The organism is Neobacillus vireti, from assembly GCF_036962465.1.
Classification (GTDB): domain Bacteria; phylum Bacillota; class Bacilli; order Bacillales; family Cytobacillaceae; genus Neobacillus; species Neobacillus vireti_B.
Genome location: NZ_JBALNF010000005.1, coordinates 1 through 51602, shown reverse-complemented (window position 1 = coordinate 51602; position 51602 = coordinate 1). Strand labels below are relative to the sequence as shown.

The 51602-nt window shown below is 39.6% G+C and carries 53 protein-coding genes; 52 read left to right on the top strand and 1 reads right to left on the bottom strand.

Going from position 1 to position 51602, the window contains the following annotated elements; all coding sequences use genetic code 11:
- Positions 1-225: 225 nt before the first annotated feature.
- The 10 genes from V7077_RS02560 (at position 226) to rsmI (ending at position 7220) form a co-directional block, all read left to right on the top strand.
- Positions 226-444, top strand: coding sequence for a sigma factor G inhibitor Gin (locus V7077_RS02560; RefSeq protein WP_215045694.1), 219 nt, complete (start codon positions 226-228; stop codon positions 442-444).
- A gap of 94 nt (positions 445-538) precedes the next feature.
- Positions 539-1981, top strand: coding sequence for an aminotransferase class I/II-fold pyridoxal phosphate-dependent enzyme (locus V7077_RS02555; RefSeq protein WP_335498270.1), 1443 nt, complete (start codon positions 539-541; stop codon positions 1979-1981).
- A 23-nt stretch (positions 1982-2004) separates the two neighbouring features.
- Positions 2005-2637, top strand: coding sequence for a dTMP kinase (gene tmk / locus V7077_RS02550; RefSeq protein ID WP_335498269.1), 633 nt, complete (start codon positions 2005-2007; stop codon positions 2635-2637).
- 80 nt (positions 2638-2717) lie between these two features.
- Positions 2718-3047, top strand: coding sequence for a cyclic-di-AMP receptor (locus V7077_RS02545; RefSeq protein ID WP_335498268.1), 330 nt, complete (start codon positions 2718-2720; stop codon positions 3045-3047).
- A 22-nt stretch (positions 3048-3069) separates the two neighbouring features.
- Entirely contained in the window at positions 3070-4077 is a 1008-nt protein-coding gene (holB, locus tag V7077_RS02540) for a DNA polymerase III subunit delta' (RefSeq protein ID WP_335498267.1), read from the top strand.
- Positions 4070-4897 (top strand): PSP1 domain-containing protein, encoded by an 828-nt coding sequence (locus V7077_RS02535; RefSeq protein WP_335498266.1) that lies wholly within the window; start codon positions 4070-4072, stop codon positions 4895-4897. Before holB ends, V7077_RS02535 begins: the two co-directional genes overlap by 8 nt.
- Positions 4898-4909: 12 nt before the next feature.
- A complete protein-coding gene (gene yabA, locus V7077_RS02530; protein ID WP_335498265.1) occupies positions 4910-5284 on the top strand; it encodes a DNA replication initiation control protein YabA in 375 nt (124 codons plus the stop codon).
- A 62-nt stretch (positions 5285-5346) separates the two neighbouring features.
- On the top strand, positions 5347-6087 hold the full coding sequence (locus tag V7077_RS02525) for a tRNA1(Val) (adenine(37)-N6)-methyltransferase (RefSeq protein ID WP_335498274.1): 741 nt from the start codon (positions 5347-5349) through the stop codon (positions 6085-6087).
- On the top strand, positions 6077-6361 hold the full coding sequence (locus tag V7077_RS02520; RefSeq protein WP_335498264.1) for a GIY-YIG nuclease family protein: 285 nt from the start codon (positions 6077-6079) through the stop codon (positions 6359-6361). The genes V7077_RS02525 and V7077_RS02520 overlap by 11 nt, the downstream gene beginning before the upstream one ends.
- The gene (rsmI, locus tag V7077_RS02515) at positions 6339-7220 is read left to right on the top strand and encodes a 16S rRNA (cytidine(1402)-2'-O)-methyltransferase (RefSeq protein ID WP_335498263.1); all 882 of its coding nucleotides are present in this window, start codon (positions 6339-6341) and stop codon (positions 7218-7220) included. Before V7077_RS02520 ends, rsmI begins: the two co-directional genes overlap by 23 nt.
- A gap of 168 nt (positions 7221-7388) precedes the next feature.
- Here the strand turns inward: rsmI and V7077_RS02510 are convergent, their stop codons facing one another.
- Entirely contained in the window at positions 7389-7673 is a 285-nt protein-coding gene (locus V7077_RS02510; protein WP_098530272.1) for an AbrB/MazE/SpoVT family DNA-binding domain-containing protein, read from the bottom strand.
- A 477-nt stretch (positions 7674-8150) separates the two neighbouring features.
- Between V7077_RS02510 and metG the strand changes: the two genes are divergently transcribed.
- From metG to lysS, 42 genes are all read left to right on the top strand, one after another.
- Positions 8151-10109: a methionine--tRNA ligase gene (gene metG / locus V7077_RS02505; protein ID WP_335498262.1), complete on the top strand. Its 1959-nt coding sequence runs from the start codon at positions 8151-8153 to the stop codon at positions 10107-10109.
- A 172-nt stretch (positions 10110-10281) separates the two neighbouring features.
- On the top strand, positions 10282-11049 hold the full coding sequence (locus tag V7077_RS02500; protein ID WP_335498261.1) for a TatD family hydrolase: 768 nt from the start codon (positions 10282-10284) through the stop codon (positions 11047-11049).
- Between the two features lie 237 nt (positions 11050-11286).
- Entirely contained in the window at positions 11287-12468 is a 1182-nt protein-coding gene (locus V7077_RS02495; RefSeq protein WP_335498273.1) for a ubiquitin-like domain-containing protein, read from the top strand.
- Between the two features lie 206 nt (positions 12469-12674).
- A complete protein-coding gene (gene rnmV / locus V7077_RS02490) occupies positions 12675-13235 on the top strand; it encodes a ribonuclease M5 (protein WP_335498260.1) in 561 nt (186 codons plus the stop codon).
- Positions 13228-14106 carry a 16S rRNA (adenine(1518)-N(6)/adenine(1519)-N(6))-dimethyltransferase RsmA gene (gene rsmA / locus V7077_RS02485; protein ID WP_335498259.1) on the top strand — a complete coding sequence of 293 codons (879 nt, stop codon included), beginning with the start codon at positions 13228-13230 and terminating at the stop codon, positions 14104-14106. Before rnmV ends, rsmA begins: the two co-directional genes overlap by 8 nt.
- Positions 14107-14279: 173 nt before the next feature.
- A complete protein-coding gene (gene yabG / locus V7077_RS02480; protein WP_335498258.1) occupies positions 14280-15164 on the top strand; it encodes a sporulation peptidase YabG in 885 nt (294 codons plus the stop codon).
- A gap of 236 nt (positions 15165-15400) precedes the next feature.
- Positions 15401-15664 carry a biofilm formation stimulator Veg gene (gene veg / locus V7077_RS02475; RefSeq protein ID WP_007084178.1) on the top strand — a complete coding sequence of 88 codons (264 nt, stop codon included), beginning with the start codon at positions 15401-15403 and terminating at the stop codon, positions 15662-15664.
- A 129-nt stretch (positions 15665-15793) separates the two neighbouring features.
- Positions 15794-15979, top strand: coding sequence for a small, acid-soluble spore protein, alpha/beta type (locus V7077_RS02470; protein WP_215045712.1), 186 nt, complete (start codon positions 15794-15796; stop codon positions 15977-15979).
- A 305-nt stretch (positions 15980-16284) separates the two neighbouring features.
- Positions 16285-17154 carry a 4-(cytidine 5'-diphospho)-2-C-methyl-D-erythritol kinase gene (gene ispE, locus V7077_RS02465; protein ID WP_335498272.1) on the top strand — a complete coding sequence of 290 codons (870 nt, stop codon included), beginning with the start codon at positions 16285-16287 and terminating at the stop codon, positions 17152-17154.
- Positions 17155-17210: 56 nt separating this feature from the next.
- Positions 17211-18038 (top strand): pur operon repressor, encoded by an 828-nt coding sequence (gene purR / locus V7077_RS02460; RefSeq protein WP_335498257.1) that lies wholly within the window; start codon positions 17211-17213, stop codon positions 18036-18038.
- A 1-nt stretch (position 18039) separates the two neighbouring features.
- Positions 18040-18414: a 2-iminobutanoate/2-iminopropanoate deaminase gene (ridA, locus tag V7077_RS02455; protein ID WP_335498256.1), complete on the top strand. Its 375-nt coding sequence runs from the start codon at positions 18040-18042 to the stop codon at positions 18412-18414.
- Between the two features lie 270 nt (positions 18415-18684).
- The gene (spoVG, locus tag V7077_RS02450; RefSeq protein WP_003347151.1) at positions 18685-18975 is read left to right on the top strand and encodes a septation regulator SpoVG; all 291 of its coding nucleotides are present in this window, start codon (positions 18685-18687) and stop codon (positions 18973-18975) included.
- Between the two features lie 203 nt (positions 18976-19178).
- Positions 19179-20552, top strand: coding sequence for a bifunctional UDP-N-acetylglucosamine diphosphorylase/glucosamine-1-phosphate N-acetyltransferase GlmU (glmU, locus tag V7077_RS02445; protein ID WP_335498255.1), 1374 nt, complete (start codon positions 19179-19181; stop codon positions 20550-20552).
- A gap of 23 nt (positions 20553-20575) precedes the next feature.
- The gene (locus V7077_RS02440) at positions 20576-21532 is read left to right on the top strand and encodes a ribose-phosphate diphosphokinase (protein ID WP_335498254.1); all 957 of its coding nucleotides are present in this window, start codon (positions 20576-20578) and stop codon (positions 21530-21532) included.
- 128 nt (positions 21533-21660) lie between these two features.
- Positions 21661-22299: a 50S ribosomal protein L25/general stress protein Ctc gene (locus tag V7077_RS02435; protein ID WP_335498253.1), complete on the top strand. Its 639-nt coding sequence runs from the start codon at positions 21661-21663 to the stop codon at positions 22297-22299.
- A 131-nt stretch (positions 22300-22430) separates the two neighbouring features.
- On the top strand, positions 22431-22991 hold the full coding sequence (gene pth / locus V7077_RS02430) for an aminoacyl-tRNA hydrolase (RefSeq protein ID WP_335498252.1): 561 nt from the start codon (positions 22431-22433) through the stop codon (positions 22989-22991).
- A gap of 133 nt (positions 22992-23124) precedes the next feature.
- Positions 23125-23355 carry an anti-sigma-F factor Fin family protein gene (locus V7077_RS02425; protein WP_335498251.1) on the top strand — a complete coding sequence of 77 codons (231 nt, stop codon included), beginning with the start codon at positions 23125-23127 and terminating at the stop codon, positions 23353-23355.
- A gap of 191 nt (positions 23356-23546) precedes the next feature.
- Positions 23547-27083 carry a transcription-repair coupling factor gene (gene mfd / locus V7077_RS02420; RefSeq protein WP_335498250.1) on the top strand — a complete coding sequence of 1179 codons (3537 nt, stop codon included), beginning with the start codon at positions 23547-23549 and terminating at the stop codon, positions 27081-27083.
- Between the two features lie 205 nt (positions 27084-27288).
- A complete protein-coding gene (gene spoVT / locus V7077_RS02415) occupies positions 27289-27825 on the top strand; it encodes a stage V sporulation protein T (protein ID WP_335498249.1) in 537 nt (178 codons plus the stop codon).
- 295 nt (positions 27826-28120) lie between these two features.
- The gene (locus V7077_RS02410) at positions 28121-29764 is read left to right on the top strand and encodes a putative polysaccharide biosynthesis protein (RefSeq protein ID WP_335498248.1); all 1644 of its coding nucleotides are present in this window, start codon (positions 28121-28123) and stop codon (positions 29762-29764) included.
- Entirely contained in the window at positions 29748-31217 is a 1470-nt protein-coding gene (gene mazG, locus V7077_RS02405; protein ID WP_335498271.1) for a nucleoside triphosphate pyrophosphohydrolase, read from the top strand. The genes V7077_RS02410 and mazG overlap by 17 nt, the downstream gene beginning before the upstream one ends.
- 18 nt (positions 31218-31235) lie before the next feature.
- The gene (locus V7077_RS02400; protein WP_335498247.1) at positions 31236-31508 is read left to right on the top strand and encodes an RNA-binding S4 domain-containing protein; all 273 of its coding nucleotides are present in this window, start codon (positions 31236-31238) and stop codon (positions 31506-31508) included.
- A gap of 76 nt (positions 31509-31584) precedes the next feature.
- Complete coding sequence (yabP, locus tag V7077_RS02395; RefSeq protein ID WP_335498246.1) at positions 31585-31887, top strand: sporulation protein YabP; 303 nt, start codon at positions 31585-31587, stop codon at positions 31885-31887.
- Positions 31884-32516, top strand: a complete 633-nt coding sequence (gene yabQ / locus V7077_RS02390; RefSeq protein ID WP_335498245.1) for a spore cortex biosynthesis protein YabQ — start codon at positions 31884-31886, stop codon at positions 32514-32516. Before yabP ends, yabQ begins: the two co-directional genes overlap by 4 nt.
- Positions 32517-32532: 16 nt before the next feature.
- Entirely contained in the window at positions 32533-32916 is a 384-nt protein-coding gene (locus V7077_RS02385) for an FtsB family cell division protein (RefSeq protein WP_335498244.1), read from the top strand.
- A gap of 95 nt (positions 32917-33011) precedes the next feature.
- Positions 33012-33443, top strand: a complete 432-nt coding sequence (locus tag V7077_RS02380; protein ID WP_335498243.1) for a S1 domain-containing RNA-binding protein — start codon at positions 33012-33014, stop codon at positions 33441-33443.
- Between the two features lie 285 nt (positions 33444-33728).
- A complete protein-coding gene (spoIIE, locus tag V7077_RS02375) occupies positions 33729-36203 on the top strand; it encodes a stage II sporulation protein E (RefSeq protein ID WP_335498242.1) in 2475 nt (824 codons plus the stop codon).
- Positions 36204-36296: 93 nt separating this feature from the next.
- Positions 36297-37037 (top strand): VWA domain-containing protein, encoded by a 741-nt coding sequence (locus V7077_RS02370; protein WP_335498241.1) that lies wholly within the window; start codon positions 36297-36299, stop codon positions 37035-37037.
- Complete coding sequence (locus tag V7077_RS02365; RefSeq protein WP_335498240.1) at positions 37006-38019, top strand: serine/threonine-protein kinase; 1014 nt, start codon at positions 37006-37008, stop codon at positions 38017-38019. Before V7077_RS02370 ends, V7077_RS02365 begins: the two co-directional genes overlap by 32 nt.
- Positions 38020-38475: 456 nt before the next feature.
- Entirely contained in the window at positions 38476-39861 is a 1386-nt protein-coding gene (gene tilS, locus V7077_RS02360; protein WP_335498239.1) for a tRNA lysidine(34) synthetase TilS, read from the top strand.
- Positions 39862-39887: 26 nt separating this feature from the next.
- A complete protein-coding gene (gene hpt, locus V7077_RS02355) occupies positions 39888-40427 on the top strand; it encodes a hypoxanthine phosphoribosyltransferase (RefSeq protein WP_235744199.1) in 540 nt (179 codons plus the stop codon).
- A gap of 124 nt (positions 40428-40551) precedes the next feature.
- Positions 40552-42510, top strand: coding sequence for an ATP-dependent zinc metalloprotease FtsH (gene ftsH, locus V7077_RS02350; protein WP_335498238.1), 1959 nt, complete (start codon positions 40552-40554; stop codon positions 42508-42510).
- 112 nt (positions 42511-42622) lie between these two features.
- Positions 42623-43390 carry a type III pantothenate kinase gene (locus tag V7077_RS02345; protein ID WP_335498237.1) on the top strand — a complete coding sequence of 256 codons (768 nt, stop codon included), beginning with the start codon at positions 42623-42625 and terminating at the stop codon, positions 43388-43390.
- Between the two features lie 33 nt (positions 43391-43423).
- Positions 43424-44302, top strand: coding sequence for an Hsp33 family molecular chaperone HslO (hslO, locus tag V7077_RS02340; RefSeq protein ID WP_335498236.1), 879 nt, complete (start codon positions 43424-43426; stop codon positions 44300-44302).
- Positions 44303-44573: 271 nt separating this feature from the next.
- Positions 44574-45470 carry a peptidyl-prolyl cis-trans isomerase gene (locus V7077_RS02335; protein ID WP_335498235.1) on the top strand — a complete coding sequence of 299 codons (897 nt, stop codon included), beginning with the start codon at positions 44574-44576 and terminating at the stop codon, positions 45468-45470.
- Positions 45471-45650: 180 nt separating this feature from the next.
- A complete protein-coding gene (gene cysK, locus V7077_RS02330) occupies positions 45651-46577 on the top strand; it encodes a cysteine synthase A (protein ID WP_335471308.1) in 927 nt (308 codons plus the stop codon).
- A 96-nt stretch (positions 46578-46673) separates the two neighbouring features.
- Positions 46674-47516, top strand: a complete 843-nt coding sequence (gene folP, locus V7077_RS02325) for a dihydropteroate synthase (protein ID WP_335498234.1) — start codon at positions 46674-46676, stop codon at positions 47514-47516.
- A complete protein-coding gene (gene folB / locus V7077_RS02320) occupies positions 47509-47868 on the top strand; it encodes a dihydroneopterin aldolase (protein WP_335498233.1) in 360 nt (119 codons plus the stop codon). Before folP ends, folB begins: the two co-directional genes overlap by 8 nt.
- Before the next feature lie 2 nt (positions 47869-47870).
- A complete protein-coding gene (gene folK / locus V7077_RS02315; protein ID WP_335498232.1) occupies positions 47871-48398 on the top strand; it encodes a 2-amino-4-hydroxy-6-hydroxymethyldihydropteridine diphosphokinase in 528 nt (175 codons plus the stop codon).
- Entirely contained in the window at positions 48350-48556 is a 207-nt protein-coding gene (locus V7077_RS02310) for a helix-turn-helix domain-containing protein (protein WP_215045771.1), read from the top strand. Before folK ends, V7077_RS02310 begins: the two co-directional genes overlap by 49 nt.
- Positions 48557-48573: 17 nt before the next feature.
- Positions 48574-49575 (top strand): tRNA dihydrouridine synthase DusB, encoded by a 1002-nt coding sequence (gene dusB, locus V7077_RS02305; RefSeq protein WP_335498231.1) that lies wholly within the window; start codon positions 48574-48576, stop codon positions 49573-49575.
- 284 nt (positions 49576-49859) lie between these two features.
- Positions 49860-51344, top strand: a complete 1485-nt coding sequence (gene lysS / locus V7077_RS02300; protein WP_335498230.1) for a lysine--tRNA ligase — start codon at positions 49860-49862, stop codon at positions 51342-51344.
- Positions 51345-51602: the final 258 nt, after the last annotated feature.

Below are 51602 nucleotides of genomic sequence, written 5' to 3'. Positions count from 1 at the left end.
AGTAGGACGTTGCCAGGCAGCACAAGGACAATCCGGAAGGATTGTCTTTTTTTATTTATCGAGGAAAAAGATGAGTGAAAAGCAAAAAGTACGAAGTGTTTTCAAAGAAAATACATATAGACATACACCCAATTAAGGGCATTAACATAAGATAATACAGGAGCCGGGAGGAAAGATTATTCAAAAAATTGTATACAAATATCTGGTAATGGACAGAATGGATGTATGGAGGTGGAGGGATTGAATTCAATACTAGCACATAATCATTTTGAGGAAACGTGCGTTATTTGTGAAAGTCTAAAACCAAAAGGCATACATCTATACACTTCTTTTATTTGTACAGACTGCGAAAATGATTTAATTCATACAGATACAAACGATCCAAGATATAAATATTTCCTTAAACAGCTAAAAAAGATTACAACACCTGAAATATTTTCATAATAAGTCCTTAAAGGGCTTTATTTTTTTGCTGAAAAATAGGAAACTAAATAAAGTGATCTTAAAAATGTCGATTAATAGGCAAGGTAAATATAAAATGAAAAATCAATTAGAAATCCCTTTGTATAATGCTCTAAAGCGACATATAAGTAATAATCCTGTATCCTTTCATGTTCCCGGCCATAAATATGGTGAAATAGCTGCATATAAACAGGATGAATTTTTTAAAGGAATATTAAAAATAGATGCAACAGAATTAACTGGTTTAGATGACCTTCATTCACCAGAAGGGCCCATTAGGGAAGCAGAAGAGCTGTTAGCTGAGTTATATGGATCAAAAAAAAGCTTCTTTCTTGTAAATGGTTCAACCGTAGGCAACTTGGCTATGATTATGGCTGTGTGTACGGAGGATTCCACGGTCCTCGTTCAAAGAAACTGCCATAAATCAGTGTTAAATGCATTGAAATTAGCAAAAGTAAGGCCTATCTTTCTTGAGCCAGAGATCAACCAGGAATGGAAGGTAGCTGCAGGCATCAGCACCTGCACCGTCCAACAGGCCATTAACCAGTATCCTGATGCAAAAGCGCTGATCTTGACCTACCCCAATTACTATGGGATGGTCGATGACTTAAAGGGAATAATTGAGTTGGCTCATCACCATCATTTTCCGGTATTGGTGGATGAGGCACATGGTCCACATTTTATCATTGGGGAACCTTTTCCGCCATCGGCACTGCAATTAGGTGCGGATGTGGTTGTTCACTCTGCCCATAAGACCCTTCCAGCGATGACAATGGGTTCCTTTTTGCATGTGAATAGTGACTTGGTAAACTTGACAAGGGTGGAAGAATATCTAGGGGTATTTCAATCAAGCAGCCCGTCTTATCCAATTATGGCATCACTAGATATTTCCAGATATTATTTAGCTGGATATGAACCTGAGGATGTCCACTTTCTTCTATCAGAAATACAATCCTTTAAAGAAGCTTTAGCTAAGATTGAGAGCATAAAAGTGTTAACATATCCAAAGAACGTTGGTGATCCTCTTAAGATCACCATTCAATCTAAATCTGAGTTAACAGGATTTGAATTACAAAAAAAGTTTGAAGAGAATGGAATATATACGGAATTAGCTGATCCGTATAATATCCTATTAATTATGCCTCTTTTAAAAAAAGGACAAGTCTATCCATTATCCGAGACTGTAGCGAAAATTAAAGGTATGCTTTACGGTTTGTCGTTTAACGACATAATCAATGAAATACCAACTGGCGATGAAAGGATTTCGGAGTTAGCCATCCAATACAGCGAAATGGAAAAACTAAAAATAATGGAAGTTGAGATAGAGAGGGCATCAGGATTGGTTTGTGCAGAAACGATCATACCCTATCCACCGGGGATTCCTTTGCTAATGAAGGGAGAAAAAATAACAAGTGGAAGGATTGGACAGCTTAATCGATTATTACAAACAGGGGCAAGATTCCAAGGTGATGTCTCTTTATTAAAGGCAGGTTATCTAAAGACATTTTCTATAAGGTAGGATTATAAAATGGAGGTATTATTTTGAAGGAAAACGGAACTTTTATTACATTTGAAGGTCCGGATGGGGCTGGAAAGACAACTATTATAAATATGATAGCCAAAGAGCTGGATCAGGCTTTGTTGACAAGGGAGCCAGGAGGTATTGAAATAGCGGAGCAAATTAGAAAAGTTATTTTAGATAAAGAAAATACCGCTATGGACCCTCGAACAGAAGCGCTGTTATATGCGGCAGCAAGAAGGCAGCATTTAATTGAAAAAGTAAAGCCGGCATTACATGAGGGGAAAGTAGTTCTATGTGACAGATTTGTTGATAGTTCATTAGCGTATCAGGGATATGCCCGTGGATTAGGACTGGATGAGGTTTATGCGATTAATCAATTTGCCATTGAGGACTTGAGTCCAGAGCTGACTATTTACTTTGATATTGAACCTGAATTAGGAATGAAGCGAATTAATAGAAACAAAGGGAGAGAAGTAAACCGCCTCGATTTAGAAAATCTTGATTTCCATCATAAAGTCAGAGAAGGATATCTTCTCCTATTGAAACGTTTCCCCGATAGAATGGTCCGGATTGATGCGTCAGGTACCGTTGATGAGGTCTATCAAAAAACGCTAAATATAATCAAAGCAAAATTAGACGAGAAAAGCCTTTAGTATAGGCTTTTTTATTTAGGTATACCAGCAGATAAACTGTTATAATAAAATAAAGAAAAAAAGAGGAGAGGGTGTTCCATATGAAAATGATCATGGCCGTCGTTCAAGATCAAGATAGCAACCGTTTATCTAAAGCTTTGGTAGATAATAATTTTAGGGCAACCAAACTAGCTAGTACAGGTGGTTTTTTGAAGTCGGGGAACACAACCTTTATGATAGGTACCGAAGATATCCGGGTAGACCGGGCTCTTCAAATTATTAAGGATAACTGCAAATCGAGGGATCAGCTGGTTGCCCCTGTGTCACCAATGGGAGGAAACGCTGACTCTTATGTCCCTTATCCAGTAGAAGTAGAAGTAGGCGGAGCAACGATATTTGTATTACCAATTGAGCAATATATGCATTTTTAATTATAGATAGTGAGTGATTAATTTGGTTAAAACATGGGATCAACTACTAGAGCTGCAGCCGAAGGTATTGAAAATGTTAAAAAACAGCTTGCTGAAAAATCGAGTGGCCCATGCTTACCTTTTTGAAGGCATGAGAGGAACAGGAAAAAAGGAAATAGCCTTATTGCTCACAAAGTCCTTATTTTGTGAAAAGTTAATAGAAGGCTATAAACCTTGCGAGTCCTGTAATAACTGCCTTCGAATCAATAATGGTAACCATCCAGATGTTCATATGGTGGAGCCGGATGGATTATCGATTAAAGTAGAGCAGATTCGATCCCTTCAAGCAGAGTTCTCAAAAAAGGGAGTAGAATCATTCAATAAAGTTTACTTGATCTCTCATGCCGATAAAATGAGTGTGAGTGCTTCAAACAGCTTACTAAAATTTCTTGAAGAACCAAATCCGGGAACGGTTGCATTTCTATTAACAGAGCAGGTTCAGCAGTTGCTGCCAACAATCTTATCTAGGTGCCAAATGCTGGTATTCCAACCTTTAGCACCGCAGATGATGATCAAACAGTTAATTGAAAACGGGGTCCATCCTGCTAAAGCCCCAATGCTCGCACAGCTAACCAATAATTTGGAAGAAGCTCTCAAATTAAATGTCGATGAATGGTTTGCACAAGCCCAAAAAATAGTGGTAAAATTATATGAGGTGTTAAAAAAAAATTCACTGGAGGCAATGGTTACACTCCAGGGAGATTGGTTTTTACACTTTAAAGAGAAAGAACAGATTCAACGTGGTTTAGATCTATTACTTTTAGTTTTTAAAGATTTACTATATATACAATTGGATAGGCAGGAGCAGCTTGTTTTTATTGAGGAGAATGAGCGGTTAAGACAATATGCCCTGCAAACATCTGGACGGCGCTTATCGGATCAAATGTCAGCTATTCTTGATGCCAAAAGGAAGCTGCAGGCAAATATGAATCCTCAGCTGATGATGGAACAGCTTGTGTTAAAATTGCAGGAGGGATCTTCATTTGTATGATGTTGTAGGAGTACGCTTTAAAAAAGCGGGGAAAATCTATTATTTTGATCCGGGAGACCTCTCAATTGATAAGGATGACTTCGTCATTGTTGAAACAGTTCGCGGTGTAGAATATGGGAAGGCAGTGATTGCCCGTAAAAAGGTGGAAGAACATGATGTAGTTCTTCCCTTGAAAAAGGTAGTCAGAATTGCTGATCAAAAGGATCGAATGATTGTTGAAGAAAATAAGCAGGCAGCTCAAGAAGCTTATGAGGTTTGTAATGAAAAAGTAAATGAACATCAGCTGGATATGAAGCTAGTGGATGTTGAATATACATTTGACAGAAATAAGGTCATCTTCTACTTTACAGCAGATGGAAGAGTTGATTTCCGAGAGCTTGTAAAAGATTTAGCAGCTATTTTTCGGACACGCATTGAATTACGCCAAATCGGTGTCCGCGATGAAGCAAAAATGCTTGGCGGTATTGGACCATGTGGAAGAATGCTATGCTGTTCAACCTTTCTAGGTGATTTTGATCCTGTCTCGATAAAAATGGCAAAGGATCAAAATCTTTCATTAAATCCAACGAAGATTTCCGGATTATGCGGAAGACTTATGTGCTGCTTGAAATATGAAAATGATGAATACGAATCCGCTAAAGAAGCTTTGCCTGATTTAGGGGAAATCATTGAAACACCACAGGGTAAAGGAAAAGTGGTTGGATTAAATATATTAGAGCGGGTACTTCAGATTGAACTAAAGGAACAAGAACGGGTTCTGGAGTATACTTTGGATGAAATCATTAAAGAAGGTGCCTTTTCTATACAATCCACAGATTAAGAGGTGGAAGCCGTGGATAAAAAGGAAATTTTTGAATCAGTAAGTAATATGGAAACACAAATTGGCCATCTTTATCAGCAATTAGGGGAATTAAAGCAGCATTTAGCTGAGATCCTAGAAGAGAATCATTATTTAAAGCTTGAAAATGAACATTTAAGGCGCCGTTTAGATGTAACCATGGATGATGAAAAGAAAGAAACGGATCCAACACAAGGCGCTGAAGCAGCTGTGGAAACCCCAAGGGGAAAGCATTTTGATGTTGGTGAAGGATATGATAACCTCGCAAGGCTCTATCAAGAGGGGTTTCATATATGTAACCTTCATTTTGGCAGTTTGCGTAAGGAAGGCGATTGTTTGTTTTGTCTTTCTTTTCTTAATAAGAAATAATCTTAAGAGGCTGATTGATGCAGCCTCTATTTTCATATCTTTTTGATAGGGTGATGGATATAGTGGTGTATTTAAAGGAAGATGAACGGCTTGATTATTTACTAGCTGAGAAGCTCCGAATTATTCAAAGCCCATCTGTATTTGCTTTTTCTCTCGATGCAGTCCTGCTGGCCAAGTTTGTATATGTTCCCATTCAAAAAGGGAACTTAATCGACCTCTGCAGCGGCAATGGGGTTATCCCTTTATTTTTAAGTACACGGACAAAAGGGCAAATTACAGGTGTGGAAATACAAGAGCGATTATATGATATGGCAGTTCGAAGTATTGAACACAATGAACTCAAAGGCCGTTTAAAAATGATTCATGGCGATATTAAAGAAATGCCAAAAGCGTTAGGGCATGGTAAATTTGATGTGGTTACCTGTAATCCTCCTTACTTTACCACTCCTTCTAAGGAAGAGATAAATCCTAATGAGCATTTAGCTATTGCCCGGCATGAAATACTCTGCACACTTGAAGATGCAGTTAAAACTTCAAGTCAGTTAGTCAGGCAAGGGGGCAAGGTGGCTTTCGTCCATCGTCCTGGACGTCTCATTGATATAATTACATTAATGCGCAAATACAGACTTGAACCAAAACGGATTCAATTTGTTTATCCAAAGCAGGGTAAGGAAGCAAATATCCTTCTAGTAGAAGCGACTAAAGACGGGAGCCCAGATTTAAAAATACTTCCCCCCTTGATCGTATATAATGAAGCAGGCGAATACACTCCTGAAATCAGTGGAATTTTATATGGAGAGTAATCGTCATTATTTCTATGTCTTAACATGCAGCGATGGAAGTCTGTATGGCGGCTATACAAATGATCTTAACCGTCGGGTTGATCAGCATAATGAAGGCAAGGGAGCAAAATATACACGGGGCAGAGGACCTGTCAAATTAACGTATTATCAAGTTTTTACTAACAAAGGTGAGGCCTTAAGGGCAGAATATCAGTTTAAGCAGTTAACAAGAAAGAAAAAGCTGGAGTATTTAATGAAAGCAGGTGAACCGGATGTGGCAGCAAAAGAGTTTTGAAAACGAAGCGAATAAGGGAATCCTTTATCTTGTTCCTACTCCCATCGGAAATCTAGAGGATATGAGTTTTCGGGCTATTAGAATCCTTAAAGAAGCAGATTTGATAGCTGCGGAGGATACAAGGAATACAAAAAAACTCTGTAATTACTTTGAAATTGATACCCAGATTGTCAGCTATCATGAACATAATAAAGAAACTAGCGGGGAAAAGCTGATCGCAAGGGTCAAGCAGGGCCTAAAGATAGCACTGGTCAGTGATGCAGGAATGCCAGCCATCTCTGACCCAGGATATGAGCTTGTCCAAGCAGCGATTAGTGAACAAGTAGCGGTCGTTCCATTACCAGGGGCAAATGCAGCATTGACTTCTTTAATAGCCTCAGGAATCTCCTGCCAGCCCTTTTACTTTTATGGATTTTTACATCGAAACAAGAAAGAGAAGCGGGCAGAATTAGATATTTTGAGGAAACAAAATGCTACCCTAATCTTTTATGAATCGCCCCATCGGATTAAAGAAACGTTAGCTATTATGCTTGATGTCCTAGGTAATCGAAAGATCGTCATCTGCAGGGAATTAACAAAGAAGTACGAGGAATTTATTCGTGGAACCCTTGAGGAAATCATTGAGTGGGCCCATTCAGATGAAATTCGCGGGGAATTTTGTCTGATTGTAGAAGGAATCGAATATCAAGAAGTTAATGAAGAGGCAGACTGGTGGCAGGATTTATCTATAGAGGAACATGTTCAACATTACATAACCGTTAATAGCATTTCTTCAAAGGAAGCCATTAAGCAAACAGCAAAAGATCGAAGTCTTAATAAGCGTGAGGTATATCAGGCTTATCATATTGAAGAACATTAAAAAAAGAAGCCGACCCAAAAAGGGTGGAAGAAAAATTTTTGCATATTCCGTTGGGAGCGAAGCGACTAGGAGGCTCCCTGTACCGCCCCCGGAAATCACAGACTAGTTTAATGAATGTATAAAAAAAGGTGCCCCGAAAGGTTATACTTTTGGGACACCTTTTATATTTTATTTTACAAGTTCAAAATTCTTTTGAATTTCTTCTATTAATTGTTCTGCACCTTCACGGCTAAGGATTAATTTTCCGCCGGCAAGAGCCATGTTATCATCAGAAACTTCACCAGTTACTTGGCAAGTCATATTTGGCTTGTATTTTTTCAAGATAATGCGCTCATCATCCACATAGATTTCAAGAGCATCCTTTTCTGCAATACCAAGTGTACGTCTTAATTCAATTGGGATAACGACGCGGCCTAACTCATCAACTTTACGAACAATACCAGTAGATTTCATTTTATAATCTCCTCTCAAAAACACTCAAATTATTTATCTATATTTCCTTTTAGTTCGCCATAATTCGACAAATTTCTTATAAATTTATAATACCAGTACTTCCCATATTCGTCAATTATTTTATTTTCAAAAGTAATAGTGAAATTTTTTCCAATTGCAAATATGTTGATATAACAAGGATTGATGTTAAAAATCGTTCGTCTTGCAGGTTAATAATACTATTGTAGGGGAAACATACTTTTTGTCGTAAAATAAGTTGATATTCGACAAAGTTCTACAATAAACTTGTTCCCGTTCATATGTTTCGTTGAATTTACCTCCTTTTTGGGTGTAATAGGAAATAATTTTTAAAATCTGGAAGTCTAGCAATACGCTTTCTTGCACAAAAGTTTATTTTTCGGTATATTTTGATGATAGAAGTGTTAAAAAGAGGCAATAATGGTTTAATGGGTTTTGCATTGTTGAGGAGGGAATATAATGGAGGAAAAATCAAAGACTTTTTATTTAACTACACCAATTTATTATCCAAGCGGGAATTTACATATTGGACATGCGTATACCACTGTTGCTGGAGATGCCATGGCTCGTTATAAGCGGATGCGCGGTTTTGATGTTATGTATCTAACAGGTACGGATGAACATGGACAAAAAATTCAGCGCAAAGCCGAGGAAAAGGGAATTACACCGCAGCAATATGTAGATGAAATTGTCGGAGGTATTAAAGACCTTTGGAATAAGCTTGATATTTCTTATGACGATTTTATTCGAACAACGGAAGATAGACATAAACAAGTAGTAGAAAAAATCTTTGCCAAACTTCTTGAGCAGGGAGACATCTATCTTGATCAGTATGAGGGGTGGTATTGTACACCTTGTGAATCCTTTTACACCGATCGCCAGCTTGTAGATGGAAACTGTCCTGATTGTGGACGTCCTGTTGAAAAGGTGAAGGAAGAATCATACTTTTTTAGAATGAGTAAGTATGTGGATAGACTTTTGCAATATTACGAGGAAAATCCAGAGTTCATTCAGCCGGAGTCCCGTAAAAATGAAATGATTAATAATTTTATCAAGCCAGGTCTTGAAGATTTAGCCGTATCAAGAACAACCTTTGACTGGGGTATCAAGGTGCCAGGTAATCCAAAACATGTGATTTATGTATGGATTGATGCGCTTTCCAATTATATTACTGCGCTAGGATATGGTACAGAGGATGACAGCAAATACAAAAAGTTTTGGCCAGCAGATGTTCATCTGGTTGGCAAGGAAATTGTCCGTTTTCACACCATTTATTGGCCGATTATGTTAATGGCTTTAGATTTACCTCTTCCTAAGAAGGTATTTGCTCATGGCTGGTTACTAATGAAAGATGGGAAAATGTCGAAATCAAAGGGTAATGTTGTTGATCCGGTTACCCTAATTGACCGTTACGGACTAGATGCTCTCCGCTACTATTTATTACGTGAAGTTCCATTTGGTGCAGATGGCGTTTTTACACCAGAGGGATTTGTCGAAAGAATTAATTTTGATTTGGCTAATGATTTAGGGAACCTATTAAACCGTACCGTTGCCATGATTGAAAAGTATTTTGCAGGTGTGATTCCGGATTATGCTGGTCCTGTTAGTGAATATGATGAATCATTACTGCAGGTTAATCGTGAAACTGTAACTAAATACGAGGAAGCTATGGAAAAAATGGAGTTTTCTGTGGCGTTAACTTCTATTTGGCAGTTAGTCAGCCGGACCAATAAATATATTGATGAAACCCAACCGTGGACATTGGCAAAAAATGAGGGACAAAAAGGTGAACTTGCTAGTGTAATGGTACACTTAGCAGAATCCTTACGACGAATTGCGATTCTTTTAAAGCCGTTTTTAACGCGTACGCCTGATGGAATCTTTGCTCAATTAGGTATTAACAAACAGGAATTAAAAACATGGGAAAGCCTTGAGGGCTTCGGCTTAATTCCAAATGGCACAAAGGTAGAAAAGGCTGCTCCGTTGTTCCCAAGATTGGAAATTGCTGAAGAAGTAGAATTCATCAAAACAAAAATGCAGGGCAGCACTCCGGTGATCGAAGAGAAGAAAGAAGAAGAGAAGCCAGAGGAGCTTGCGGAAATTTCCATCGATGACTTCATGAAAGTGGATTTACGTGTAGCTGAAGTTATTCAAGCGGAGCCTGTTAAAAAGGCAGATAAATTATTAAAGCTTCAGTTAGATTTAGGATATGAAAAGCGGCAAGTGGTTTCAGGTATTGCCCAATACTATAAGCCAGAAGAACTTGTCGGCCGTAAAGTTATTTGTATTACCAACTTAAAGCCGGTCAAACTTCGTGGGGAATTGTCTCAAGGAATGATTTTAGCTGGCTCTAAAGATGGTCAGCTTTCAATTGCAACAGTTGATCAATCGTTACCCAATGGATCAAGGGTAAAATAAAAATAGACAAAGGCGCCCGATATAGGGCGCTTTTTCTACGGGAAATGTCAGACTTTCGTGTGTCAATGTTCCACGTGGAACATTTATCCTGTTTATTAGATGATTTTTGACAATGAGATAGGAGAAGGGCACAATTGAGAGAAATATAATGAAAAGAGGAGTTTTGAATCGTATGTTATTCGACACACATGCACATCTAAATGACACTCAATTTATAGAAGACCTTGAAGAAGTGATCGGCCGGGCTGAAACTGAGGGAGTTTCGAATATGGTCATTGTAGGTTTTGATCGTCCAACAATTCAACGGGCTATGGAGTTAGTCGAACGCTATGATTTTATGTATGCCTGTGTTGGCTGGCATCCAGTGGATGCTATTGACATGACTGATGAGGACTTAACCTGGATTGAGGAATTAGCATCACACCCCAAGGTAGTCGCCATAGGGGAGATGGGCTTGGATTATCATTGGGACAAGTCTCCACGGGATATCCAGAAAGAGGTTTTTCGCAGACAAATCCGATTGGCTAAAAAGGTGAAACTTCCTATTGTCATCCATAACCGAGAAGCAACGGCGGATATAGTTGAAATTTTAAAAGAAGAAGGGGCGGATGAAGTAGGAGGGATTATGCATTGCTTTAGCGGCAGCCCAGAGGTTGCAAAAGAGTGCATCAAAATGAACTTCTATATTTCACTTGGGGGGCCAGTTACCTTTAAAAATGCTAAAAAACCAAAAGAGGTAGCGGCTGAGGTACCAATCGAAAGGCTTTTAATTGAAACAGATTGCCCATATTTGGCACCGCACCCGTATCGTGGAAAGCGAAATGAACCTAGTTATGTGAAGCTGGTTGCCGAACAAATTGCCGAAATAAAGGGCTTGACTTTTGAGGAAGTAGCTCAAGCTACGACACAAAATGCTAAGAAATTATTCGGCATAAAATGATAAAGAATTTTGTCGAAACGACAAGAAGCTTGTCCTAATTTTTTCTGATAACAAAAAGTTCTACATGTCTCCTTTTCAACATAGGATGAACGTGTCGATAAGTTTTTCTTTGCAAAGCTTCTAAGGTTGTGCATAATTAGAACTACCTTCACAGGATTAGCAAGGATTGACAGCCGGCGTATGGTTCTCTATAATCTCTCCAAAGAAAAGGAGGCGTTTTTCATCGTATTCCCAAACATGAAAAACCTGTTCCCAACGTCTTTGAGCGGGAGGTCATGGACCATCATATTTGCTAGTTTTATAGTTTTGCTTACAACTCTGGGAATTCTTTTATTTGAAGGCTCAAAGCATACTGTAGCAATGACACTAGATGGCAAGAAGATGGTTGTGAACACACATGCAGTTACCATTAAGGATCTTTTAGATGAACTGGATGTACCCCTCACGTCAAAAGATTACCTGTATCCAAGGGCAAGTACAAAGGTTAGGGATGACCTTAATGTCGTTTGGAAGCAGGCGAACATGGTTCACATTGTGAAAGACAACGAGAAAAAAACGATCTGGACTACAGCCGATACTGTGGCTGAACTCCTAAAAGAACAGAAGATTGTATTAAAGGAACACGATCAAATTTCACCAAATCCACAAACGGCAATTGAAAATAAGATGAATGTAAAGCTTAAGATTGCATTGCATCTTACATATGTGGACGGCGGAAAATCGCAAAAGGTTTGGTCCACTTCGACTACGGTCGCTGACTTTTTAACACAACAGGGCATCAAACTAAATGAATTAGACCGAGTTGAACCGTCACTAACAGATAAAATAACAGAGAATGGTGTTGTGGACGTCATTCGGGTAGAAAAGGTCACCGATGTAGTGGAAGAACCCGTTCAATTTGCCGTGGTAACGAAAAAGGATGAAAAATTGCAAAAAGGGCAGGAAAAAGTCATTGCTCCTGGAAAGCAGGGACGTGTCTCAAGACAGTACGAGGTCGTGCTTGAAAATGGCAGGGAAGTTTCAAGAAAATTGATCAACGAGCAGAATATCTTACAAAAACAGGATAAAATTGTGGCTGTCGGTACGAAGGATCTGGCGTTACAGGTTTCCCGCGGTGAAGCCCCTGATGGACAGGAGTTTTATGTGACGGCAACTGCCTATACGGCCTATTGTAATGGCTGTTCCGGACGTACAGCTACAGGTCTTAATCTTCGTGCTAATCCAAATATGAAAGTAATCGCGGTTGACCCAAGAATTATTCCACTTGGTTCAAAGGTGTATGTAGAAGGCTACGGCTACGCTGTGGCTGCCGATACAGGCGGAGCAATCAAAGGGTATATTGTTGATTTATTAATGCCATCACATGCGGATGCATACCGCTGGGGGCGTAAGAAAGTAAAGATTACAATCCTAAACTAATTACCAAGGTGCAGAGGAATGGATTCCTCTGCATTTTGCTTTTTTTCTAAAATTCTTTATACTAAACAACGAATACTTACTTTAAATTTCTTTACCAAAGCCTATATCTAAATGTATGAAATCTATCAATAATATAGACGAAGGACATTACAAAAATGTTTCAAATTTTTCATTTTTAATTTTTTTATGGAGGCATTTATTTTTACATGAAAATTAAAGAAATCATCGTCGTAGAGGGAAAAGACGATACGACAACAATAAAACGAGCAGTTGATGCTGATACAATTGAAACGAATGGATCGGCTGTCAATCAAACTACGATTGAAAAAGTAAAACGGGCCCAGGCAACACGTGGTGTCATCATCTTTACCGATCCGGACTATCCTGGTGAAAAAATCAGAAAGACAATTGCGGCGGCTGTTCCCGGCTGTAAACATGCCTTTTTGCCAAAGGAAGCAGCAATAGCAAAAAGAGGCAAGGGCCTGGGTGTAGAACATGCCAGCCCAGAGGATATTAGAGAAGCGTTAAAGGATGCGCAAATCATGCATGAGGCGATTTCAGAAGAAATTACCCAAGAGGACTTAGTAATGGCCGGCTTAATCGGCGGAGAAGGCTCTAAGGAGCGGAGAATTTTGCTAGGCAAGCTGTTGAAAATTGGTTATACAAACGGAAAACAGCTTCATAAACGATTAATGATGTTCCGGATTAGCAGACAAGAATTTGCAGAAGCATTACAGGTTTTACGACAGGAGGAAAAGAATGGATAAGGATATAGCAACACCAGTCAGAACGAGGGCAATCCTCGAAAAATATGGTTTTTCTTTTAAGAAAAGCCTGGGACAGAATTTTTTAATCGATACAAATATATTAAAGAAAATTGTTAGTTTTGCCGATTTAAGCGAAAGTTCCGGTGCCATTGAAATTGGTCCTGGTATTGGTGCGCTGACAGAACAGCTGGCACGGTCAAGCAAAAAAGTGGTTGCCTTTGAAATCGACCAAAGATTGCTGCCAATTTTACAGGATACCTTGTCACCTTATGAAAATGTAAAGGTTATACATAAGGACGTGTTAGAAGCAGATGTTCGAATGGTGATGGAAGATGAATTTCAAGGAATGAATGATATTATGGTGGTGGCCAATCTTCCTTATTATGTAACTACCCCGATTATTATGAAGCTCCTTGAAGATCGTCTCCCGATTCGCGGGATTGTTTGTATGCTGCAAAAGGAAGTGGCAGACCGAATCTCTGCCAAGCCAGGCACAAAGGAGTATGGATCGCTTTCGATTGCTATTCAATATTACACAGAGGCTGAGACCGTCATGATTGTACCAAAGACGGTATTTGTCCCGCAGCCAAATGTTGATTCTGCTGTGATTAGATTAACGAAGCGAGAGAAGCCTGCTGTTGTGGTAAAGGATGAGGATTTCTTTTTCCAAGTGACTAAGGCGAGCTTTGCGCAGCGGCGGAAAACGTTATTAAATAATTTAACTAGTCAGCTGCCAGCGGGTAAAGAGAAGAAGGAAGAGATCCTCGCGGCCTTAAGTGCAAGTGGCATTGAGCCTGTTCGCCGGGGGGAAACCCTTTCTCTAGAAGAATTTGGCCGGTTAGCAGATGAACTATATTCATACTTTCATTAATACAATGTCCTCATGATGAATTCATGAGGACATTTATTTTATCCATCGAAAAATACTCCTCCTTCAAATGTCTCATTTTTCTTAAATTTTTAACAAGGACAACTTTCCTTGCATAGCCTATGAGAGAACCCATAATTAAAAGGCCTAAGCTGGTCTTATTGGAGTGACGGGCAGTGGATATTAAGCAAATGGATATTGTCGGAAGGAAATCATATAACTGCGACATCATGTTCCGCGTTATCGATATTCAAAACATAAACAACCAGAAGGTAGCCATCCTCTACGGGGAGGATTTCCGTCTAGCTGCAGATGCACCGTACAATGATTTGGTTATCCTTAATCAAAATGAACGGGTAAAATTGCAGCAAGAATATAGAACACTTGAAGAACAGTCATTAAGGCTATTTCGGCAGGATGCTGATTTAGTGAAACATCGTCAGGAATATGAATCAACCAGCGGTTATGTTAGACCGAGCAACTATTTTCAAATTCCTGGAAAGGTTCTTCACTTGGACGGAGATCCCTCCTATTTAAAAAAGTGCATGGCAGTATACGAAAAAATTGGCATCCCTGTGGTAGGAATACACTGTAATGAGAAAGAAATGCCGGAACGAATTGGTGCCTTAATGGATCAGTATCGTCCCGATATCTTGGTTATTACTGGCCACGATGCCTATTCAAAGGCGAAGGGAAAGATGTCTGATATCAATGCTTATCGACATTCAAGACATTTCGTCCAAGCGGTCAGAGAAGCCCGAAAACGGGTTCCTCATCTAGATCAACTCGTTATCTTTGCAGGCGCCTGTCAATCTCATTTTGAGTCACTCATCCATGCAGGGGCAAACTATGCCAGTTCTCCATCAAGGATCAATATTCATGCACTCGACCCTGTTTATATCGTCGCCAAAATAAGTTTCACCCCGTTTATGGAGCGAATTAACGTCTGGGATGTATTAAGGAATACTCTAACAGGTGAAAAGGGTCTTGGAGGAATTGAAACAAGGGGTGTATTACGGACGGGTATGCCTTTTCGGCCAATTATTGATGAGAATGAATAAGTGATTAGAATAGAGGAGCTGCTAGTTTCATACTTGGCTCCCTTATTTTAATCCGTGCTTAATTTTTTTTAGATACATATTAACCTCCAAATAAGGCAACGATAACAATGTTGAAAATTAGAAGAAAAAGTAGAAGAAAAAATATTGACAATCATTTTGTTGGACTGATATAATTTATATTTTTGTTTGACAGAACTATGTCAGTGTGTTATACTTTACACAGTGAGGTGGACCGAATGCCAAAAACCTTAGCCGATATTAAAAAGGCTCTTGACACAAATTTGGGAAAAAGATTATTGCTGAAAGCCAACGGTGGACGCAGGAAAACAATCGAACGTTCAGGAGTTTTAGCTGAAACTTATCCGTCAGTTTTTGTTATTGAGTTAGATCAAGATGAAAATTCGTTTGAGCGTGTTTCATACAGCTATGCGGATGTTCTTACAGAAACAGTTCAAATTACTTTCTATGATGATGCAGCAGGACATGTAGCTTTAAGCTAGTATATAAGCAATGGGTGGCAGTAAACAAAGGTTTACTGCTTTTTGCTGTCTTTATGGTCTAAAAATCGTCATGAAAAGCAATGTTCTTTTACATACTAAGAATGCTGTGGTATGAAAGGGGTTGTTTAGATGGGCCGAAGAAGAGGGATTATGTCCCATCGTTTTAAAGAGGAGCTAGCCAAGGAACTTGGTTTTTATGATGTGGTCCAAAAAGAAGGCTGGGGCGGCATCCGTGCAAAAGATGCAGGGAATATGGTGAAGCGCGCGGTAGAACTTGCCCAGCAGCAGTTAGTTAATCAAAATCGTCAAACGTAACACATAGAATAGCACCTCCGCATTAAACAAATCTTCACCACAGCTTGGTCAGTGCAAGGAACCGAAAGGGCCGCTTTTGCACTGGCCTTTTTCTTTTTTTGAGGTGAAGTTTTTTACTTTTGTCGAAAAAGTGGCTTTTTTCGACGAAAAACGACTGATATAATTATTAAATTGGGTAGATATCTAATATCTGACGTCTTACATTTATCTTTTTGTGGTAAAATAGGACAAAATGTGGATTTTTGGAATCGTATGCAGAAGCACCCCTTGGGTGCTAAGTGGATAAAACAAAAGTAGGTGACGTAGTGAAGCTTTTGGTCAAAGCACCGGCTAAAATAAATTTAGCATTAGATGTTTTACATAAACGCCCCGATGGCTATCATGAGGTTGAAATGATCATGACCACAATTGATTTAGCGGATCGGGTTGAACTAACCCTATTAGAACAGGACAAAATACATATTCTTTCCCATAATCGCTATGTACCGGATGATCAGCGAAATCTGGCCTATCAAGCAGCTCAGCTGTTAAAGGATCGATTTGGCGTTAAAAAGGGTGTACTCATCTCAATCGAAAAAACAATTCCGGTAGCAGCTGGCTTAGCAGGAGGCAGCAGTGATGCCGCAGCCACGCTAAGGGGTCTGAATAAACTATGGGACCTTGAATTAAGTTTGGATGAATTAGCAGCGCTTGGCAGCGAAATTGGCTCGGACGTTTCTTTCTGTGTCTATGGAGGGACAGCCTTGGCAAAAGGCAGGGGTGAAATCATTACGGAACTTCCACCGCCGCCAACATGCTGGGTTATTTTAGCAAAGCCCTTTATTGGAGTCTCGACTGCCGAGGTTTATCGGCGGCTTGATTTGAGTGGAACCAAACATCCGGATATCTATGGAATGATCCAGGCCATTAAAGAACATGATTACCAGCGAGTCTGTGATAATGTCGGAAACGTTCTTGAAGGGGTGACTTTGAGTCTTCATCCAGAAGTTGCTCAAATTAAAGAACAAATGAAGCGTTTTGGGGCGGATGCGGTGTTAATGAGCGGTAGCGGGCCGACCGTATTTGGAATTGTACAGCACGATTCAAGGATGCATCGAATCTATAATGGCTTAAGGGGTTTTTGTGACCAGGTTTTTGCAGTTCGCATGCTGGGGGAACGCCATACGCTTGATTAAAAACGTACAATAATGATATTCTTTAATTAGAATATTCGGGTTCTGGGAGGGTAGTTATGAAATTTCGCCGTAGTGAACGTTTGATTGATATGACCAATTATTTATTAGACCATCCTCGCCAGCTTGTGCCGCTCACCTTTTTTGCTGATCGATACGCATCCGCAAAGTCCTCGATTAGCGAAGACTTAGCAATCGTAAAAGAAACGTTTGAACAACGGGGTATTGGCACCTTACAAACCGTACCGGGGGCTGCTGGTGGTGTAAAGTTTTTTGTAAAAGTAAGCCAGGAAAAAGCAGAACCATTTGTAAATGAACTTTGTCAGTTAATCGCCAATCCCGAACGGCTATTACCAGGCGGTTATTTATATTTAACCGATATCTTGGGAGATCCGCAGATTGTTCAGAAAGCCGGACGAATTATTGCTTCCGCCTATGCTGATACAAAAATTGATGTGGTCATGACGGTAGCCACAAAAGGAATACCTTTAGCATATGCTGTTGCCAGCCAATTAAATGTACCAGTAGTCATTGTTCGAAGAGACAGTAAAGTGACGGAAGGTCCGACGGTTAGTATTAACTATGTATCCGGGTCTGCTAAGAGGATTCAAACGATGGTACTCTCTAAAAAGAGTATGAGACAGGATTCCCGTGTCCTCATTGTAGATGATTTTATGAAAGCAGGCGGAACGGTAATGGGAATGATCAGTATGCTTGAGGAGTTTAATTCTCAGCTCGCTGGAATTGCTGTTTTAGTGGAAGATGAGAAAATACAGGAACGGTTAGTGGATGAATATTTATCGCTGGTACAACTAGCAGATGTGGATGTAAAAGAAAAAAGGATAAGTGTACAAGCGGGTAATTATTTTAATATATGGAGGGATTAACATGAAAGTTGTTCAAACTAATCAGGCACCAGCTGCAATTGGACCGTATTCTCAAGGGATTGTGGTCAATAATTTATTCTACAGTTCGGGACAAATCCCATTAACTTCAGAAGGGATTATGGTAACCGGAGATGTAAAGGAACAAACCCATCAAGTATTTAAAAATTTACAGGCCGTATTGGCTGAAGCAGGAGCATCGCTTGAAACGGTAGTAAAGGCAACTGTTTTTATTAAAAATATGGATGAGTTTGCTGACGTCAATGAAGTCTATGGCGAATATTTCTCCACTCATAAACCAGCCCGTTCTTGTGTTGAGGTAGCTCGGCTGCCAAAAGATGCATTAGTTGAAATTGAAGTTGTCGCGCTCGTGAAGTAATCCGGGCGCTTTTTATTTTAATTTAAGGCTGTGCTAATCTTGAATGTTGATTTCCGCTCCAATCAACGGGCTAAAAAATCAACAATAACTTCTTCCGCTTTTCAATTCGACGCTTTTCTACTGTACATATGATGAAAACGCTATTTTTTACAATTGTTCACGATTTTGACCTAATTTTTCAAAAAAATTTTAAAATTTGAGAAGGATAATAGAATTAATTGTTGAATTTATTTAACTAGCTTTTTATATAACAAAAGAGGGTGTGAGCACATGGAAGTAACTGACGTAAGATTACGCCGGGTTAACACGGATGGAAGAATGAGAGCGATTGCATCAATCACATTGGACAATGAATTTGTTGTTCATGATATTCGTGTTATTGACGGAAACAACGGTTTATTTGTAGCTATGCCAAGTAAACGTACTCCAGATGGAGAATTTCGTGACATTGCGCATCCAATCAATTCAGGAACACGCGGCAAAATCCAAGAGGCTGTTTTGGCTGAGTATCACCGTTTAGGTGAATTGGAAGTAGAATTTGAAGAAGCCGGAGCTTCCTAAGAATTTTAACAACTAGGGCCTTTCATCTATGTAAGGCTCTTTTTTATATTTTTTACCCCAAAACAATCTCCTCGACACATTTTCTTTTATCTAAAATTCTACATATTATGACAAAATTAGACACTTTCCTTTCATTCCTTGAAAAGCGAGCCCATTTACGTTAATATTTTTAATGGATAAAAAGGTAAATTGGAGGACTGTCCATGTCTAATCGTTATGCTGTGATTTTAGCTGCTGGGCAAGGAACGCGGATGAAATCTAAGCTTTATAAAGTTTTACACCCAGTGTGCGGTAAACCTATGGTACAACATGTAGTCGATCAAATAACGAAGCTTACTATTAAAGAGATAGTCACTATTATTGGCCATGGAGCGGAAATGGTCCAAACGCAATTAGGTGATCAAAGTCTCTATGCCTTGCAGAAAGAACAGCTGGGTACTGCTCATGCCGTGATGCAGGCTCAAGATAGTTTAATGGGAAAAGAAGGCATAACCATAGTTGTGTGCGGTGACACTCCTTTAATTAGAGCTGAAACGATGGAATCTCTATTCAAACACCATGAAAAGTTTAAGGCAAAAGCGACAATCCTTACAGCTAAAATAGATAACCCAACAGGCTATGGACGAATTATTCGTAACCAAGAGGGACTAGTCGAAAAAATCGTAGAGCATAAAGATGCCACAGAAGAAGAACGGAATATCAACGAAATAAATACAGGTACGTATTGTTTTGACAACCAGGCATTGTTTGAAGCATTAAAAAAGGTATCCAATGACAATGTTCAAGGGGAATACTATTTACCAGATGTAATTGAGATTCTGAAGAAACAAGGGGAAGTAGTTACAGCTTACCAGACAGATGAATTTGAAGAAACCCTAGGTGTAAATGACCGGGTGGCCTTAGCAGAGGCTGAACGGATTATGCGTTCCCGAATTAATGAATCGCATATGCGCAATGGGGTAACCATTATTGATCCTGCAAATACTTACATAGAAGCAGATGTTGAGATTGGGCAAGATACTGTTATCTATCCTGGAACGATGATCAAAGGTCAAGCTAAAATTGGTACGGAATGTATAATTGGTCCAAACACAGAAATTGATACTTGTGAAATTGGTGATGAAACAGTGATCCGTCAATCTGCCGCTTTTAACAGTTCGATTGGATCTCATGTAAACATTGGCCCATTTGCCCACATTCGCCCTGAATCCACCATCTTAGATGAGGTGAAAATTGGCAACTTTGTCGAAATTAAAAAGGCAGTCTTTGGTAAGGGAAGTAAGGCGTCACATCTTAGCTATATTGGTGATGCAGAGGTGGGCAGCGATGTAAACATTGGCTGCGGTTCAATCACGGTTAATTACGATGGAAAAAATAAATTTTTAACAAAAATTGAAGATGGAGTCTTTATTGGCTGCAATTCAAATTTAGTTGCTCCAGTAACAATTAAAAAGGGATCATATGTAGCTGCAGGTTCAACGATCACAAAGAATGTACCTGAGGAAGCTTTAGCGATTGCTCGTGCAAAACAGGTTAATAAAGAAGGTTACGTTCAGAAACTTAATCTTAAGAAATAAAGCTAATACAATGGAGGGCAATCATGTCAAATCAATATTTAGATCCAAGCTTAAAGGTATTTAGTTTAAACTCAAATCTGCCGCTGGCAAATGAAATTGCAAAATTTATTGGTGTAGAGCTTGGAAAATGCTCTGTAACGAGATTTAGTGATGGTGAAATTCAAATTAATATTGAAGAAAGTATCCGTGGCTGTGATGTCTATGTTATTCAATCAACGAGCTCACCAGTGAATGAAAATATCATGGAAGTACTAATCATGATTGATGCCTTAAAGAGAGCTTCAGCCAAAACCATTAATATTGTTATGCCTTATTACGGTTATGCTCGTCAAGATCGTAAAGCACGTGCCCGTGAGCCAATTACCGCTAAATTAGTGGCAAACCTGCTCGAAACAGCTGGGGCAACCCGGGTTATCTGTCTTGACCTGCATGCACCGCAAATTCAAGGCTTCTTTGAAATCCCAACTGATCATCTAATGGGTGTACCTATTTTAGCGGATTATTTTAAAAGCCGTCAATTTAATGGTGATGTGGTTATCGTTTCCCCAGACCATGGCGGTGTAACAAGAGCACGTAAAATGGCAGAACGTTTGAAGGCTCCAATTGCGATTATCGATAAACGACGTCCAAGGCCTAACGTTGCAGAGGTTATGAATATTGTCGGTAATATCGAAGGAAAGATTGCAATCTTAATCGACGATATCATTGATACGGCAGGTACGATTACCCTTGCTGCAAATGCCTTAGTAGAAAATGGGGCAAAAGAAGTTTACGCCTGCTGTACACACCCTGTATTGTCAGGGCCTGCAATTGAAAGAATTCAAAACTCAAAAATAAAAGAATTAGTGATTACCAACTCAATTGCGCTTCCTGAAGAGAAAAATATTGAAAAAATTATTCATCTTTCAGTGGCTCCATTACTGGGTGAAGCGATTATCCGTGTTCACGAAGAACAGTCCGTAAGTACACTGTTTGATTAAAAGAAAAGGGAAGCTATTCGGACCTCGTATGAAGTCTTTCAAATTTAACTTTGAAAAAATATTGTTTAGATCCTCCTATTTTAGGGCAATTTTATATAGACAGAAAAAATAGGAGGGTATTTTACCATATGAGTACTGTTTTACAAGCAAAAGAGCGAACGGAACTCCGTCATTCGGCATTGAAACAATTGCGCAATAATGGAAACATCCCTGCAGTTATTTATGGGGCAAAGGTTGAAAGCAAACCAGTGTTTGTAAGTTCGGCCGATTTAACCAAAACAATCCGAACAGTCGGCAGAAACGGGATCATCTCCCTTGATATTGATGGGAACAAGCACGATGTCATCTTGTCTGATTATCAGGAAGATTCCTTTAAAAAAGAAATCCTCCATGTTGATTTCTTAGCGGTAGACAAGTCCTCGAAAATTAACGTGCAAGTGAGACTAGCGCTAGTAGGGGAAGCAATCGGTGTAAAAGATGGCGGTGTCCTGCAGCAGTCTATTCACGAATTATCAATTACATCCACTCCGGATAATATCCCACAGGCAATAGAAGTGGATATTACAAACCTCCAAGTTGGCGAGACGGTACTGGTTGGGGATATTCCTGCCATTGGCGGCTTTACCATTAATCATGAAGATGAGGAAGTCGTTGCATCCATATTGCCTCCAAGACAGGAAGAGGAAATTAACTCTGGTGAACAACAGCAAGAGGGTCACCCTGATCATGAAGAGGGAAGAGAGACCACTCCAGTCGGTGAAGAATAAATACGAGACGTAACCTATTTAAGGTTACGTCTTTTAACGCATAATTATGGAAATCATGTTATTATGGGAGAATGACGATGTTCCGAAAAATTTTTAAAAGGATGACTAAACCGGAAGAGGTGGGAACACAGATGAAATTAATCGTAGGTTTAGGTAACCCTGGGAAGCAATACGATCAGACAAGACATAATATTGGCTTTGAGGTAATCGATGCACTTTCCGAACAATTCTCGATCCCGTTAAATCAGTCAAAATTTAAGGGGATGTATGGAATTGGGCTTCATAACGGGGAAAAGGTATTACTATTAAAACCTTTAACCTATATGAACTTATCAGGGGAATCAATTAGGGCCGTAATGGATTATTATCAGATAGAGTTAGAGGATTTATTAGTCATTTATGATGACCTTGACTTGCCTGTTGGTAAAATAAGACTCCGCCAAAAAGGAAGCCCAGGAGGCCATAACGGAATCAAGTCAACTGTTGCCCATTTAGGGACACAAGAGTTTAATCGAATCCGGATTGGCATTGACAGGCCAACTCCAGGAATGAGCGTGCCAGATTATGTCCTAGGACGTTTTCATGTCGAGGAAAGACCTTTTACTCAAGATGCAGTCAAGAGAAGTGCGGAGGCCTGTGCAGCCTGGCTGCAGAAACCATTCTTACAGGTTATGAATGAATATAATCAATAATCGTTCATGATACAAGTCTTTTATTCATACATTGAAGAAAAACATGTGTTACTTTCTCTGTTTAATCTAGTGAATAACTTCCACTTGCCAGGTTAATACTAGTAGTGGAATCCTAGATTAGGGAGGGACAGGCATGGCCATCCATTATCATTGCCGTCATTGTGGTACAAAACTTGGTTCAATTGAACAAACATCGATTCATTCAGAAACACTAGGCCTTCATAAATTAACGGATCAAGAAAGACAGGAAATGGTTTCATATGAACCGACTGGTGATATTCGTATCACGGCCATATGCGAAGATTGTCAGGAAGCATTAGAACGAAACCCTGATTACCATCAATACGATTTCCTTATTCATTGATATAGTTGTAAAAAACTCTACTTAGATAATAGTCTAGCTTAGCGCTTTTCGCGGCTAGTTTGCGCCGCTGACCGGGCGCTTCCGCTATTCTACTCAGCTTTGGAAGCTCTCCAAAGCGTTTTTCTGTTTAGAAATTTACTCATATAAATATTGTTTTAATATAATTATTTTTTAGGAAGGGAGGAGAAACCTTGAATGGTTTAAAATCAATATTTTTAAAACAGGAAGATGTTCACTCCATTATTGCCGGTATTGAAGAAGGATTAAAAGAACAACTGGTTGCAGGCCTTTCAGGATCATCACGTACAGTTCTAACTGCGTCAGTTTATGAAAAGATGAACAGGCCGATCATGCTTGTGACCCATAATCTACTACAAGCTCAAAAGCTCTATGATGATCTTGTCAATCTATTAAGTGAAAAGGAAGTCTTTCTTTTTCCAGCTAATGAGTTAATAGCCGCCGAGCTCAGTATCGCCAGCCCGGAATTAAAAGCGCAACGAATTGATGCCCTTAACTATTGGAGCAGACAAAATAAAGGGGTTTTAATTGTTCCAATTGCAGGTTTGAAAAAGATTGTTCCTCCTAAATCACTATGGCAGCAATATCAGCTGTCGCTAAAGCTAGGAGAAGACATCCATATTGAAAAGATGTTAAACACCTTTGTTAAAATGGGTTATGTCCGGTCTGAAATGGTAACAACTCCGGGAGAATTTAGTGTAAGGGGTGGAATTATTGATATCTATCCTCTTACGGAAGCGGATCCACTGCGGATTGAACTATTTGATACAGAAATAGATTCCATCCGTTATTTCTCCCTTGATGATCAGCGATCTAAAGAAAAGATTCAAGAGGTATTAATTGGACCAGCAAGCGAAATCATTCTTGAAGCTGAAAACTATACCCGAATGATTGAGAAGCTTGAAGAAGGATTAGCTTTATCATTACGGAAACTAAAAGATGATAAAGCAAAAATGCAGCTTAGTCAAAACCTCAGCTATGAACTTGAACAGTTAAAGAATGGCCAAAAGCCAGACCAAGTCTATAAATATTTATCCTTAGCTTACGATCGGCCTACTAGTCTACTAGACTATCTGCCAAGTAATGGACTTGTGTTTGTAGATGAAATTAGCAGAGTTCAAGAGATGAATGATTCCCTTGTAAAAGAAGAAGCAGAGTGGTATACAGGGTTACTTTCTGAAGGGAAGATTATTCACGATCTACATATTTCTCATGACTTACAGGCCATGCTGCAACGAAAAGAATTCCCGCTTCTCTATATGTCATTATTTTTGCGCCATGTAGCCAATACAAGCCCGCAAAATATAGTTAATATTACTTGTAAACAAATGCAAAATTTCCATGGTCAAATGCATGTTTTAAAAGCAGAAATCGACAGGTGGAAAAAAGGGAACTATTGCATTCTATTTTTAGGCCCGGATGAAGACCGAGTAAAAAAATTAGAACGGGTTCTAGAGGATTATGAAATCAGCGCAAGCATGATAAAAGGTGATCAACCGCTTGTACCAGGTAAAGTCCAGATCATGCAAGGAAATCTTCATGCAGGATTTGAACTCTCGATTCAAAAAATTGCTGTCATCACCGAGGAAGAATTATTTAATAAACGCGTCAAAAAATCAACCAGCCGGCAGAAATTATCGAATGCTGAACGGATAAAAAGTTACTCCGAGTTAAAAATTGGTGACTATGTTGTTCATGTTAATCATGGAATCGGCAAATATTTAGGAATCGAAACGCTCGTTATTAATGGTATCCATAAAGATTACTTGCATATCCGCTACCAAGGATCAGATAAACTCTACGTCCCAGTGGAACAAATTGACCTGGTTCAAAAATATGTAGGATCAGAAGGAAAAGAGCCAAAGGTTTATAAACTCGGCGGCACTGATTGGAAAAAGGTCAAGAAGAAGGTTGAATCATCTGTACAAGATATCGCTGATGACCTGATTAAGCTATATGCAGAGCGGGAAGCGGCAGTTGGTTATGCCTTTTCACCTGATGGGGACCTGCAGCGGGAATTTGAAACTTCCTTTGCCTATCAAGAAACAGAAGATCAGCTGCGCTCAATTCATGAAATTAAAAAGGACATGGAAAGACCTCGTCCGATGGATCGTCTCCTTTGTGGTGACGTCGGTTACGGCAAAACAGAAGTGGCCATCCGTGCCGCATTTAAATCAATTGCAGATGGCAAACAGGTAGCCTTTCTGGTGCCAACGACGATTTTGGCACAGCAGCACTTTGAAACACTTAGAGAGCGTTTTCAGGATTATCCGATTAATATCGGCTTATTAAGCCGGTTCCGTACAAAAAAACAGCAGACAGAAACGATTAAGGGCTTAAAAGCAGGTACAGTTGATATTGTTGTCGGCACTCATCGTCTGCTATCAAAGGATATTATCTATCGCGATTTAGGCCTATTGATTGTCGATGAAGAACAGAGGTTTGGTGTTACACATAAAGAGAAGATCAAAAAGTTGAAGACAAATGTGGATGTGTTAACCTTAACGGCTACACCAATTCCAAGGACACTCCATATGTCGATGCTTGGCGTGCGTGATTTATCGGTTATCGAAACACCACCGGAAAACCGCTTTCCAGTACAAACATATGTTATGGAGTATAATGGTTCATTGGTAAGAGAAGCGATTGAACGTGAGCTTGCCAGGGACGGACAAGTATTCTTTTTATATAACCGGGTTGAAGATATTGAACGTAAGGCTGAAGAAATTTCCATGCTTGTACCAGATGCCCGCGTAACGTTTGCACATGGACAAATGACGGAGAATGAACTGGAATCTGTGATGATTGGTTTCCTGGCCGGGGAATTTGATGTACTCGTGAGTACGACTATTATCGAAACGGGTGTTGACATCCCAAATGTAAATACGTTAATTGTTTTTGACGCAGACCGAATGGGCCTTTCCACACTTTATCAACTGCGTGGCCGGGTAGGCAGATCCAACCGTGTTGCCTATGCCTATTTTACCTACCGAAAGGATAAGGTCTTAACGGAAGTTGCAGAAAAGCGTCTTCAAGCGATTAAGGAATTTACAGAGTTAGGTTCCGGATTCAAAATCGCGATGCGGGACTTATCTATTCGCGGAGCAGGAAACCTATTAGGAGCACAGCAACATGGATTTATTGATTCCGTAGGATTTGACCTTTATTCACAAATGCTCAAGGAAGCAATTGAAGAGCGGAAGGGCGACCTTGGCGGAGAAGTAAAAAAATCCATTGAAATTGATCTGGAAATCGATGCTTATATTCCTGATACGTATATTAAAGATGGGCATCAGAAGATTGAGATGTATAAACGATTTAGAGGGGCAGATAGTCTTGAGGAAATCGAAGAGCTTCAATCGGAGATGATTGATCGTTTTGGCGAATATCCGGTAGAAGTGGATTATCTTTTTCAAATTGCCGAAATCAAGGTTTATGCTTTGTTAAATGGTGTTGAGCAAATTAAACAATTGAAACAAGAGGTCACCATCCTGGTTAATGAGCAGGTTACTGGCAATATTGATGGTAGTAAAATATTCCACATAGGCAACCAGTTTGGCAGAAATATTATTCCTGGGATGGAAGGCTCTAAGTTAAAAATCATGATTAAGACCAAAGAGTATGAAACAGCAGAGTGGCTTCATGCTGTCCGGGAAATGGTCAAAGGAATACCATTGGCAAAAAGGGGCCAAGGAAATCCTGTGAATTAGTGGTAAATTCGCATCTCCTTTGAAAATAACTAGTCCGATTTACCCACTATTTATATCCATAAATGTGATATTTCTCTTATATGTGAAAAAATATTATGTTTGTGAATAGAACTTTCCAGATGAAAGATACTAATTTCAAAGCTGGTGATGATTAACATCATTGCCAAGTTAGTAAAATCATCAGATGAAAGTGAGGCAACATTGGATGAAAGCAACTGGAATTGTTCGTCGAATCGATGATTTGGGTCGTGTTGTTATTCCTAAAGAAATACGCAGAACTTTGCGTATCCGCGAAGGGGATCCGTTAGAGATATTTGTTGATCGAGACGGAGAAGTCATTTTAAAAAAATATTCACCAATCAGCGAGCTAAGCGATTTTGCCAAAGAATATGCAGAAGCCCTATTTGATAGCCTCGGTAATCCTGTTTTAATTTGTGATAGAGATACGTATATTGCAGTAGCTGGTGGATCGAAAAAAGATTATTTAAATAAGAACATCAGTGAGTTAGTTGAAAAAACGATGGAAGAACGAAATTCCGTTCTACATACACAGCAAGGTGAAATGGCATTAATAGAAGGAAATAACGAAGCGGTCTCATCGTACACCATTGGACCTATCATTGCAAACGGGGACCCAATAGGTGGAGTGATTATCTTTTCTAAAGAAGGTACTCTTGGTGAAGTAGAGCAAAAAGCAGTAGAGACTGCTGCTGGATTCCTCGCACGACAAATGGAGTCTTAATAAAGGACTGATAATTTATAAAAAAGAAGGTGTCCCAAAAGTATAACTTTTAGGAGCACCTTCTTTTTTATTCATTAGACTAGTCTGTTGATTTCCGCTCCAGGCACGAGCGGTTTGCGGGGCCTCCCCGTCGCTACGCTCCTGTGGGATCTCCCCTGCCCCATACTCCTGAAGGAGTCTTCGCGCCTTCCACTCAAATCAACAGAGTGTTCAAAAATTATTCATCAACCACTTTTGGGTCAGCCTCTTTTTTATATGCTATAATACCTTGGAGTTTTAATAAGCAGGTGAGAAAATGCAAAAATCCATAAAACAATCAAAAGCCGTCTTTAAAGGGGCCTTCATTTTAACCATTGCGGCGATTGTTACAAAAATCTTAAGTGCCTTTTATCGAATTCCTTTTCAAAATATTGTTGGGGATGTCGGTTTTTACATATATCAGCAAGTTTACCCGTTTTACGGCATGGCTGTAGTTCTGTCTACAACTGGCTTTCCAGTGGTTATCTCTAAGCTTTATGCAGAGCAAAAGGAAAAAGGAGACGCTGTACGGTCCCGCTTGCTTTTATTTGCCTCGTACCTCTTTTTACAGGTTTTTGGGATCATTTGTTTTTTAATTCTTTATCTTGGCGCTGAAGAAATTGCCGATGGAATGAACGACTCACATTTAACCATTTTACTAAGAGTCGTCGCCATTGTGTTTTTAACCTTTCCCATCAGCTCTTTGTTAAGAGGATATTATCAAGCAGTCGGCAATATGGTCCCAACAGCTCTATCACAAGTCGGGGAACAATCGATTCGAGTGCTGACGATTATCCTTTTGTCTTCGATTTTTATGAACAAAGGCCTGTCATTGTACTTCGTCGGGGGCGGGGCGATGTTTGGCTCTATCACCGGGAGTATCATTTCCGCTATCATTCTGTTTATGTTTTTACGGATTCGTAAAGAATGGAAAATAATACAGCCAGTTAAAGGGATGTATCAAAATTATAAAAAGGAAATAGGTGCTATTTGGAAGGCGCTCTTTTTTCAAGGATTGATGATTTGTATAAGTGGAATGCTGATGATCTTTACCCAGTTGGCTGATTCACTTAATCTTTATTCCTTGCTAGTTGCGAATGGAATGGAAGCAGAATTAGCCAAAAGTGTTAAAGGGGTCTTTGACCGCGGTCAGCCATTAATCCAATTAGGAACCGTTGCCGCAACATCCATGTCACTAACCCTTGTGCCGCTGATCACCCGCGCACGTTTAACATCTAAGCCAGTGGAATTGCATAAACATATTCAATTAGCGTTAAAGGTTAGTATTGTTGTTGGTGCCGGGGCTTCAGCAGGACTTTGGGCCATTATCGAGCCTACTAACATGATGCTGTTTGAAAATAAGTCAGGATCAGCTGTTTTGGGGATGCTTAGTTTTGTGATTTTCTTTACATCGGTTATCTTAACAATCATTGCCATCATGCAGGGAATGGGAAAGGTATGGTATCCAGCCTTTGCTGTGATCATGGTGTTTCCGGTAAAATATCTATTAAATGCTTTGTTTATACCGTTAATAGGAATTAGGGGAGCGGCAGTTTCCTCGCTTATTTCATTAGCAATCGTTACACTAATCTTATTGGTGGGATTTAGAAAAATCGCTGCTGGCAGAATATTCATCAATGGATTCTTAAGAACGGCACTGACAGCAACAATGAGTATGGTCCTGTTTTTAAAAGGTTATCTATACATAACAGATTATTTCTTTGTTTATTTTGAAATGGAGCGGCTGGGCGCCGCGATGCAATCGCTAAGCGCAGTAGTAATGGGTGGTTTTTTGTTTTTGCTGATTATAATTCGCGGCGGTATTTTTCGTGAAGAAGAACTGGCATTATTTCCGCTTGGCAGCAAATTCATTCATTTATTAGCACGGAAGGATAGGAGTGAACGTGGTGAAAGAAATTGAGATACTAGGATTGGGTGCTGGCGACTTAGAACAGCTGCCTGTTGGGGTATATAGGAAAATATTAAAGGCAAACCGCCTTTTCTTACGGACAAAAGAGCATCCAGTTGTCACTAGCCTTGAAAAAGAAGGTCTAACTTATGTTTCATTTGATGGTGTCTATGAAAAACATGATCAGTTTGAAGCTGTTTATGAAGAAATTGTTCAAACCTTGCTGCAGGAGGCAATAACGGAAACGGTTATTTACGCTGTTCCCGGGCATCCACTGGTTGCGGAGCGAACGGTTCAGCTTCTGCTGGAATATGGTCCCGAAAAAGGGATCCACATCACTATTGGCGGAGGACAGAGCTTTTTAGATGCCATTTTTGCTTCATTAAAGATTGACCCGGTTGAAGGGTTTCAACTGCTTGATGGTACAGCACTCTTGGCCAGCCAGCTGCAGCTGGAGCAGCATATGTTTATCAGCCAGGTTTATGATCAATTTATCGCATCAGAAGTTAAACTTACCTTAATGGAAAAGCTGCCAGATGACTATGAGGTTTATATTGTGACAGCTGCTGGAAGCAGTCAGGAATCCATTGAAAAAGTTGCCTTGTATGAATTGGACCGAAAAGTAACCGTTAATAATTTAACTTCTGTTTATGTTCCTCCTGTTAAGGATGAGCAAATACTGTTGAAGAATTTTGCAAAGCTTCGTGAGATTATTGCCGTCTTAAGGAGTCCTGAAGGTTGTCCTTGGGATAAGGAACAAACGCATGAAACGTTAAAACGATACTTAATTGAAGAAACCTATGAAGTCATAGAGGCGATTAATAGTGGTGATATTGATCAATTAGTCGAGGAGTTGGGTGATGTACTGCTTCAAGTCATGCTTCATGCCCAAATAGGCGAGGATGATGGATACTTTTCCATTGATGATATTATCGAGGGGCTGTCAGAGAAAATGATTCGCAGGCATCCGCATGTGTTTGGGAATAGGAAGGCGGATACTGCGGAACAAGTGGTTCAGAACTGGCAGGAAATCAAGCAGCAGGAAAAAGGAGAGCAGCCGCATGCCTCCCTATTAGAGGGTGTTTCATTGGCACAGCCAAATTTACTTCGCGCCTATGAACTGCAAAAAAAAGCGGCAAAGGCTGGCTTTGATTGGAAGGAAATTCGACCAGCGCTCGAGAAAGTGAAAGAAGAGCTGGATGAATTTGTGAATGAGCTTGATGGAACAGAGGAAGGACTTCTCCTTGCTAAAAAGGAATTCGGCGACCTGCTGTTTGCTTTTGTGAATGTGGCGAGATTTTTAAACATTCATCCGGAAGAAGCCTTATTTGAAACAAATGAAAAGTTTATCCGAAGGTTTCGGTATGTTGAAGAAAAGGTAAAGAATAGTGGTCGGTCATTTGAAGAGCATACACTTGAACAGCTCGATCAATACTGGGATGAAGCGAAGGAAAAGGGATTATAAAAGAGGGGGGAAGTACAAATGCGCTTAGATAAGTTTTTAAAGGTTTCACGAATCATAAAGAGAAGGACTTTGGCGAAAGAAGTTTCTGATCAAGGCAGAATTGAAATTAATGGTAAAGAGGCAAAGGCCAGCTCCACGGTTAAAGTAGGCGATGAATTAACCATCCGCCTTGGGCAGCGGAAAATAACTGCCCGAATTGATCGAATTCAAGAAACATCCCGTAAGGAAGAAGCCGCGGAAATGTATACGATTTTAAAAGAAGAGAAGCTGGGCTCTCAAGACCCCTTTTAGGTAACGGTTCTAATTTACCTATCCCTCACATAAAAATGTACAAAAGGGTTGTACAAATGATTGTGAGGGATGAAAGATGAGCCAATATTATGATAGCAATCCACCAAAAAGCAGTGTTCCTGACCATGATGTCATTATGAGAGGAAGAAAGCTGCTTGATATTACCGGAGTAAAACAAGTAGAAAGCTTTGATAATGAGGAATTCCTATTAGAAACAGTAATGGGGTTTTTAGCCATCAAAGGACAAAACCTACAAATGAAGAATTTGGATGTCGAAAAAGGGATTGTCTCCATTAAGGGAAAAATATTTGACTTAGTTTATCTGGATGAACAGCATGGGGAGAAAGCTAAAGGCTTCTTTAGCAAGTTATTCAAATGACCCTATCAACACAATTCCTTACCATGCTCTCCATGATTGGCATGGGGTCATTGTTTGGCGCCATGTTTGATACGTATCAACGGTTTTTAAATCGTCCAAAACAAAAAGCTTGGATTGTCTTCATAAATGATATTTTATTTTGGGTTATTCAAGCTTTAATTATTTTCTATACTTTATTCATAGTAAACAGTGGAGAATTGCGTTTTTACATCTTCATTGCACTTCTTTGCGGATTTGCCGCCTACCAGGCATTGTTAAAAGGTATTTACCTTCATCTCTTAGAGATGGGGATTCGATCGGTTATCGCCATTTATAAATTTATAACCAAGATGATTCAAATGTTGATTTATAAACCTGTCGTTGGTTTTATTCAGCTATTGATTATGATCATTCTCGCACTTGGCAGGGGACTAATCACCCTTGTCAAATTTGTTTATAAGGTTTTACTGTTCATACTGAAAATTGTTGTATTTCCAGTGCAGAAAATATTGTTGTTATTTTGGAAACTTTTGCCGAAAGGTATTAAAAAAACCGTCGAGAAGTTATATAATAAAACGGCAGGAAATTTAAAGGAAATAATGAATTATATTAATAAATGGCGAGATAAATGGAAAAAGAAAAAAGAGTAAGGAGGTTTTACGGGGAATGGGAGCAGATTTAAAAAGAAATGTATCTAAAATTCAGACAACCTATGTGGAGAAGCAAGAATACGCCGAGATTGCCTCAAGCAGGAAAAGAAGATTAGTGCTAAGACGTTTATCGGTGTTTTTTGTTTTTGCTAGCTTGCTAACCTATTTGATGATTTCAAATCACATTTCCCAAACCGCTAAACTCGATGCTAAACTGGCGCAAAAGAAAAAGCTTGATCATCAGCTTGCAGATTTGAAAAAACAGGAATCGATTCTTAAAGAAAATATTATTAAATTAAATGATGATGATTATATAGGAAAGTTAGCGAGAAAAGAGTATTTTTTCTCGAAAAAGGATGAAGTTATTTTTAATATTCCTGATGACAGTAAAGAAAATTGACCCAGCTGTGCGAGTTATTGACACTGATTTTTTAGTTTCTGTATAATATATAAAAAGTTTGATTTTTTGAAAATTTAAGGAGGAACATTCTTTTTATGTCAATTGAAGTAGGCAGCAAGTTACAAGGAAAGGTAACAGGGATAACTAATTTCGGAGCGTTTGTGGAGCTGCCGGATGGATCAACAGGACTTGTACACATCAGTGAGGTTGCGGACAATTATGTAAAAGATATTAACGACCATTTAAAGGTTGGCGACCAAGTTGAGGTTAAAGTCCTTAATGTTGAGAAAGATGGAAAAATAGGCTTATCGATTAAAAAGGCAAAGGATCGGCCAGAGCCTGAAAAAAAGCAATATTCACAATCGCAACGCCCTCGTCAAAACCGTTCAAACGATCGTAATAACAATAAAGGGGAAACCTTTGAGTCTAAAATGGCCAAATTCCTAAAAGATAGTGAGGATCGTTTAACTTCCTTAAAACGCCATACGGAATCCAAGCGTGGAGGAAGAGGAGCTAGACGGGGTTAACTTGCTGCACACTTAATGGGGATAAGGCAGGTTTCACTTAATAGATAAGAGACAAGTCAACAGCGGCTTGTCTTTTTTTAATGCATTAAAGGTGCCTGTCACCATGTGAAGAATTCACATGGTGACAGGCACCTTTTCTACTTTAAACGACATAAATATATTATTTGAATGAATATAGTGAAAACCGTCGAACGATTATCTGAACTTGTTCACTATTTTGACAAACTTTTAAATCTATTAATTTTATAATAGTTTGCAACGATGAAAGAATAGGGAGTGTGATTTATGGAAAAGACTAACGTAAGTTTCATAGAACCAGTCGGGGAAGTCAACCTTCATTCATCTAAATGGGATTTGGGAAGAGGATTACGGAAAGGTCAATTAATGCTTGAGTCCTTTTTTATTAAAAAGGGTTATCTATTAGTATTAGTAGGATTCTTACTTGGGCGGGCTTTGATTTTAGCAAAGTTAACGCCATTCTGCCTGCCTTTTTTCGCCTCAGTTTATTTAATCAAACGAGACCGGGCACCGCTTGCCCTGATCGGGTTAATCGTTGGGGCATCTACTATTTCTTTAGGAAATGCTGCCTTTACCTTCGCTGTAACTGTTCTATTTTTAACTATCTATCGAATGAGTGAAAAGTGGCTGACGAATGAGGTACGATCCCTGCCATTTTTTGTCGGGATTATCTTAGGCGTAGGGAAATTAATTGAGTCCTTTATTCTATCAAGACAATTAACCCTCTATGATTTAATGATGGTAGGGGTTCAAGCAAGCCTGGCCTTTATCCTCACACTTATTTTTCTGCAAAGTATTCCATTATTAACTCTAAATAAACGGAGACAGCTGTTAAAAACGGAAGAGATTGTTTGTTTAATAATCATGCTTGCCTCGATTATGTCTGGGACAATCGGTTGGAAGGTTTATGATATGTCGATCGAACATATCATGTCGAGATATTTGGTATTGGTCTTTTCCTTTATTGCCGGGGCCACAGTCGGTTCCACGGTCGGAGTAGTGACCGGGTTGATTTTTAGTCTTGCAAGTGTATCAAGCTTCTATCATATGAGTCTGCTAGCCTTTTCAGGGGTGCTTGGCGGTTTATTAAAAGAAGGCAAAAAAATTGGAGTATCCATCGGTTTGTTTATTGCCACTCTGCTGATTGGTATGTATGGGGAAGGCGGGGGCTCCATTCTACAAACGGTCCTGGAGACTTTATCTGCCATTCTCCTCTTTCTCCTAACTCCACAGGCCCTTACATCAAGACTGGCAAAATATATCCCGGGAACACCGGAGCATACGGCAGAACAGCAAAAATACATGCGTAAAATGCGTGATGTTACAGCACAAAGAGTGTCCCAATTTTCGGGTGTCTTCCACGCACTATCTAAAAGCTTCTCACAAATGGAAGTGATGCAGGAGGATGAGGAAGAAAACCGTGAAATGGATTATTTCATGAGCAATGTAACGGAACGGACTTGCCAAACCTGTTTTAAAAAGGAACAATGCTGGGCAAAGAATTTTAATACAACCTATGCATCGATGGAGGAGATTATTCATGAAATGGATCAAAATGATGGAAATGTTTCACCAAGAATGGCAAGAGAATGGGAGAAAATTTGTTCTCGTCCAAAAAAGGTATACGAAACCATTGGGCAGCAGTTAACCTTCTTTCAAGCCAATTTAAAATTAAAGAAGCAAGTGCGGGAAAGCCGTAAGCTCGTTGCAGAGCAATTATTGGGTGTTTCAGAAGTCATGGATAACTTTGCAAAAGAAATCCAGCGTGAAAGAGAGAATCATTATAAACAAGAAGAACAAATTATGGAGGCAATCCAGGATTTTGGGATTCAGATTGAACAGGTTGAAATTTACAGCCTCGAACCAGGCAATGTCGACATTGAGATGACTGTACCATTTTGTAATGGTCACGGAGAATGCGATAAATTAATTGCGCCGATGCTGTCAGATATTCTCGGGGAAACGATTATTGTAAACAGGGAGGAATGCGCCGTCCTCCCTCATGAATTATGTAATGTGAACTTCCGCTCTTCGAAGGCTTATACGGTAGATACGGGCGTAGCCCATGCAGCCAAAGATGGCGGTTTAGTATCAGGAGACAGCTATTCGACGATTGAGCTCGGACTAGGTAAATTCGCCATCGCTATTAGTGACGGAATGGGGAATGGGGAAAGAGCTCATTATGAAAGCAGTGAGACACTTCAGCTGTTGCAAAAAATATTGCAATCCGGAATAGAAGAGAAGGTTGCGATTAAGTCGGTAAACAGCATCCTATCACTTCGGACGACTGATGAAATTTTTTCTACATTGGATTTAGCGATGATTGACCTGAAAGATGCATCCGCAAGGTTTCTTAAAATTGGCTCGACACCAAGTTTTATCAAAAGAGGAAATAAAGTTATTAAAATACAGGCGAGTAATTTACCAATGGGCATCCTTCAAGAATTTGAAGTGGATGTTGTCAGTGAACAATTAAAAGCAGGGGATCTGCTCATTATGATGAGTGATGGGGTATTTGAAGGACCTAAGCATGTAGAGAATTATGACTTATGGATGAAACGAAAGGTACAGGAATTGGAGACGGATGACCCGCAAGAGGTTGCCGATTTAATCATGGAGGAAGTTATTCGATCGAGATCTGGTTTGATTGATGATGACATGACGGTGACGGTTGCCAAAATCAAACACAACACACCAAAGTGGGCCTCCATCCCCATTCAAAAAGTAAAGCGTCATGCCTAACCATTTAATTTATCCATCCTTCCAATAAACTATGTATAAATCAACCATATCCCGTCGAAAATGGTAGCAATACTATACTGGAGGGAGAAGGTTATGTACACAGGGAAGATTCGGCAAATTTTACTGATTACAGATGGCTGCTCAAACCAAGGGGATGACCCGATTGCGATGGCAGCCCTTGCAAATGAACAAGGGATTACGGTAAATGTCATTGGTGTCATGGAACATGATGTGATTGATGAAAAAGGAATCACTGAAATTGAAGGAATGGCCATGTCAGGCGGTGGAGTCAGTCAAATTGTTTATGCGGAAAGGCTATCGCAAACGGTGCAAATGGTTACTCGTAAAGCAATGAATCAAACCATTCAAGGTGTTGTAAACCGTCAGCTTCAGGAAATATTAGGACGTTCACAAACAATGGAGGATCTACCTCCTGAAAAGCGCGGCGAAGTAATGGAGGTTGTCGATGAATTAGGGGAAACTGTCGAACTAGAGGTGTTGATTCTTGTCGATACAAGCGCAAGTATGAAACATAAACTCCCTACCGTAAAAGAAGCACTCCTTGACCTATCTCTAAGCTTGAACGCCAGGACGGGAGATAATCTTTTTTCGGTGTATGTATTTCCCGGGAAAAAGAATGATGTCGAAAAATTGCTCGATTGGACACCGAAACTACAAGTTTTGACAAGTGTCTTTTCTCAGCTTTCGACCGGGGGCATTACGCCAACTGGACCGGCAATAAAAATGGCCTTATCTGCTTTTACAGAAAAAAAACAATCATTAAGGAGCCTGCTGTCTCGTGATGATGAATCATACTTTGAAGAATCAATGTAAGGCTAGCCCAGGGACAATCATTACAGGAAAATGGCATGCGAAAAAATATACGATTATTAAGGAACTAGGATTTGGTGCAAATGGGGTGGTTTATCTCGCCAAGCATAACGACACACAGGTCGCTTTAAAAATGAGTGATAATGGTATGTCAATCACCTCAGAGGTTAATGTTTTAAAATCCTTTGCAAAGGTCCAGGGACACTCCCTCGGACCTTGTTTGCTTGATGTTGATGATTGGTATTATGATAACAGCCGTATTTCTTTCTATGTGATGGAATATATTCAGGGACCGGATTTCCTGTCCTTCCTGCAAACGAAAGGAACATCCTGGACGAGTGTTTTATTTTTGCAGCTGTTGAATGATTTGGAGCAGCTTCATCAAAGTGGCTGGGTATTTGGGGATTTGAAACCGGAGAATTTAATTGTAACAGGACCTCCTCCAAAAATCAGATGTATAGATGTGGGCGGCACGACCATTCAGGGCAGGGCGATTAAAGAATTCACCGAGTTTTATGATCGCGGATATTGGGGGTTAGGCTCCAGAAAGGCTGAATCCTCCTACGATTTATTCGCGGTTGCCATGATCATGATTAATACAGCCTATCCGAAACGATTTACGAAAACAACTGGTGGACTTCAGCAGCTGAAGAATGCGATTCGACAAAAACAGGAATTAATAAAATTTGAACCTGTAATTCTAAAAGCACTCCAAGGTCAATACATTCAAGCTAAACAAATGCGGGCAGATTTATTAGCTTTAATGACCGAGAGTAAGAGCTTTCCCGCCCAAACAAAACCTCAGGTAAACAAACCTGATCCTCTTCAGGCGAGGCAAGCAGGGGGAAAAGATGCACAATCCGTTCCACTTTCAAGACAAAGTTACAGGCAAAGAAAGAAAAAAAGCGGCTGGATGGAATTTTTATTTATCTCAATTGTTCTAGGTGTGTTATATGCTTGGTATACTTTTAATAATTTACCGTAATAAATTGAAACCAATTTTACTTTCATCCGTATAAAGAGAAAGCCAATTTTTCATTGACTTAATTTTTGATAGTTCATAATCAAAAGTGGTAAGCTAAAAAGAAAAGCGAAAGCACACGGTTAGCGGCGTATGGATTGGATCCGCTCCGAAAGAGATAAAGGAAAACTGAAAAGCGGAAGCGCCTTGAACAGGGGCGACAGGCATAAGACGAGCCGGCGAGAAGGCTGCACTTTAGCCTTCTTGACGGATTGGCTTATGACCCCGAGCCCCTAGGCGCTGAAGCTAGACAATCCGGAGAGCGTAAGCGATCCGATGTTGACTTATCGTAAGGAGGAGAGGGCCAATACACTAGCCGCTGTGCGCTGAAGCTGGACAAAAGAAAAGCGAAAGCGCCTTTTTAAGAGGCGTTCCCTAATTCGTTTTAATCAAATTTGCTTTAGAAAGTGTGCAATTGATATGTTGGAATCAAAAGTTGAGTCTTTTTTGCAGCATCATTCCTTTTCCCTGGAAAACAAAAGGATTGTAGTGGGGGTTTCAGGCGGGCCTGATTCATTAGCACTGCTACATTATTTGCTGAAGGAAAGAGAAAAAAGAAATCTGTTTCTTGTGGTTGCCCACGTTGATCATATGTTCCGTGGAGAAGAATCTTTCCAAGATGCCATGTTTGTCAAAAACTTTTGCGGACAATACAACATTGCGTTTGAAATGATCCAAGTTAATGTCACCAAAATCATGGAGGAAACAGGAAAAAGCTCTCAAATTGCCGGAAGAGAAGTAAGATATAATTTTTATCATACAATAATGGAACAGTACCACTCCCCGTATTTAGCATTAGGGCACCATGGTGATGACCAAATGGAGACCATGCTTATGCGGCTCACACGAGGAAGCAGTGGAAAGGCAAGAGCGGGTATCCCATTTTCCAGGCCGTTTTATGAAGGGGTTATTTTTCGCCCTTTCTTATGCTTAACAAAAGATGAGCTTCAAAACTATTGTGATAGGCATCATCTCGTTCCTCGGATAGACCCAAGCAATGCGAAGAGTATTTATAGTCGAAATCGTTTTCGTAAACAGGTGCTGCCTTTCCTTAAAGCCGAAAACAGACAAGTGCATGAACATTTTCAACGGTTTAGTGAAGAACTGCAAAGCGATGAAGAGTATTTGCAGGAATTAACAGCGGAGCGATTGAATAAAGTATTGACAAAAAGAGAAGAGGACAAAATTACTATTGACATAAAACAATTCCAAGCAATGCCTTTACCTTTACAAAGGAGAGGGATTCAACTAATATTAAACTATCTTTACAAAGAAAAACCTGCATCTCTTTCTGCAATACATATTGATCAAGTATTTTCTTTAATTTCCCATCATGAACCTTCAGGAACACTTGATCTTCCTAATGGTTTAAAGGTTATTCGCTCATATTTTCAACTTTTTTTTCAATATGAGCAAATAAAGCCAGAATCATTTTATTTTGAAATCAATGAGCCTGGAACGATTATGCTGCCAAATGGAGGCAGCATTATAATCGAATATATAACTGGGGAAAACCCTGACATGTTAAGGAATAGTGCCATTTTTAATGCAGCTCTTATTCAATTTCCATTAATTATCCGAAATAGAAAAAAGGGCGATCGAATGAAAATCAAAGGCATACAGGGTTCGAAAAAATTAAAAGATATTTTTATTGATCAAAAAGTTCCACGGCAGGACCGGGATATGTGGCCGGTCATAACTGACGGAAAGGGAATCATTATTTGGCTTCCAAATTTAAAAAGGTCTTCTTTTGAAGGTATCGATGCAACTGCAGAACAATATATCCAACTAACATACATTATGTAATGATCTTCTAGGGGGCACAATTTATGATGAAAGATGATATTGAAAAGGTATTAGTATCAGAAGAAGAAATTCAAGATAAGATTAAGCAATTAGCTGGGCAGTTAACGGAAGAGTACCAAGACCGTTTCCCGCTTGCGATTGGGGTTTTAAAAGGAGCAATGCCATTCATGGCAGACCTGTTAAAACGAATGGATTGTTATCTTGAAATGGATTTTATGGATGTATCGAGTTATGGTACAGCCCTTGTATCTTCCGGAGAAGTTAAAATTTTAAAGGACCTTGATACTTCGGTTGAAGGCAGGGACATATTAATTATTGAAGACATCATTGATAGTGGTTTAACACTCAGTTATCTGGTTGATTTATTCCGTTATCGTAAAGCAAAATCAATTAAAATTGTTACTCTACTCGACAAACCAACTGGCAGAAAGAGCGATATACAGGCTGATTATGTTGGCTTTGTTGTTCCAGATGCGTTTGTGGTAGGTTACGGATTAGATTATATTGAAAAATACCGAAATTTACCATATATTGGTGTATTAAAACCAGAAGTATATAGCAAATAATGAATGAAGAAGAAGTAGTAAGCCTGGTTCCTGAAAGCCTTTTTACTGAGAGTAATTCCTTGAATTAGTAAGATTTTCTATGATACTATTTAATATAGTTTTTATCCGCGGGAGGAGGTAAGAGATGAATCGGATTTTCCGTAATACCATCTTTTATTTATTAATATTTTTAGTAATTATCGGCGTGGTGAGTTTCTTTAATGGAAGCAATGAGCCGACAGATCATATTTCATATGATAAATTTGTAACACAGCTGGAAAGTGGTAAAGTTAAGTCATTTTCTATGCAGCCTGAACGTGGTGTTTATGAGGTTCAGGGACAGCTTGAAGCGAATAACAAGAAGTTTATTACCTATATTCCTAACAGTGAAAAGATTCTCGACCGTATTGATAAGGCTGATTCAAAAGTGGAAGTTTTACCGGCAAAAGAAACAAGCGGCTGGGTTACCTTCTTTACTTCCATTATACCGTTCGTGATTATCTTTATTTTATTTTTCTTTTTGTTAAACCAAGCTCAAGGCGGCGGAAGCCGAGTCATGAACTTTGGTAAATCAAAGGCAAAGCTATATAACGATGATAAGAAAAAGGTTCGTTTTAGAGATGTTGCTGGTGCAGATGAAGAAAAAGCAGAATTAGTAGAAGTAGTTGAATTCTTAAAAGACCCTCGTAGGTTTGCTGAACTAGGAGCAAGGATTCCAAAAGGTGTCCTTTTAGTAGGACCTCCTGGTACAGGTAAGACATTACTAGCACGCGCCACTGCGGGTGAAGCGGGCGTACCTTTCTTTTCGATCAGCGGTTCAGATTTCGTGGAAATGTTTGTCGGGGTTGGGGCTTCTCGTGTACGTGATTTATTTGAAAATGCAAAAAAGAATGCTCCGTGTATTATCTTTATTGATGAAATTGATGCCGTTGGACGCCAGCGTGGAGCTGGACTTGGCGGTGGACATGATGAACGTGAACAAACATTGAATCAACTTTTAGTTGAGATGGATGGATTCGGAGCTAATGAGGGTATTATAATTATAGCTGCCACAAACCGTGCAGATATTCTTGATCCAGCATTATTACGCCCAGGCCGTTTTGACCGTCAAATTACGGTTGATCGTCCAGATGTAGTTGGTCGTGAGGCGGTACTGAAGGTCCATGCACGTAATAAACCATTAGACGAAACCGTTAATTTAAAAAATATCGCGATGCGGACACCTGGTTTTTCTGGTGCTGATTTGGAAAACTTATTGAATGAAGCAGCATTAGTTGCTGCCCGCAGCAATAAAAAGAAAATTGACATGGAAGACATTGATGAAGCAACAGACCGTGTTATTGCAGGTCCTGCCAAAAAGAGCCGTGTTATTTCAGAAAAAGAACGCCGCATTGTTGCTTTCCACGAAGGCGGTCATACTGTTATTGGCTTAGTACTTGATGAAGCGGACATGGTTCACAAAGTTACGATTGTCCCACGTGGGCAGGCTGGCGGATACGCTGTTATGCTTCCAAGAGAAGATCGTTACTTTATGACGAAACCTGAATTACTTGATAAAATTGTAGGTTTATTAGGCGGACGGGTTGCGGAGGAAATTGTGTTTGGTGAGGTAAGTACTGGTGCACATAACGACTTCCAACGTGCAACAGGAATTGCTCGTAAGATGGTAACCGAATACGGAATGAGTGATAAGCTTGGTCCACTCCAATTTGGTCAAGGTTCAGGCGGTCAAGTTTTCCTAGGACGTGACATCCATAATGAACAAAATTATTCTGATGCGATTGCCTATGAAATTGACTTGGAAATCCAAAGTATTATAAAAGAATGTTATGAAAGAGCTAGAAAAATCCTTATGGAAAATCGTGATAAGCTTGACCTCATCGCCACGACACTTCTTGAGGTTGAAACGCTTGTCGCTGAACAAATTAAATATCTAGTGGAAAATGGTCATATGCCTGAACCGTCTCTTCATTTAGAAACGGTTAAAATAGGACCCAAAAAAACAGATGATGTGAAGGTTAATATCAATAAAAAGAAGGATGAAGCTGATAATGAGGAAAAATCTTTCCTAGACAGCCCTTCAGATGATATTGACTATAAGTAAATAAAGTGGAAAAGAGTGCTTCAAGGAGGCACTCTTTTTTTTTACTCATATCCTATTTATGATATGATGTTGCGTATGAGGTAAAGAATATTAATAAAAGCGAGTGATAGATTTGATTTTCGTATTTGATGTGGGAAATACCAATATCGTCTTAGGTGTTTATGATGGGGACGACCTGAAGTATCATTGGCGGGTTGAAACAAATCGCAACCGTACAGAAGATGAGTTTGGAATGAATATAAAGGCCTTATTTGACTTTTCGGGCCTTACCTTTTCTGATATTGATGGCATTATTATTTCTTCAGTTGTACCACCGATCATGTTTGCTTTGGAAAGAATGTGTCAAAAGTATTTTCACCTAAAGCCACTTGTTGTCGGACCTGGCATAAAAACAGGACTTAATATTAAATACGAAAATCCAAGAGAGGTTGGCGCAGACAGAATTGTGAATGCTGTGGCTGCTATTCACGAATATGGGAGCCCGCTAATCATTGTGGATTTTGGTACAGCAACCACTTATTGTTATGTGAATGAGGAACGTCAATATATGGGTGGAGCAATTGCACCTGGAATTGGAATTTCGACAGAGGCTCTATATTCCAGAGCAGCAAAATTACCGCGGATTGAAATCGCTAGACCAGAAGGAGTAATTGGAAAGAACACGGTTTCTGCTATGCAGGCAGGTATTGTCTATGGCTATGTAGGGCAAGTTGAAGGAATAGTGAAAAGAATGATGGATCAAAGCACAAAACAGCCTACTGTAATCGCAACAGGCGGATTAGCAGGCTTAATTTCACAAGAGTCAAAGATTATTGATATTGTTGATCCTTTTTTAACTTTGAAGGGTCTTTCACTTATCTATAAACGGAACATGGGATAACCTAATCTTATTCACCAAGAAGGGAGCGAGACAATGAAGGATTATTTAGTAAAGGCATTAGCCTATGATGGAAATATACGGGCATATGCTGTTCGCACGACAGATACCATCCGTGAGGCACAACGCCGTCATCAAACATGGCGCACGGCGTCAGCTGCACTTGGCCGTACGATGACTGCAGCTGTCATGATGGGGGCTATGCTGAAAGGTGAGGATAAACTCACTGTAAAAATCAATGGGGGCGGTCCGCTCGGCCCAATAGTGGTTGATAGTAATGCTAAGGGTGAGGTCCGCGGTTACGTAACTAATCCAGAGGTTGATTTTGAGTCCAATGAACATGGCAAACTTGACGTCCGCCGTGCAGTTGGCACCGAGGGTATGTTAGCTGTAGTAAAGGATATTGGCTTACGTGACTTCTTTTCCGGACAAGTACCATTGGTATCAGGAGAACTGGGAGAAGACTTTACCTATTACTTTGCCACTTCCGAACAAGTACCTTCTTCTGTGGGAGTTGGTGTATTAGTGAACCCGGATGACTCCATTTTGGCTGCAGGAGGATTTATTTTTCAATTAATGCCTGGAACACCTGAGGAGCTTATATCTAAATTAGAAGAACGTTTAAAAACAATTGAGCCAATATCAAAACTAATTGAACGAGGTCTTAGCCCTGAACAAATCCTTGAAGAATTGTTTGGAAGAGAGCATGTAAAGATCTTAGAAACGATGCCGGTCAGCTTTGAATGTAATTGCTCCAAAGAGCGGTTTGCCAATGCAATTATTGGTCTGGGCGCTGCTGAAATAACTGCTATGATTGAAGAAGATGGACAGGCGGAGGCACACTGTCACTTCTGTAATGAAAAGTATCAGTATTCAAAGGAAGAGCTTGAAGCATTAAGGTCAGAAACGAAATAATTCTTTATGATGCAAAGGATCCAGCGCAAGCACCAGTCCCTAGTGTATTTCGCTAGCTGGCGCTTGCGCTTTTCGTAAGAAATAAGAAATAAAAAAAATCTTTGAGAATTGTCCAGTGCAAGCGCCCTAGCGGCTAGTGTCCTTCGCACTCCGCCCTACGATAAGTCAACACGAAAAAGCTATCGCTCTTCGTGTTTCCTTTATCTCAGTTGGAGTACTCCAGGTCATACGCCGCTGACCAGGGCGCTTGCACTTTTCTATTGGAGGAAAAATGGGGAAGAAGCAGCTTTGGATGATTATTGCCGCCCTTGTTTTTTTTAACTGTCTGACTGTAGCTTACTTTTTAACAAGGGTAAACGAGGTAAATGGTGTAGCAGCTAATGACGAGGCAGTGGCAAATGTAGGGGAAAAGGAAATTTCGAGACAAGCCTGGCTGAATGAGTTAGAGGCTAAATATGGCAAAGATGTATTGAAGGAAATGATTGATCATAAGGTAATTGAAGAAATGGCGGCAAAATACAAAATTAAGGTATCAAATCAAGATATTGACCGAGAGTATCGAATGCTTCAAACCACTTATAATGCTTTTAGTCAGAAAAATCATCAAACCGAAACTAAATGGAAGGAACAAATCCGCAGCAGTCTGCTCTTAGAAGAGCTTTTGACTAAGGATGTGTCTGTTTCCAACAGTGAACTAAAAAGGTATTATACTAAAAATAAAAATCTTTTCAGTGTACCAGCTGCCTACCATTTATCACATATTGTGGTCAAAACAAAAAAAGAAGCAAAAACAGCGGCAAAAGAGCTTGCCCATGGGTCTAGCTTTTCAGCCATGGCTATGGAACGGTCGATTGAGGAGTTTTCGGCCAATGAAGGCGGGGATATCGGCTATATTAGCGAAGGGGATGAGCGATATCCGAAGCAATATTTGAGCGCGGCTAAGAAATTAAAACCAAAGGCTGTCAGCAAGCCTATAAAGGTGAAGGACGGATATGTCCTCCTAAAACTTAATGGGAAACTTAGTGGGAAAAGCTATTCCTTTAATGAGGTTAAAGATCAAATCCGCCGGCAAATTGCTCTAGAGCAAATGAAGACACCAGCTACTGCCTCTATTTTTTGGGATGAAGCTAAGGTCAATTGGTTTTATGGAGATAAAGACTCAAATTAAAGACACCGTTTATCCCTTAAAAAGGACCATTTGGGTAACTAGTACAAACGGCTTATTTCTACAACTAATATTTTCAATTTATTTGAAATTTTACAATCAAAACAATTGACAAGTTGGCTTGAAAACTGGTAAATTTAATAATATAAATCCAATAAAAATACTCGGAATAGGGGTGCCCTAATGGTTCGTGTTGCAAATTCAGTGGCTGAATTAGTTGGCCAAACACCAATTGTAAAATTAAACAGATTAGTAGATGAAAATAGTGCTGACGTTTATCTAAAACTTGAATATTTTAACCCAGGCAGCAGTGTTAAAGACCGTATTGGTCTGGCCATGATTGAAGCGGCAGAAGACCAAGGTTTAATTAAACCAGGTGATACAATCATTGAACCAACAAGTGGAAATACAGGTATCGGGCTTGCTATGATTGCAGCAGCGAAAGGTTACAAAGCAATCTTCGTTATGCCTGAAACAATGAGCTTAGAAAGAAGAAATCTTCTTCGTGCTTATGGTGCTGAGCTTGTTTTAACACCTGGACCAGCAGGTATGAAGGGTGCTATTGCTAAAGCAGAAGAGTTAGTTAAGGAACACGGTTACTTCTTACCACAACAATTTAAAAACCAAGCAAACCCTGAAGTACATAAAAGAACGACAGGTAAAGAAATTGTAGAACAAATGGATCAACTTGATGCTTTTGTATCCGGAATCGGAACAGGTGGAACGATTTCAGGTGCAGGTAGTGTTATTCGTGAGAAGTTCCCAGAAGTCAAAATTGTTGCCGTTGAGCCAAAAGATTCACCAGTTTTATCAGGCGGTAACCCTGGTCCGCACAAACTTCAAGGACTTGGTGCAGGATTTGTTCCTGATACATTAAATACAAATATTTATGATGAAGTGATCCAAATTGGTACGGAAGAAGCATTTGAAGCATCTCGCCGTGCTGCTAGAGAAGAAGGTATCCTAGGCGGTATTTCTTCTGGTGCAGCTATTTCTGCAGCCCTAAAGGTAGCGAAAGAATTAGGAAAAGGTAAAAAGGTACTAGCGATTATTCCTGATAATGGAGAGCGTTATTTAAGTACCCCACTTTACCAATATGATGCCGAATAAATAAGGAAGGAGGCGTTGGCAAGTTTTTGCCGAAGCCTCTTTTTTTTGCAAAAACTATGATAAAATGTGAAAAAACAAGCTGTGGGGGAATACGGAATGAGAACAACTCAGGAACAAATCAAGTGCGGGCCCTATACCTTGGATTATGCGAAAAAAACGATTGTAATGGGAATTTTAAATGTTACCCCGGATTCCTTCTCAGATGGTGGGAATTTTAATCAAATTGAGCGCGCGGTTCAACACGCTAGGGAAATGGTGGAAAATGGTGCTGATATTATTGATATTGGTGGTGAATCCACTAGACCGGGTTATACGGTCATTTCCGATGAGGAAGAAATTGACCGGGTTGTCCCAGTAATAAAAGCCATATCGGAACAGGTCCCAATTCCAATCTCGATCGACACCTATAAAGCAGAGGTTGCCAAGCAGGCAATCGAGGCGGGGGCCCATATTATTAACGATATTTGGGGAGCTAAAGCCGATACTAAAATGGCAAGGATTGCCGCTGACTATAATGTCCCTATCATCCTGATGCATAATCGTCATGATCGGAATTACAACTCTTTTATGAGAGATGTCTTAAATGACCTATATGAAAGTATTACAATTGCAAAAAATGCCGGAGTTAGAGATGAAAATATCATTTTGGATCCCGGTATAGGTTTTGCACGTAATTATCAGGAAAACATGTTAACCATGCAAAACTTAGAAAAGTTTGTCATGCTGGGCTATCCCGTACTATTAGGGACATCTAGAAAATCAATGATCGGACAGGCATTAGACCTGCCTGTTCATGAAAGAATCGAGGGCACTGGTGCAACTATTTGTTATGGGATTCAAAAAGGCTGCCAGATGATCCGTGTTCATGACGTAAAAGAAATGAGCAGAATGGCTAAAATGATGGATATATTGATGGGGAAGGGTGCTGTCATTGGATAAAATATATGTAAATATGATGGAGTTTTATGGTTATCACGGCGTGTTTCCCGAGGAAAATCGGTTAGGCCAGCGCTTTATCGTAGATTTAGCGGTTTCTGTTGATTTAAAAAAAGCGGGATTAACGGATGAACTTAAGTTTTCCGTTAATTATGGTGAATTGTATCAGGTTTGTAAGGAAGTAGTTGAGGGGAAACCCTATAAGCTCTTAGAGGCAGTCGCTGAAGAAATTGCGGCAAGTATCATAAAGGTATTCCCGCTTGTAATGGATGTTACTGTTAAAGTAATTAAACCAGATCCTCCAATACCGGGGCATTACAAATCAGTTGCCGTAGAAATTACGAGGAGTAGATAAAAGTGGAAAATACAGCATTTATTGCCCTTGGTTCTAATATAGGAAACCGTTATGATAATATAGTTAGTGCGATTAATCGATTAAAGAGTTATCCTGCTATCCAATTGGTAAATTTGTCATCTGTGTACGAAACGGACCCTGTTGGATATGAGGATCAAGATGTATTTTTGAACATGGTAATCAAGGTTCAAACGAACCTAAGTGCGATGGAATTATTAGAGATATGTTTAAAAATTGAATTAGAACTTGGAAGGAAAAGGGAAATTAAGTGGGGGCCACGGACGATAGACCTTGACATTCTAACTTTTAACCAAGAAAATATAGAATCAGAGAAACTTACTATACCGCACCCGAGGATTGTTGAGCGGGCATTTGTATTAGTTCCGTTAGTTGAAATTGATTCAAACCTTAGAATAACTGGGGTGGATAAACCTCTTAACATATTGTTAGACGAACTACCAGATAAAGAAGGGGTCCGATTATGGAAGCGGAAAAATGGGGAAGACGTATTCGTGCCTATCGGAAGCTAAAGGGTTATACACAAGAAGGCTTTTCGAGGGAACTAGGTGTATCGGTATCTATTTTAGGTGAGATTGAAAGAGGAAATCGCCTGCCTGCCGAAGATTTAATTGAGAGAATTGCTGATTCTTTAAAAATTAGTATAGAGGACTTAAAACCAAGAGAATAGAGAAATGGAGGTACCGAATGTTAAAAATAGGTGATATTGAAATAAAAAATCCTGTTGTTTTAGCGCCTATGGCAGGTGTATGTAATTCAGCATTCCGTCTGACTGTTAAAGAGTTTGGCGCTGGTTTGGTATGTGCGGAAATGATCAGCGACAAAGGGATTGTTTTAAAAAATAAAAAAACCATGAATATGCTTTATATTGATGAGCGTGAAAAACCTCTTAGCCTGCAAATTTTCGGCGGCGAAAAAGAAATGCTGGTTGAAGCAGCAAAATTTGTGGATAAGAATACGAATGCTGACATTATTGATATCAATATGGGCTGTCCTGTTCCAAAGATTACAAAGTGTGATGCTGGAGCACGATGGTTATTAGACCCGGATAAAATATATGAAATGGTTTCTGCTGTTGTCGATGCAGTAGAAAAGCCGGTAACGGTTAAGATGCGTATGGGCTGGGATGATGAGCATATTTTTGCGGTTAAAAATGCCCAGATGGTTGAACGTGCAGGCGGTAAGGCAGTTGCCATGCATGGACGTACCCGCGTACAAATGTACGAGGGAAAAGCAAACTGGGATATCATTCGGGAAGTAAAGCAGTCTGTTAACATTCCTGTCATTGGAAATGGGGACGTGCAAACTCCTCAGGATGCCAAAAGAATGCTGGATGAAACTGGTGTCGATGGCGTGATGATCGGACGTGCAGCCCTGGGAAATCCATGGATGATTTACCGCACTGTTCAGTATCTAGAAACAGGTAAACTTTTAGGAGAGCCTTCAGTAAGAGAAAAAATTGATGTATGTATCCTTCACTTAGACCGATTGATTGCTTTAAAAGATGAGTTTATTGCAGTCCGTGAAATGCGCAAGCATACAGCGTGGTATTTAAAAGGGGTCCGCGGTAATGCGAGAGTACGGAATGCCATTAACGAGTGCAACACGAGAGAAGAACTAGTTACCTTATTAAGAGGGTTAGTAGCTGAAGTAGGAGAAATGGATGAAAGTCAGTTAATCGTAGGTTAATTTGACAGTCCTCGCCCTATTTTTTATAATATCTTTGTTTACTGATAGAGCTGCTAGTAGCATTACTAGCAGTTTTTATGCATTTATGAACTTTTTTGATGTCTGAATTGTCATGTTTGTGTAAAATAATATAGTATGCAAAAAAATGTAAGAGCTTAGACCTGCGAATTGGACTATTAGAGTTATACTATTGTCAGAGGATTAGGTGCTGAAGCTAGACAAGTTAATCGGCCAGTATTCTTTTAGTTTTACATAAAATAGAAAGTTATGGAGTTGAAGTAATCATGAGTCAAGAAGAATTAAACGACCAATTCTTGGTCAGACGTGAAAAAATGAATACAATGCGTGAAAATGGATTAGATCCATTTGGAAAACGTTTTGACCGGTCTCACACAACAAAAGAATTAATTGAACAATACGCTGAATTAGAAAAAGAGGAAATTGAAGCTAAAAATGTTTCCATTACATTAGCTGGACGGATTATGACAAAACGCGGAAAGGGTAAGGCTGGATTTGCCCATATTCAAGATTTGACAGGTCAAATTCAAGTATATGTGCGTCAAGATGCTGTTGGTGAAGAGTCCTATAAGGTATTTGATTCAGCTGACCTCGGGGACATCATTGGGGTAACAGGCACTCTTTTCAAAACAAAAGTAGGGGAATTGTCTGTAAAAGTAGAGGGATTTGTGTTCCTTACAAAGGCACTTCGCCCACTTCCGGATAAGTTCCATGGTTTGAAGGATGTAGAGCAGCGTTATCGTCAACGTTATTTAGATTTGATTATGAGTCAGGAAAGTAAGGAGACATTCATTACTAGAAGCCGAATTATCCAATCGATGCGCCGTTATTTAGATGACCATGGATATTTAGAGGTTGAAACACCAATGATGCACGCGATTGCCGGTGGTGCTTCCGCACGCCCGTTTATTACACACCACAATGCTCTTGATATGCCTTTATTTATGCGGATAGCAATTGAACTTCACTTAAAGAGACTAATCGTGGGCGGACTCGAAAAGGTCTATGAGATTGGCCGCGTATTCAGAAATGAAGGTGTTTCTACTCGCCATAATCCTGAATTTACAATGATTGAACTTTACGAAGCATATGCAGATTACCGGGATATTATGAGCCTTACTGAAAACCTAATTGCACATATTGCTCAAGAGGTTTTAGGAACAACGACTGTTCAATACGGTGAATATGAAGTTGATCTTAAACCTGAATGGAAAAGACTACACATGGTCGATGCGATAAAAGAATATACAGGTGTAGATTTCTGGAGAGAGATGAGTGTTGAAGAAGCTCGTGCACTTGCTAAAGAACACAATGTTGAAATAACAGAACACATGCTCTATGGACATATTGTTAATGAGTTTTTTGAACAGCGAGTAGAAGAAAAGTTAATTCAGCCTACTTTCATATACGGGCATCCTGTAGAGATTTCACCGCTTGCAAAGAAAAATGAAGAGGATCCACGTTTCACTGATCGTTTTGAGTTGTTTATCGTTGCCCGTGAGCATGCAAATGCCTTTACTGAACTTAATGATCCGATTGATCAAAGAGAGCGTTTTGAGGCACAACTAAAAGAGCGTGAACAAGGCAATGATGAAGCCCATCAAATGGATGAGGACTTTGTGGAAGCATTAGAATATGGTATGCCGCCAACAGGTGGTTTAGGAATTGGTATCGACCGCCTAGTTATGCTGTTAACTAATTCCCCATCAATCCGAGACGTACTATTATTCCCATTAATGCGTCATAAGTAAGAGGTTTAAAAGTGCCAGAGTAGTCTGGTGCTTTTTTTTGCATAGATAAAGAAAGAATATTTTTTCTTTAATAAAAGGTATTGCAACCACCATCAAATGGTGGTATATTAATATCTGTTGCTGCGAGACAGTAACGCGAAAGAAAAAAGTTTTAAAAAGTTATTGACATCTCGTTGATAACTTGGTAAGATAATAAAGTCGCTTTTGAGCGGCAGAAAAATTGCTCTTTGAAAACTAAGCAAACAAAAACGTCAACAA

What these genes read in the sequence shown, in the direction of transcription:
- V7077_RS02560 (WP_215045694.1), top strand. Translation starts at nt 226, where the DNA reads ATGGAGGTGGAGGGATTGAATTCAATACTAGCACATAATCATTTTGAG.
- V7077_RS02555 (WP_335498270.1), top strand. Translation starts at nt 539, where the DNA reads ATGAAAAATCAATTAGAAATCCCTTTGTATAATGCTCTAAAGCGACAT.
- V7077_RS02545 (WP_335498268.1), top strand. Translation starts at nt 2,718, where the DNA reads ATGAAAATGATCATGGCCGTCGTTCAAGATCAAGATAGCAACCGTTTA.
- V7077_RS02520 (WP_335498264.1), top strand. Translation starts at nt 6,077, where the DNA reads ATGGAGAGTAATCGTCATTATTTCTATGTCTTAACATGCAGCGATGGA.
- rsmI (WP_335498263.1), top strand. Translation starts at nt 6,339, where the DNA reads ATGTGGCAGCAAAAGAGTTTTGAAAACGAAGCGAATAAGGGAATCCTT.
- V7077_RS02510 (WP_098530272.1), bottom strand. Translation starts at nt 7,673, where the DNA reads ATGAAATCTACTGGTATTGTTCGTAAAGTTGATGAGTTAGGCCGCGTC.
- metG (WP_335498262.1), top strand. Translation starts at nt 8,151, where the DNA reads ATGGAGGAAAAATCAAAGACTTTTTATTTAACTACACCAATTTATTAT.
- V7077_RS02500 (WP_335498261.1), top strand. Translation starts at nt 10,282, where the DNA reads ATGTTATTCGACACACATGCACATCTAAATGACACTCAATTTATAGAA.
- V7077_RS02495 (WP_335498273.1), top strand. Translation starts at nt 11,287, where the DNA reads ATGAAAAACCTGTTCCCAACGTCTTTGAGCGGGAGGTCATGGACCATC.
- rnmV (WP_335498260.1), top strand. Translation starts at nt 12,675, where the DNA reads ATGAAAATTAAAGAAATCATCGTCGTAGAGGGAAAAGACGATACGACA.
- rsmA (WP_335498259.1), top strand. Translation starts at nt 13,228, where the DNA reads ATGGATAAGGATATAGCAACACCAGTCAGAACGAGGGCAATCCTCGAA.
- veg (WP_007084178.1), top strand. Translation starts at nt 15,401, where the DNA reads ATGCCAAAAACCTTAGCCGATATTAAAAAGGCTCTTGACACAAATTTG.
- V7077_RS02470 (WP_215045712.1), top strand. Translation starts at nt 15,794, where the DNA reads ATGGGCCGAAGAAGAGGGATTATGTCCCATCGTTTTAAAGAGGAGCTA.
- purR (WP_335498257.1), top strand. Translation starts at nt 17,211, where the DNA reads ATGAAATTTCGCCGTAGTGAACGTTTGATTGATATGACCAATTATTTA.
- ridA (WP_335498256.1), top strand. Translation starts at nt 18,040, where the DNA reads ATGAAAGTTGTTCAAACTAATCAGGCACCAGCTGCAATTGGACCGTAT.
- spoVG (WP_003347151.1), top strand. Translation starts at nt 18,685, where the DNA reads ATGGAAGTAACTGACGTAAGATTACGCCGGGTTAACACGGATGGAAGA.
- glmU (WP_335498255.1), top strand. Translation starts at nt 19,179, where the DNA reads ATGTCTAATCGTTATGCTGTGATTTTAGCTGCTGGGCAAGGAACGCGG.
- V7077_RS02440 (WP_335498254.1), top strand. Translation starts at nt 20,576, where the DNA reads ATGTCAAATCAATATTTAGATCCAAGCTTAAAGGTATTTAGTTTAAAC.
- V7077_RS02435 (WP_335498253.1), top strand. Translation starts at nt 21,661, where the DNA reads ATGAGTACTGTTTTACAAGCAAAAGAGCGAACGGAACTCCGTCATTCG.
- pth (WP_335498252.1), top strand. Translation starts at nt 22,431, where the DNA reads ATGAAATTAATCGTAGGTTTAGGTAACCCTGGGAAGCAATACGATCAG.
- V7077_RS02425 (WP_335498251.1), top strand. Translation starts at nt 23,125, where the DNA reads ATGGCCATCCATTATCATTGCCGTCATTGTGGTACAAAACTTGGTTCA.
- spoVT (WP_335498249.1), top strand. Translation starts at nt 27,289, where the DNA reads ATGAAAGCAACTGGAATTGTTCGTCGAATCGATGATTTGGGTCGTGTT.
- V7077_RS02410 (WP_335498248.1), top strand. Translation starts at nt 28,121, where the DNA reads ATGCAAAAATCCATAAAACAATCAAAAGCCGTCTTTAAAGGGGCCTTC.
- V7077_RS02400 (WP_335498247.1), top strand. Translation starts at nt 31,236, where the DNA reads ATGCGCTTAGATAAGTTTTTAAAGGTTTCACGAATCATAAAGAGAAGG.
- yabP (WP_335498246.1), top strand. Translation starts at nt 31,585, where the DNA reads ATGAGCCAATATTATGATAGCAATCCACCAAAAAGCAGTGTTCCTGAC.
- yabQ (WP_335498245.1), top strand. Translation starts at nt 31,884, where the DNA reads ATGACCCTATCAACACAATTCCTTACCATGCTCTCCATGATTGGCATG.
- V7077_RS02385 (WP_335498244.1), top strand. Translation starts at nt 32,533, where the DNA reads ATGGGAGCAGATTTAAAAAGAAATGTATCTAAAATTCAGACAACCTAT.
- V7077_RS02380 (WP_335498243.1), top strand. Translation starts at nt 33,012, where the DNA reads ATGTCAATTGAAGTAGGCAGCAAGTTACAAGGAAAGGTAACAGGGATA.
- spoIIE (WP_335498242.1), top strand. Translation starts at nt 33,729, where the DNA reads ATGGAAAAGACTAACGTAAGTTTCATAGAACCAGTCGGGGAAGTCAAC.
- V7077_RS02370 (WP_335498241.1), top strand. Translation starts at nt 36,297, where the DNA reads ATGTACACAGGGAAGATTCGGCAAATTTTACTGATTACAGATGGCTGC.
- V7077_RS02365 (WP_335498240.1), top strand. Translation starts at nt 37,006, where the DNA reads ATGATGAATCATACTTTGAAGAATCAATGTAAGGCTAGCCCAGGGACA.
- tilS (WP_335498239.1), top strand. Translation starts at nt 38,476, where the DNA reads ATGTTGGAATCAAAAGTTGAGTCTTTTTTGCAGCATCATTCCTTTTCC.
- hpt (WP_235744199.1), top strand. Translation starts at nt 39,888, where the DNA reads ATGAAAGATGATATTGAAAAGGTATTAGTATCAGAAGAAGAAATTCAA.
- ftsH (WP_335498238.1), top strand. Translation starts at nt 40,552, where the DNA reads ATGAATCGGATTTTCCGTAATACCATCTTTTATTTATTAATATTTTTA.
- hslO (WP_335498236.1), top strand. Translation starts at nt 43,424, where the DNA reads ATGAAGGATTATTTAGTAAAGGCATTAGCCTATGATGGAAATATACGG.
- V7077_RS02335 (WP_335498235.1), top strand. Translation starts at nt 44,574, where the DNA reads ATGGGGAAGAAGCAGCTTTGGATGATTATTGCCGCCCTTGTTTTTTTT.
- cysK (WP_335471308.1), top strand. Translation starts at nt 45,651, where the DNA reads ATGGTTCGTGTTGCAAATTCAGTGGCTGAATTAGTTGGCCAAACACCA.
- folP (WP_335498234.1), top strand. Translation starts at nt 46,674, where the DNA reads ATGAGAACAACTCAGGAACAAATCAAGTGCGGGCCCTATACCTTGGAT.
- V7077_RS02310 (WP_215045771.1), top strand. Translation starts at nt 48,350, where the DNA reads ATGGAAGCGGAAAAATGGGGAAGACGTATTCGTGCCTATCGGAAGCTA.
- dusB (WP_335498231.1), top strand. Translation starts at nt 48,574, where the DNA reads ATGTTAAAAATAGGTGATATTGAAATAAAAAATCCTGTTGTTTTAGCG.
- lysS (WP_335498230.1), top strand. Translation starts at nt 49,860, where the DNA reads ATGAGTCAAGAAGAATTAAACGACCAATTCTTGGTCAGACGTGAAAAA.